Source organism: Duganella levis (genome assembly GCF_009857605.1).
In the GTDB taxonomy this organism is placed as follows: Bacteria; Pseudomonadota; Gammaproteobacteria; order Burkholderiales; family Burkholderiaceae_D; genus Rugamonas; species Rugamonas levis.
Genome location: NZ_WWCT01000003.1, coordinates 167,831 through 225,501, shown reverse-complemented (window position 1 = coordinate 225,501; position 57,671 = coordinate 167,831). Strand labels below are relative to the sequence as shown.

Annotated in this window: 35 protein-coding genes (1 of these 35 cut by a window edge); 23 read left to right on the top strand and 12 right to left on the bottom strand. The window is 61.9% G+C overall.

Annotated features, from left to right (window positions below; all coding sequences use genetic code 11):
* Positions 1-433 precede the first annotated feature (433 nt).
* From GTP69_RS06140 to gap, 3 genes are all read left to right on the top strand, one after another.
* On the top strand, positions 434-3,460 hold the full coding sequence (locus GTP69_RS06140) for a TonB-dependent receptor (protein WP_371867820.1): 3,027 nt from the start codon (positions 434-436) through the stop codon (positions 3,458-3,460).
* A 162-nt stretch (positions 3,461-3,622) separates the two neighbouring features.
* Positions 3,623-5,617 carry a transketolase gene (tkt, locus tag GTP69_RS06135; protein ID WP_161054048.1) on the top strand — a complete coding sequence of 665 codons (1,995 nt, stop codon included), beginning with the start codon at positions 3,623-3,625 and terminating at the stop codon, positions 5,615-5,617.
* A 48-nt stretch (positions 5,618-5,665) separates the two neighbouring features.
* Positions 5,666-6,676, top strand: a complete 1,011-nt coding sequence (gene gap, locus GTP69_RS06130) for a type I glyceraldehyde-3-phosphate dehydrogenase (RefSeq protein ID WP_161054047.1) — start codon at positions 5,666-5,668, stop codon at positions 6,674-6,676.
* A gap of 152 nt (positions 6,677-6,828) precedes the next feature.
* Here gap and GTP69_RS06125 read toward each other — a convergent pair whose 3' ends face one another.
* Both GTP69_RS06125 and glnE read right to left on the bottom strand, forming a co-directional pair.
* Complete coding sequence (locus tag GTP69_RS06125) at positions 6,829-7,278, bottom strand: cache domain-containing protein (RefSeq protein ID WP_161054046.1); 450 nt, start codon at positions 7,276-7,278, stop codon at positions 6,829-6,831.
* A gap of 68 nt (positions 7,279-7,346) precedes the next feature.
* Complete coding sequence (glnE, locus tag GTP69_RS06120; RefSeq protein WP_161054045.1) at positions 7,347-10,088, bottom strand: bifunctional [glutamate--ammonia ligase]-adenylyl-L-tyrosine phosphorylase/[glutamate--ammonia-ligase] adenylyltransferase; 2,742 nt, start codon at positions 10,086-10,088, stop codon at positions 7,347-7,349.
* Between the two features lie 88 nt (positions 10,089-10,176).
* Between glnE and GTP69_RS06115 the strand changes: the two genes are divergently transcribed.
* The 3 genes from GTP69_RS06115 to tldD are packed head-to-tail and all read left to right on the top strand — an operon-like array spanning position 10,177 to position 16,661.
* On the top strand, positions 10,177-14,361 hold the full coding sequence (locus tag GTP69_RS06115; protein WP_161054044.1) for a YhdP family protein: 4,185 nt from the start codon (positions 10,177-10,179) through the stop codon (positions 14,359-14,361).
* Entirely contained in the window at positions 14,358-15,158 is an 801-nt protein-coding gene (locus GTP69_RS06110; protein WP_161054043.1) for a carbon-nitrogen hydrolase family protein, read from the top strand. Before GTP69_RS06115 ends, GTP69_RS06110 begins: the two co-directional genes overlap by 4 nt.
* 42 nt (positions 15,159-15,200) lie before the next feature.
* A complete protein-coding gene (gene tldD / locus GTP69_RS06105) occupies positions 15,201-16,661 on the top strand; it encodes a metalloprotease TldD (protein WP_161054042.1) in 1,461 nt (486 codons plus the stop codon).
* A gap of 79 nt (positions 16,662-16,740) precedes the next feature.
* Here the strand turns inward: tldD and GTP69_RS06100 are convergent, their stop codons facing one another.
* Positions 16,741-19,377 (bottom strand): TonB-dependent receptor plug domain-containing protein, encoded by a 2,637-nt coding sequence (locus GTP69_RS06100; protein WP_229260831.1) that lies wholly within the window; start codon positions 19,375-19,377, stop codon positions 16,741-16,743.
* Positions 19,378-19,632: 255 nt separating this feature from the next.
* Positions 19,633-22,266 carry a TonB-dependent receptor gene (locus GTP69_RS06095; protein ID WP_161054041.1) on the bottom strand — a complete coding sequence of 878 codons (2,634 nt, stop codon included), beginning with the start codon at positions 22,264-22,266 and terminating at the stop codon, positions 19,633-19,635.
* Between the two features lie 335 nt (positions 22,267-22,601).
* Here GTP69_RS06095 and aroG point away from each other — a divergent pair, with 335 nt between their 5' ends.
* Complete coding sequence (gene aroG / locus GTP69_RS06090) at positions 22,602-23,672, top strand: 3-deoxy-7-phosphoheptulonate synthase AroG (RefSeq protein WP_161054040.1); 1,071 nt, start codon at positions 22,602-22,604, stop codon at positions 23,670-23,672.
* An 87-nt stretch (positions 23,673-23,759) separates the two neighbouring features.
* On the opposite strand, the gene GTP69_RS06085 is transcribed toward aroG, so the two are convergent.
* The 3 genes from GTP69_RS06085 to GTP69_RS06080 all read right to left on the bottom strand — a co-directional run bounded on the left by GTP69_RS06085 (position 23,760) and on the right by GTP69_RS06080 (position 29,813).
* Positions 23,760-26,426, bottom strand: coding sequence for a TonB-dependent receptor (locus GTP69_RS06085; RefSeq protein ID WP_229260830.1), 2,667 nt, complete (start codon positions 26,424-26,426; stop codon positions 23,760-23,762).
* Between the two features lie 210 nt (positions 26,427-26,636).
* Positions 26,637-26,768, bottom strand: a complete 132-nt coding sequence (locus GTP69_RS31565) for a hypothetical protein (protein WP_267874569.1) — start codon at positions 26,766-26,768, stop codon at positions 26,637-26,639.
* Positions 26,769-26,957: 189 nt separating this feature from the next.
* Entirely contained in the window at positions 26,958-29,813 is a 2,856-nt protein-coding gene (locus GTP69_RS06080; protein WP_229260829.1) for a TonB-dependent receptor domain-containing protein, read from the bottom strand.
* A gap of 329 nt (positions 29,814-30,142) precedes the next feature.
* Here GTP69_RS06080 and GTP69_RS06075 point away from each other — a divergent pair, with 329 nt between their 5' ends.
* The 15 genes from GTP69_RS06075 to GTP69_RS06005 all read left to right on the top strand — a co-directional run bounded on the left by GTP69_RS06075 (position 30,143) and on the right by GTP69_RS06005 (position 53,787).
* Positions 30,143-31,078, top strand: a complete 936-nt coding sequence (locus GTP69_RS06075; RefSeq protein WP_202424313.1) for an ABC transporter permease — start codon at positions 30,143-30,145, stop codon at positions 31,076-31,078.
* Positions 31,075-32,058 carry an ABC transporter permease gene (locus GTP69_RS06070; RefSeq protein ID WP_161054038.1) on the top strand — a complete coding sequence of 328 codons (984 nt, stop codon included), beginning with the start codon at positions 31,075-31,077 and terminating at the stop codon, positions 32,056-32,058. Before GTP69_RS06075 ends, GTP69_RS06070 begins: the two co-directional genes overlap by 4 nt.
* The gene (locus GTP69_RS06065; protein ID WP_161054037.1) at positions 32,055-33,725 is read left to right on the top strand and encodes an ABC transporter ATP-binding protein; all 1,671 of its coding nucleotides are present in this window, start codon (positions 32,055-32,057) and stop codon (positions 33,723-33,725) included. Before GTP69_RS06070 ends, GTP69_RS06065 begins: the two co-directional genes overlap by 4 nt.
* Before the next feature lie 25 nt (positions 33,726-33,750).
* Positions 33,751-34,701 carry a VTT domain-containing protein gene (locus tag GTP69_RS06060; protein ID WP_110847059.1) on the top strand — a complete coding sequence of 317 codons (951 nt, stop codon included), beginning with the start codon at positions 33,751-33,753 and terminating at the stop codon, positions 34,699-34,701.
* A gap of 199 nt (positions 34,702-34,900) precedes the next feature.
* On the top strand, positions 34,901-35,926 hold the full coding sequence (locus GTP69_RS06055) for a glucokinase (RefSeq protein ID WP_161054036.1): 1,026 nt from the start codon (positions 34,901-34,903) through the stop codon (positions 35,924-35,926).
* 256 nt (positions 35,927-36,182) lie between these two features.
* The gene (scpB, locus tag GTP69_RS06050) at positions 36,183-36,896 is read left to right on the top strand and encodes an SMC-Scp complex subunit ScpB (protein ID WP_161043751.1); all 714 of its coding nucleotides are present in this window, start codon (positions 36,183-36,185) and stop codon (positions 36,894-36,896) included.
* A complete protein-coding gene (locus tag GTP69_RS06045; protein ID WP_161054035.1) occupies positions 36,883-39,081 on the top strand; it encodes a pseudouridine synthase in 2,199 nt (732 codons plus the stop codon). Before scpB ends, GTP69_RS06045 begins: the two co-directional genes overlap by 14 nt.
* Positions 39,082-39,316: 235 nt before the next feature.
* Entirely contained in the window at positions 39,317-39,805 is a 489-nt protein-coding gene (gene rimP, locus GTP69_RS06040; protein WP_161054034.1) for a ribosome maturation factor RimP, read from the top strand.
* Positions 39,802-41,367, top strand: a complete 1,566-nt coding sequence (nusA, locus tag GTP69_RS06035; RefSeq protein ID WP_110847054.1) for a transcription termination factor NusA — start codon at positions 39,802-39,804, stop codon at positions 41,365-41,367. The genes rimP and nusA overlap by 4 nt, the downstream gene beginning before the upstream one ends.
* 46 nt (positions 41,368-41,413) lie before the next feature.
* Positions 41,414-44,302, top strand: a complete 2,889-nt coding sequence (gene infB, locus GTP69_RS06030; protein WP_161054033.1) for a translation initiation factor IF-2 — start codon at positions 41,414-41,416, stop codon at positions 44,300-44,302.
* A gap of 78 nt (positions 44,303-44,380) precedes the next feature.
* Positions 44,381-44,782 (top strand): 30S ribosome-binding factor RbfA, encoded by a 402-nt coding sequence (gene rbfA, locus GTP69_RS06025; RefSeq protein WP_161054032.1) that lies wholly within the window; start codon positions 44,381-44,383, stop codon positions 44,780-44,782.
* Entirely contained in the window at positions 44,782-45,708 is a 927-nt protein-coding gene (truB, locus tag GTP69_RS06020; RefSeq protein WP_161054031.1) for a tRNA pseudouridine(55) synthase TruB, read from the top strand. The genes rbfA and truB overlap by 1 nt, the downstream gene beginning before the upstream one ends.
* 88 nt (positions 45,709-45,796) lie before the next feature.
* Positions 45,797-47,629 carry a translational GTPase TypA gene (gene typA / locus GTP69_RS06015; RefSeq protein WP_161054030.1) on the top strand — a complete coding sequence of 611 codons (1,833 nt, stop codon included), beginning with the start codon at positions 45,797-45,799 and terminating at the stop codon, positions 47,627-47,629.
* 603 nt (positions 47,630-48,232) lie between these two features.
* Entirely contained in the window at positions 48,233-51,412 is a 3,180-nt protein-coding gene (locus tag GTP69_RS06010; RefSeq protein WP_161054029.1) for a TonB-dependent receptor, read from the top strand.
* Between the two features lie 134 nt (positions 51,413-51,546).
* On the top strand, positions 51,547-53,787 hold the full coding sequence (locus GTP69_RS06005) for a DUF3141 domain-containing protein (RefSeq protein WP_161054028.1): 2,241 nt from the start codon (positions 51,547-51,549) through the stop codon (positions 53,785-53,787).
* A 9-nt stretch (positions 53,788-53,796) separates the two neighbouring features.
* Here the strand turns inward: GTP69_RS06005 and GTP69_RS06000 are convergent, their stop codons facing one another.
* Both GTP69_RS06000 and GTP69_RS05995 read right to left on the bottom strand, forming a co-directional pair.
* Positions 53,797-54,933 carry an alpha-hydroxy acid oxidase gene (locus GTP69_RS06000; RefSeq protein ID WP_161054027.1) on the bottom strand — a complete coding sequence of 379 codons (1,137 nt, stop codon included), beginning with the start codon at positions 54,931-54,933 and terminating at the stop codon, positions 53,797-53,799.
* A gap of 69 nt (positions 54,934-55,002) precedes the next feature.
* Positions 55,003-55,455, bottom strand: a complete 453-nt coding sequence (locus tag GTP69_RS05995) for a GNAT family N-acetyltransferase (RefSeq protein ID WP_161054026.1) — start codon at positions 55,453-55,455, stop codon at positions 55,003-55,005.
* A 44-nt stretch (positions 55,456-55,499) separates the two neighbouring features.
* Between GTP69_RS05995 and GTP69_RS05990 the strand changes: the two genes are divergently transcribed.
* Positions 55,500-56,072, top strand: coding sequence for a helix-turn-helix domain-containing protein (locus GTP69_RS05990; protein ID WP_161054025.1), 573 nt, complete (start codon positions 55,500-55,502; stop codon positions 56,070-56,072).
* Here the strand turns inward: GTP69_RS05990 and GTP69_RS05985 are convergent.
* The 3 genes from GTP69_RS05985 to GTP69_RS05975 all read right to left on the bottom strand — a co-directional run.
* Positions 56,069-56,803 (bottom strand): hypothetical protein, encoded by a 735-nt coding sequence (locus GTP69_RS05985; RefSeq protein ID WP_161054024.1) that lies wholly within the window; start codon positions 56,801-56,803, stop codon positions 56,069-56,071. The two genes, GTP69_RS05990 and GTP69_RS05985, sit on opposite strands and share 4 nt — an antisense overlap.
* Positions 56,790-57,545, bottom strand: coding sequence for a helix-turn-helix domain-containing protein (locus GTP69_RS05980; RefSeq protein ID WP_161054144.1), 756 nt, complete (start codon positions 57,543-57,545; stop codon positions 56,790-56,792). Before GTP69_RS05980 ends, GTP69_RS05985 begins: the two co-directional genes overlap by 14 nt.
* A gap of 97 nt (positions 57,546-57,642) precedes the next feature.
* Positions 57,643-57,671, bottom strand: partial view of a hypothetical protein gene (locus GTP69_RS05975; RefSeq protein ID WP_161054023.1) — the end only. 601 nt of this gene lie beyond the right edge of the window; 29 of the gene's 630 nt are visible here — the last part of the coding sequence; the start codon falls outside the window, past its right edge; the stop codon is at positions 57,643-57,645.

The window sequence follows — 57,671 nt, the reverse complement described above, 5'->3', positions numbered from 1 at the left end:
AGAAACTTTCATGTGCACCAGCAAGTTTCAAGGAAATAAAGGCGCAGAATTTTGTTCTGGCGGACGGCCAAAAAGGCCTTGGGCGGGAAATTTTATATCGATATGCGGATTTTGCTCAAAACAAACAACGGAGGTTTGTGCTGATGAGACGCATGAAATCTGCCGTTTCATCATAAATTATTTATCGCGATATCTGCATAAAATTAATACGGTTTTCGTTATTTTTTCCAATTCCCGTTGTTTTATTGCATAACAAAAGTTGTATTGTTGACACACTTGTTTGCTGCATGTTTTTATGAGTGTATGGACGAAGATTACACGTCCGTAATTGTTGGTAAGAGATCTCCATTAGAGAGATAACGGGTATTGTTGCCTACAAGGCAAAATTTATTCAAATTGGGAATACACTCATATGTTACGTAAAACTGTTCTTGTGAACGCGCTTTCGCTCGCCTTCGGCACTGCGGCGCTGACCATGGCCGTCGTGCAGCCTGCGCTGGCACAGTCGAATGCCAGTGGTACCGTCTACGGTCGTGTTGCTCCTGGCAGCGCCACTTCGGTGGTACTGAAAAACCTGGACACCAACCAGACCCGTACCACTGCTGTGGACGCCTCTGGCGCCTTCAGCGTGTCCTCGCTGCCAGTGGGCCGCTACAGCGCCACGCTGCAGAACGGCACCACCCCTGGCGCCAGCACCAACCTCGAAGTACTGGTTGGCCAAGGCGTGGAAGCAGTCTTCAGCAGCGGCGTGCAAACCGTGCAGGTGAGCGGTCGCCGCAGCCGGATCGACATGTCCAACGCCAACAACGGCGCCACCTTCACCTCGCGTGAACTGGACAAACTGCCGATCGCCCGCAGCGTCGACGCCATCGTGCAACTGGCGCCAAACACCACCCGTGGCGATCCGACCTACGCGGCCGGCTCCTCGCTGGGCGGCGGCGGCGCTTCGGAAAATGCGTACTACATCAACGGCTTCCCGGTGACCAACCCGCTGACCCAGCTGGGTGCGTTCGAGCTGCCATTCGGCGCGATCGCCCAGGCCCAGGTGCTGACCGGTGGTTACGGCGTTGAGTTCGGCCGTTCGGTCGGCGGCGTGGTCAACATCACCACCAAATCCGGTACCAACACCTGGGAAGTGGGCGGTCTGATCTCGACCACGCCGAAGGACTTCCGCGCCAAGTACAAGGACATGTACTACGCCAACACCGGCGTGTTCCCGGCGACCGACAATACGCTGCGCATCCGCCGCGAAGACAATAGCCGTGAGCAGACCCAGTACTCGGCTTACGTCGGCGGCCCGCTGATCAAGGACACCCTGTTCGCCTTCGTCGCCCTGGAACAGACCGAAGATGAAGTCGCCGGCGTGTTCGGCGGCCGTACCGCGCTGACCAATGCCGCCAACGGCTGGCGCGATTACCAGACCACCACCCAGCGTTACTACGCCAAGCTGGACTGGAACATCACCGACAATCACCGCATCGAGTACACCGGTATCGGCGACCTGCCGAAGACCAATACCCAGTACCGTTCGTATAACTACACCACCCGCGCGGTCGGTTCGACCGTCAATTCCTCGACCCACGAAGAATACGGTCCGTTCAACCCGAACGGCGGTCAGGCCAACATCATCCGCTACATCGGCAATATTACCGATGACTTCACCGTCAATGCCCTGTACGGCAAATCGCGCGCCCGTCACATCTACACCCCGTCCGGCTACGATCCAACCCTGGCCCAGGTTACCGCGTCGCCAGAAAACCAGGTGCCGGGTCTGAACTACAACGGCGGCCAGCCGTTCACCACCAACCAGCCATACAACGGCGCGACCGACAACGTCATCTCGAAACGTCTGGACCTGGAATACAAACTGGGCAACCACAAGCTGCGCGCCGGTCTGGACAACAACTCGATGTCGTCGATCAACGCCGGTGATGCCCTGGCCGGCGGCGTGCTGTGGACCTACCTGAAAACCGATCCGACCAAGACCACCACCGTCACCGGCGGCACGGTGCCGGTGCTGACCGGCACCGGTCCACTGGGTTCGCAAGGTTACTACGTGTCGAAAACCCTGTCGTCGACCGTGTCGAACGCCTACGCCGGCCAGGACGCGCAGTACCTGGAAGACCAATGGCAGATCACGCCGAAACTGTCGGTCACCGCCGGTATCCGTCGTGAAGGCTTCTACAACGCCAACCAGGACGGCACCAAGTACATTGAGATGAAGAACCAGATCGCGCCGCGCCTGTCGGTCGTCTGGGACGCCAATGGCGACAACTCGCTCAAAGTCTTCGGTAGCGCCGGCCGCTACACGCTGCAGATGCCAACCCTGATCGCCCTGCGTGGCGCCAATGGTTCGCTGAACACCAGCCAGTACTACACCTACACCGGTACTGACTCGCACGGCGCACCAACCGGCCTGACCCCGGTCACCGGCGTACTGTCGGGTAACAACGAATTCGGTCAGGCCAAGGATCCGAAAACCGTCGCTGCGCTGAACATGAAACCGTCGTATCAGGACGAGATCACGATCGGCTTCGACAAGGCCTTCAGCCCAAGCCTGAACTTCGGCGTCAAAGGTACTTACCGTACGCTGCAATCGACCATCGATGACTTCTGCGATGGCCGCGTGTTCACCAAGTACGCCAAAGACCACGGCATCAATACCAGCAACTATGAAGGCTTTAGCTGCGCCTCGTTCAATCCGGGCGAAGCCAATGACTTCCTGGTCGACTACGCCGGCACCCACAGCAACTACACCCGCGTCCACCTGACCAAGGAAGACCTGGGCTTCGACAAGGCCAAGCGCGTCTACGCCGCGCTGGACTTCTATGTTGAGCACCCATACCGCGACGGCTGGTACGGTAAGCTGAACTACACCCTGGGCCGCAGCAAAGGTAACACCGAAGGCCAGACCCTGTCGGACACCACCCAGGGCCAGGGCGACGTCGCAGCCACCCAGACCTGGGACTACGCGCAGCTGATGAAGTACGCCGATGGCCTGCTGCCTAACGATCGCAAGCACCAGATCAAGGGCTACGGTTTCTACGACATCACGCCGCAGATCACCGTTGGCGGCTTCCTGACGCTGGCTTCGGGTCGTCCACGTTCGTGCTCGGGTACCAACCCAACCACGCTGAACGACATCGGCTATAACTACCAGTCGGCATCGCACTATTGCTTCGGCGTCACCGGCGACAAGAACGTACCGTCGCCACGTGGCACCGTGGGCCGTCTGCCATGGGAAAAAACCCTGGACCTGAACGCCTCGTGGAAGCCAACCTTCCTGCCAGGCCTGGCACTGAAAGTGGACGTGTACAACGTTCTGAACGATCAGTCGGTACAAAAAGTGGTTGAGCGTTACAACACCAATAACGCCCGCTACGCGCTGTACGAATCGGTGCTGAACCTCACCGCGCCACGTTCGTTCAAGTTCACCGCGGAGTTCAACAAGAAGTTCTAAGCAGGTCGCCGCCGGCCCTGGCCGGCGCTTGACAGCGGGGGCGGCGTTCCGAAAAGGACGCCGCCCTTTTTAGTTTGGCGGGCGCTGCTCTGGTAAAATAGCCAGCTTCAGAAAGTAGCCGGCCTACTGCAAACGCATTCAAACTCCGTGATTGACCACACCATGACTTTTACGCTCCCACACCCACAAAAGGCTAACGCGATCCGCGCGCTGGCAATGGACGCCGTCCAGAAGGCCAATTCCGGCCACCCAGGCATGCCGATGGGCATGGCGGAAATCGCCGTTGCACTGTGGAGTGGCCATTACAGCCACAACCCGGCCAACCCGAAATGGGTGAACCGCGACCGCTTCCTGTTGTCAAACGGCCACGGTTCGATGCTGCACTATGCGCTGCTGCACCTGAGCGGCTACGCGGTGACCATGGACGACATCAAGTCGTTCCGCCAGATGCACTCGAAAACCCCGGGCCACCCGGAAGTCGGCTACACCCCGGGCGTGGAAACCACCACCGGTCCGCTGGGCCAGGGCCTGGCCAACGCGGTCGGCATGGCGCTGGCTGAATGGCTGCTGGCAAGCGAATTCAACAAGCCGGGCCTGGACGTGGTTGACCACTACACCTACGCCTTCGTCGGCGACGGCTGCCTGATGGAAGGCATCTCGCACGAAGCTTGCGCACTGGCCGGCACGCTGAGCCTGAAAAAACTGATCGCCCTGTACGATGACAACGGCATTTCGATCGACGGTAAAGTCGAAGGCTGGTTCACCGACGACACCCCGGCCCGTTTCGAAGCCTACGGCTGGAACGTGATCCGCGCCGTCGACGGCCACGATGTGGCAGCCGTGTCGGCCGCCATCGAAGCCGCCAAACAGGCCGACAAGCCAACCCTGATCTGCTGCAAAACCATCATCGGCAAAGGTTCGCCGAACCTGCAAGGCGGCGACAAGGTGCACGGCGCCGCGCTGGGCGACAAGGAAGTGGCTGCCGTCCGCGAATACATCGGCTGGACCTCGGCCCCGTTTGAAGTACCGACCGACGTTTACGCCGCCTGGGACTTCAAGTCCGCCGGCGCCAAGCTGGAAGCCGACTGGAGCGCCAAGTTCGCCGAATACACCGCTAAATACCCGCAAGAAGCCGCAGAACTGAGCCGCCGCATGGCTGGCGAACTGCCAGGCAACTTCGACGCGACGCTGGCGGCTGGTATCGCCTCGACCGTCGAGAAGAAAGAAAATATCGCCACCCGCAAGGCCAGCCAGAACGCCATCCAGGCGCTGGCGCCGGTGCTGCCGGAATTCCTGGGCGGTTCGGCCGACCTGACCGGCTCCAACCTGACCAACTGGAAAGAAATCACCCCAGTGCGTTCCGGCCAGCCAGGCAACCATATTAATTACGGCGTGCGCGAATTCGGCATGTCGGCGATCATGAACGGCGTTGCCCTGCACGGTGGTTACATCCCGTTCGGCGCCACCTTCCTGACCTTCGCCGACTACAGCCGCAACGCGCTGCGCATGGCGGCGCTGATGAAACAGCGTTCGCTGTTCGTGTTCACCCACGATTCGATCGGCCTGGGCGAAGACGGCCCGACCCACCAGTCGGTCGAGCACGTTTCGTCGCTGCGGCTGATTCCTAACCTGGACAACTGGCGTCCATGCGACACCACCGAATCGATGGTGGCGTGGGGCGCGGCAGTCAAGCGCAAGGATGGCCCATCGACGCTGATCTTCTCGCGCCAGAACCTGCCGTACCAGGAGCGTAGCGCCGAACAGATCGCCGACATCGCCCGTGGCGGTTACGTGCTGCGCGAAGCGGCCGACGCCAAGATCACGCTGATCGCCACCGGTTCGGAAATCGAACTGGCCCAGGCCGCCGCTTCGGCACTGGCTTCGGAAGGCATCACTGCCCGCGTGGTGTCGATGCCGTCGACCGACGTGTTCGACCGTCAGGACGCTGCCTACAAGGCCAGCGTATTGATCAAAGGCGTGCCACGCGTGGCAATCGAAGCCGGCGTCACCGATTTCTGGTACAAGTACGTTGGCCTGGAAGGCGCCGTGGTCGGCATCGATACCTTCGGTGAATCGGCCCCGGCAGGCGTGTTGTTCAAACACTTCGGCTTCACGGTAGAAAATGTCGTGGCAAAAGTCAAAGCGGTCATTGCTTAATCTATAATTGCTGGTTGCATTAACAATATTTTTAATCAGGAGCAAAGTATGACGATCAAAGTTGCAATCAATGGCTATGGCCGTATTGGCCGTAATGTACTGCGTGCTTTCTACGAAGGCGGCAAAAAACAAGACATCCAGATCGTGGCAATTAACGATCTGGGCGACGCCAAGTCGAACGCCCACCTGACCCGCTACGACACCGCCCACGGTAAGTTCCCTGGCACCGTGGAAGTGGACGGCGACAACATGATCGTGAACGGCGATGTGATCCGCGTGTTCGCACAGCGCAACCCTGCGGAAATCCCATGGGGCGACCTGGGCGTGGACGTGGTGCTGGAGTGCACCGGCTTCTTCACCACCAAGGAAAAAGCGTCGGCCCACCTGAAAGGCGGCGCCAAGAAAGTGATCATTTCGGCACCAGGCGGCAAGGATGTGGACGCCACCATCGTGTACGGCGTCAACCAGCAAGTGCTGAAGTCGACCGACACCGTGATCTCGAACGCATCGTGCACCACCAACTGCCTGGCCCCGCTGGTCAAGCCGCTGAACGACGCCATCGGCCTGGAAACCGGCCTGATGACCACCGTGCACGCTTACACCAACGACCAGGTATTGTCGGACGTCATGCACGAAGATCTGCGCCGCGCCCGTTCCGCCACCATGAGCATGATCCCGACTAAAACCGGCGCTGCCGCCGCAGTCGGTTTGGTACTGCCGGAATTGAATGGCAAGCTGGATGGTTTCGCGATTCGCGTACCGACCATTAATGTCTCGCTGGTCGATCTGTCGTTTATCGCCAAACGTGATACCACTGTGGAAGAAGTTAATGCGCTGATGAAAGCCGCCGCTGAAGGCTCGCTGAAAGAAGTGCTGACTTATCAAACCGAGCCATTGGTTTCGGTGGACTTCAACCATAACCCGGCATCGTCGAACTTTGATTCGACCCTGACCAAAGTATCGGGCCGTCTGGTGAAAGTATCGTCGTGGTACGACAATGAGTGGGGTTTCTCGAACCGCATGCTGGATACGACTGTCGCACTGATGAACGCAAAATAATACGGAGTATCTCCGTTAAAAGCCTCCCGGTTTTCCGGGAGGTTTTTTTTTATCCCGGCCAAGGGCGATACACCAAAAAATGGTGTAATCACGCCAATTTTTGGCATGGTTTACGGGCAAAAAAAGCCGGGATGCATTCCCGGCCGTAATTCTTACTGGTAAGCGCCTGAGCCGATCAGGAAATCATCGACCCGTTCCACATAACCCGCTTTCAATTCCACGGTTTTAGTGACTGGATTCGGCCATTTAAAATCCACCGAGCCGGAGCCTTTGGCTTTGACGACTTTAATCATTTCCTTGACGATAAATTTGCCTTCATTATCTCTCAGGCCGATCGATGATTTACCGACCATCTTGGGATTATTCCCGTGCGCTAATGCGACGCCATTAAAGTCATACACATAAATATATAAATCGCGGTCATGGAAAGTGGTATTGGCCGGATCGGAAATCGCCGCGAAGGTTTTCTCCTTGCCATCCGATTTCACCATGGCCACCGCCTTTTTTACCATGGCGACTGCTTCCTCCTTACTGCCTTTTTGCGCAGCCACCGCAACGCTACATAATGCCAGACTGATTGCTGCGGCAAACAAGGTCTTCATGCATGCTCCTCTTATGATTATGTCTATCCATATTAGCGCAGCTAAAGGGGGCGTAGGCGCCGCCGTTGCTAACTGGCAACATCCTCGCCAAACAAGCTGTTCCACAGCGTCCGCACTTGCCGCGCTTCGGTCGCCACCAGCGCCGGATCGATGCGCGCCAGGTCCTGGCCTTGCAGCCGCAGCTGGTGTTGCAGCTTGCGGTATTTGCGGTAGGCGTCGGCCACGCTGGCCGACAGCGGGCCGTCGATCAGACCTAGCTCGGCGCAGATGCGCAGCAATGCGATATTGCCAAAGTTGGCAGTCAGCTCAGGATAGGCAGCCGCGTGTTGCAGCACCATGAACTGGACGATGAACTCGATATCGATCATTCCGCCCGGATCTTGTTTGAGGTCAAACAGCGCGCTGTGGTTCGGCTTGGCGTCCACCATGCGCTTGCGCATCGCCAGCACTTCCTGCTTCAGCGGGCCGTCGGCAGGGCGCTCCTTGCGCAGCACCGCCTCGCGGATCTGTTCGAAACGTTGTCCGATCGCCAAGTCGCCGGCGCAATAGCGGGCCCGGGTCAGCGCCTGGTGCTCCCACACCCAGGCCGCGCTGGTCTGGTATTTCTCGAACGACGACACCGACGACACCAGCATGCCGCTGGCGCCGTCCGGCCGCAGCGCGGTGTCGATGTCGAACAGGATGCCGGCCGAGGTGTGCGAGGTCATCCAGGTGATAAAGCGCTGCGCCAGCTTGGCGTACTGGGCCGGCGCTTCCTGGTCAGGGTCGTCATACAGGAAGATAACGTCGAGGTCGGACACATAGCCCAGTTCCTTGCCGCCCAGCTTGCCGTAGGCGATGACGGTGAACAGCGGCACCTCGCGGTGGCGCGTGGCCACGGTCTGCCACACCGCCTTGATGGTAGCGGCAACGATGGTGTCGGCCAGCGCCGACAGGTGGTCGGCCAATTTTTCCACCGTCAGGTCGCCGGCCAGGTCTTGCGCCAGCAGGTGGAACAGCTGGACGTGGTGCACCTCGCGCAGGATGTCCATCTGGCGCTCGGTGTCGCCAGGATCGGCCGCCAGTTGCAGGTCGAGGTCGGCCGCCAGCGCCGCCGGGTCGAACACGGCGTTGCGCAGGCGGTCGTCCAGTAGCTCATCGAGCAGGATGGGGTGCTGGCTGAGGAACTTGGCGCCCCAGCCGCTGGCGTGCACCATGCGGATCACGCGCGCCAGGGTGTGCGGATATTCGGTCAGCAGCGACAGATAGGCCGAGCGGCGCGCGATGGCTTCCAGGAAATCCAGCAGCCGGCCCAGCGTGGCCAGCTGGTTGCCGCCGCTCGATTCGCTGGCGGCCTGGATGATCAGCGGCAGCGCGCTGTTGATCAGTCCTTGCAGCCGGTTGCGGCTAGCTTCCGGCAGCGATTGCAGGCGCGGCGCCTGCCAGGTGGCGATCAGGCGCTTGGTGGCGTCTTCCGGCGCCTCGAAGCCGAGCGCGGTGAAGCGGGCCACCATGGCTTCGCGGTTGTCGGGATCGGCGCATTCGTTGCTCGATTGCAGATCGATATCGTTTTCGCTGCTTTCGGTCTTGTCCGAGAACATTTCGTCGAACTGACCGGCGACGAACTGACGGTGCGCTTCCAGCTGGGTCAGCAGGGTGGCGACATCCGGCAAACCCATCATTTCGGCCACGGTCTGGCGGTCGGCGTCGTTGGCCGGCAGCGTGTGGGTCTGGGCGTCGTCCAGGTATTGCAGGCGATGCTCCAGGTTGCGCAGGAAGGTGTAGGAAGCCAGCAGTTGATAGACGATGGCGTGACTCAGCAAGCCTTTTTCGGCGATGATGCGCAGCGTGGTGCGGGTCGAGCGGTCGCGCAGGGCGGCGTCGCGGCCGCCGCGGATCAGCTGGAATACCTGCGCCAGGAACTCGATTTCGCGGATGCCGCCGCGGCCCAGCTTGACGTTGTTGCTGCGGTCCGGGTGTAGCCGCTCCTGCCGGTTGACCTCGGCGCGGATCTGCGCGTGCATATTGCGGATGGCGTCGATCACGCCAAAGTCCAGGTAGCGGCGGAACACGAACGGCCGCACAATCGCGTCCAGTGCGGCGATATCCTCGGCGCGGCCGGTGACGGCGCGCGCCTTGACCCAGGCGTAGCGCTCCCATTCGCGGCCCTGGACGATCAAGTATTGCTCCACCATGCCCAGGCTGGCGGCCAGCGGGCCTGAGTTGCCGTTCGGCCGCAAGGCCATATCGACGCGGAAAGTGTAGCCATCTTCGGTGATCTCCGCCAAAGCGGCAATTAACTTCTTGCCGATGCGGATGAAGAATTCATGGTTGGACAGACTGCGCTGGCCCGGACCGGCAACGGTGTCGCCATCTTCCGGGTAGACGAAGATCAGGTCGATGTCGGACGATACATTGAGTTCGCCGCCGCCTTGCTTGCCCATGGCCAACACGATCATTTCCTGCGGCAGGCCCGACTCGTGGCCGGTCGGCACGCCGTGGGCCGCCACCATTTCCGTATGCAGCTCGGCCATGTGCTGCTGGATGGCAAAGTCGGCGAAGCGGGTCATGGTGGTCACCACTTCGGCCAGATTGGCTTTGCCTTCCAGGTCGCGGCGGATCAGGGTGCAGACCAGCAGATTGCGCAGGCGGCGCATGGAACGCACCAGTGGCAAGCTGTTTTCTGCTTCTTTGCGTAAATAGTCCGCCAAATCGATGTCGGCAAGCGATAATTGCGATAGTTCATCTATTTTCACTGCGCGATCGGGCGCGGCGGCCAGCCAGCGTTGATAAAAACGGGAAACTGTCGGGGATACGGGCGATGAACTCATAGAGGGATAAGGTAGAATTGCTTTGACAACCGAGTTTAGCGCGAGTTTCGTACTTATTTGACGCATGGCCTGATTTATTAGCGTATTAATGCAAAAACCAGAAGAGGAGACCGTGACAGGCGAAGGCCCATTGGCTGCGCGCTGGCACCGGCTTCGTACCGCCTATCGGATTTGCAATCTGGCCACCCATCACGTACTGGGCTTCATTTTGAAGCTGGTACTGCTGCTGTATTTTGCTTTCACCATCCTGTTCCTGACATTGCGCTATGTAGTGTTGCCGAATATCGACCATTACAAGGGCGATATCGAGCGCGCCGCCAGCAGCGCGGTCGGCAACCAGGTCACGATTTCCCGCGTGTATGCCTCGTGGAACGGCTTCCGGCCCAACCTGTTCCTGGGCGACGTGGTGCTGCACGATCCGCAAGGCCGTCCAGCGCTGCGCTTGCCGAGCGTGTCGGCCACGCTGTCGTGGTGGACAGCGGTGACGGGCAATCTGCGCTTCCGTTCGCTGGAACTGACGCGGCCCGACCTGTCCATCGTGCGCGAGACCGATGGCCGCCTGTATGTGGCCGGCATGTTCATCGACCCCAATAAGCCGAGCGACGGCAAAGGGCTGGACTGGCTGCTGTTGCAGCGCGATATCGTCATCCGCGACGGCCGCGTGCAGTGGACCGACCGCCTGCGCAACGCGCCGCCGCTGGCGCTGGACAACTTCCAGCTGGTGCTGCGCAACCAGTGGCTGCATCACCAGTTGTCGGTGCGCGCCACGCCGCCGGCCGAGCTGGCGCAGCCGCTCGACTTCCGCGCCGACTTTACCCATCCGGCGTTTGGCGCCCGCATCTCCAATTTCTCCATGTGGAAGGGCGAGGTCTATGCCGACATCCGCAACACCGACTTGCAGGCGTGGAAGGCCTGGGTCGATTATCCGTTTGACCTGAGCAAGGGGCACGGCCGGCTGCGCGCCTGGGTCGGCTTCGACCAGTCGCGCCTGACCAACCTGACCGCCGATGTCGGCCTGGATGACATCACCGCCGTGCTGGGCAAGGACTTGCCGTTGCTGGACTTGCAGCAGATGAGCGGCCGCATTGCTGTGCGCGAAGACATCCGGCCGCCGGCCGCGCGCCAGGGCGCCGCCACGCCGCGCTTCGGCGCGTTGGGCCACAGCCTGGAACTGAACAACCTGACGCTGACCACCCGCGACGGCCTGGTGATGGCGCCGACCTCGCTGTCGGAAAATTACGTGGCGGCAGCCGGCGCCAAGCCGGAGCGCTTCGAAGTACGGGCCCGTCAGCTGGACCTGCAAACCCTGGCCGGCCTGGCCGAGCGCCTGCCGCTGAACGAACAACAGCACAAGATGGTGGCCGGCTTCGCGCCGCGCGGCCTGTTGCAGAATTTTTCCGCCGAGTGGCAGGGCACTTTCCCGGCCTTGCAGACCTACCGCGTCAAGGGCGACCTGGTCGGGCTGGGCCTGAAGCCGCAGCCGCCGCGCCTGGCGCAGCCGAAGAGCGGCAAGACGCCGGCGATTGCCGGCATGCCCGCCATCCCCGGTTTCGATAACCTCAGCGGCTCGATCGACGCCACCGAGCGCGGCGGCAATTTCAGCCTGACCTCGCAGCAGCTGGTGTTGCAGATGCCGGACTATTTCGCCGAAGCGTCGATGCCGTTCGATCACCTGAACCTGAAGGCGCGCTGGTCGTTTGAGGACGACAATCAGCTGCTGTTCCAGATCGACTCGATGGACTTCGAGCAGGAAGGCATGAGCGGCACGCTGCAAGGCTCGCACACTCTCTCGCTGGCCGGCAAGGGACCGGGCAAGGCCGACCTGAGCGGCACGCTGACCGGCTTCCAGATCAACCGCATCGGCCGCTATCTGCCGATGCAGACGCCGCACGACCTGACCCACTGGCTGACCGGCGCGCTGGAAGGCGGTGTCGCCAGCGACGTCACGATCCGCCTGCGCGGCGATCTGACCCATTTCCCGTTCAAGGACGACAAGGCGCGCGGCGAATTCCGCGTGGCCGGCAAGCTGACCGACGCCAAGCTGAATTACGAGCCGGGCTACTATCTGCACGACGGCAAGGAACTGGGCAAGGACGGCCAGCCATTGCCGCTGTGGCCACAGGCCGAGCACATCAAGGGCAGCTTCCTGTTCGAAGGCGCGCGCATGGAAATCCGTGGCGACACCGCCACAACCGCCGGCGCCGCGCTGAGCAACGTCAAGGCCGTGATCCCGGACTTGAGCGTGCACGATTCCATGCTGGAGATCGACGGCAACGCCGCCGCGCCGATGCAGGAGTTCCTGCGCTACCTGACCATCAGCCCGGTGCTGGAGTGGATTTCGCACTTCACCGACGAGACGCAAGCCAGCGGCAACGCCAAGCTGACGCTGAGCCTGCGCATTCCGCTGGCGCACGCGATCGACACCAAGGTGCAGGGCACGGTGCAGCTGGCCAACAACGACATCGTGTTGATGAACGATTTGCCGGTGGTGCAATCGTCGCAGGGCAAGATTGAATTTAACGAGCGCGGCGTCAACCTGAACCAGATCAGCGGCAATTTCCTCGGCGGCCCGGTATCGATCACCGGCGGCAGCCAGAAGGATGGCGCCATCGTCGTCAAGCTGGGCGGCCTGCTGACGGCCGATGGCTTCCGCCAGGCCTTCCAGATGCCGGCCATGCAGCGCCTGGCCGGCCACTTCAATGGCGGCACGCGCTACAGCGGCACGGTGACCGCGCGCGACCATCAGGTCATCGTCGCGGTTGAGTCGTCGCTGACCGGGCTGGCGCTGGACTTGCCGGCGCCGGTCAACAAAACCGCCACCGACAGCATGCCGTTGCGCTTCGTGCTGACCAGCGGCCTGACGGCGGACGCGGCCGGCTTCCTGCATGACGATATCCGCATCAACCTCGGCAGCGGCGTCGCCGCGCGCTACCAGCGCCAGAAGCAAAGCAAGCAGCACTGGAAGCTGGTGCGCGGCGGCATCGGCGTCAACACGCCGGCGCCGGAGCCGGACAGCGGCCTGGCCTTCAATATCAGCATGAACCAGCTGAACGTCGATAACTGGCTGGACTTCGGCGACGCCATTGCCGGCCCGGCCGCTGCCGGCTCGGCGGCGGCGCTGGCGTCGCCTTCCGATGTCGGCGATTTCTCCCAGTACGTCATGCCCGACGCCATCGCCGCCCGCACCAGCGAACTGGTGATCGGCGGCCGCAAGCTGGAAAACGTGGTGGTCGGCGTTACCCATAAAAAAGGCATGTGGCAGGCCAGCATCGACTCAACCCAGGCCAATGGCTACGTTACCTGGGCTGAACCGTCCACCGGCGCCGGCCTCGGCAAGGTGACGGCGCGGCTGTCGTCGCTGGTCATCCCGGAATCGGCCTCGGGCGACGTCCAGGCGTTGCTGGACGACAAGAGCGCGGCCGCCACCATTCCGGCGCTGGATGTGGTGGTCGAGCGCTTTGAACTGTTCAACAAGCCACTGGGCCGGTTGGAACTGCAAGCCAACAACGCCCAGCTGGCGAATGCGCGCGAATGGCGCGTCAGCAAGCTGTCGCTGACCAATGCCGACGGCGAGCTGAACGGCTCGGGCAAGTGGGTCAGCAAGGACGGCGTGCACGACACCAGCCTGAATTTCAACCTCGGCATCATCGATGCGGGCAAGTTGCTGGAACGCTTTGGCTATCTCGATACGCTGAAGGGCGGCAAGGGTTCGCTGAAAGGCGATATCGCCTGGAAGGGCTTGCCGTACTCGCTGGACCTGCCGAGTTTGTCCGGCCAGATCACGCTGAATGTGGAGAAGGGCCAGTTCCTCAAGCAGGACCCGGGCGCAGCCAAGCTGCTGGGCGTGCTGAGCCTGCAAGCCTTGCCGCGCCTGCTCAAGCTGGACTTCCACGATGTGTTCTCGGAAGGGCTGGCGTTTGACGGCATTACCGCCAGCGCCAACATCAACCGCGGCATCGTTAAAACCGACAACTTGAAAATGCACGGCGTGGCCGCCACTGTATTGATGGACGGCAGCGCCGATATCGCCAATGAAACCACCAACCTGCATGTGGTGGTGATTCCCGAGGTCAACCTGGGCACGGCGCCGCTGGTGTATGCGCTGGCGGTCAACCCCGTCATCGGCCTCGGCAGTTTCCTGGCCCAGCTGTTCCTCAGTGCGCCGGTGATGAAGGCGCTGACCTATCATATGCAAGTGTCCGGGCCGTGGAAGGCGCCGGTCGTCACCAAGCTGGATGCCACAAAACTGGAACCGTCAAAGGGATCGCCATGAACCATACCGTCGCCGCCGTACAAATGATTTCCTCGCCCACCGTGGATGAAAACATCGCCACCGCGCGCCGCCTGGTTACCCAGGCCGCCAAGGACGGCGCCGGGCTGGTGCTGCTGCCGGAATACTGGGCCATCATGGGCCTGGCCGACAGCGACAAGGTCAAGGTGGCCGAGCCGCTGGGCACAGGGCCGATCCAGGACTTCATGTCCGGGCTGGCGCGCGAACTGGGCATCTGGCTGATAGGCGGCACGCTGCCGCTGGCGTCGGACGATGCCGAAAAGGTCATCAACACCACGCTGGTGTACAACCCGCAGGGCGAGCACGTCAGCCGCTACGACAAGATCCACCTGTTCGGCTTTACCAAGGGCACGGAGTCGTACAACGAATCGAAGACGATTGTGCCGGGCAAGAACATCGGCGTGTTCGAGGCGCCGTTCGGCAAGGTCGGCATGTCGGTTTGCTATGACCTGCGCTTCCCGGAACTGTTCCGCGCCATGGGCCCGGTGTCGCTGATCGTGCTGCCGGCCGCCTTCACCTACACCACCGGCATGGCGCACTGGGAAATCCTGCTGCGCGCGCGCGCCATCGAGAACCAGTGCTATGTGCTGGCGGCGGCGCAGGGCGGCATCCATCCGAACGGCCGTCGCACCTGGGGCCACAGCATGCTGATCGACCCATGGGGCACGGTCAAGTCGGTGCTGGCCGAGGGCGAGGGCGTGGTGCAGGGCGTGATCGACCCCGAATACATGCAAGGCGTGCGCGACAGCCTGCCGGCGCTCAAACACCGGACCATGTGATATCCACTACAATGCCGGTAACACCTAACAGAAAGCATCACCATGAAGCCATTTGAACCGAACCTGTCCACCCTGGCCGTAGCGCGCGATATCCTGCTGACGCCGTTCGGGCTGGACGAAGGCAAGCTGCTCAAGACCCTGGGCAGCATGTTCACCCACAAAGTCGACTATGCCGACTTGTATTTCCAATTTACCAAAAACGAAGGCTGGAGCCTGGAAGAGGGCATCGTCAAGACCGGCAGTTTCTCGATCGATCAGGGCGTCGGTGTGCGCGCCGTGTCGGGCGACAAGACCGCGTTTTCGTATTCGGACGAGATTTCCGAAGCGGCGCTGATGGATGCCGCCTCCGCCACCCGCACCATCGCCCGTGCCGGCGCTGGCAAGATCAAGGTGGCCGGCGCGATGAACCAGGTCGGCGGCCGTTCGCTGTACCTGCCGCATGACCCGCTGGTGTCGCTGGACGCGACCGCCAAGGTCAAGCTGCTGGAGCGCATCGAGAAGATGGCGCGCGCCAAGGACCCACGCGTGGTGCAGGTAATGGCCAGCCTGGCCGGCGAATACGATGTGGTACTGGTGGTGCGCAGCGATGGCGTGCTGGCGGCCGATATCCGTCCATTGGTGCGGGTGTCGCTGACCGCGATCGTCGAGCAGAACGGCCGTCGTGAAATGGGTTCGTCCGGCGGCGGCGGCCGCTACGACTATGGCTACTTCAGCGATACGTTGCTGGAAGAGTACGCAACTGAGGCCGTCAAATCGGCGCTGGTGAACCTGGATGCGCGTCCGGCGCCGGCCGGTCCGATGACCGTGGTGCTGGGCCCTGGCTGGCCGGGCATCCTGCTGCACGAAGCGATTGGCCACGGTCTGGAAGGCGATTTCAACCGCAAGGGTTCGTCGACCTTCTCCGGCCGCATCGGCGAGCGCGTGGCGGCCAAAGGTGTGACCGTGGTCGACGATGGCACGCTGGCGGATCGCCGCGGTTCGCTGAATATCGACGATGAGGGCAATCCAACCCAGTGCACCACGCTGATCGAAGACGGCATCCTGAAGGGCTATATCCAGGACACCATGAACGCGCGCCTGATGAAGATGCCGGTGACCGGCAACGCGCGCCGCGAATCGTTCGCGCACCTGCCGATGCCGCGCATGACCAACACCTATATGCTGGGTGGTGATAAAGATCCGGGCGAGATTCTGGCGTCGGTGAAGAACGGCCTGTATGCGGTCAATTTCGGCGGCGGCCAGGTCGATATCACCAACGGCAAGTTCGTGTTCTCGGCCAGCGAAGCGTACATGATTGAGAACGGCAAGATCACCTACCCGGTGAAAGGCGCGACCCTGATCGGCAACGGTCCGGAAGTGCTGAACCGCGTGTCGATGATCGGCAACGACATGAAGCTGGATCCGGGCGTGGGCGTGTGCGGCAAGGAAGGCCAGAGCGTGCCGGTCGGCGTCGGCCAGCCGACACTGCGGATCGACGGCGTGACCGTTGGCGGTACTGCCTGATTGCGTCGCTCCCGCGCAGGCGGGAGCCTATAGAACGCTTGCTCAGTATGGGCTCCCGCCTGCGCGGGAGCGACCTGTTTTAGAACTTGTAGCTGGCCTTTACGTAGAACGTGCGGCCCAGCGGGTCGGTAAAGCGGGGATCGTAACCGCTCTGGAACGTCGTGCCCTGGTTGGTGTACGGCGGCGCGCTGTCAAACAGGTTCTTGATACCCACCGTCAGGTCGGTATTCTTGAAACCGGTATAGCTGCTCGACAGCGAGTAGGTCGAGTACGCGCGCACCTTGTGGTAGTACGCATCCGCCACATCATTCTCATCCACATACCCGCTCAGATACTTGTTCGAGAAGCTGGCGCTCCACGGACCTTTCTTCCAGCTGATGGTGGCGTTGTGCTTCCAGCGGAACACCGGTGCATTGTCGCCATACACGCCGACGTTTTCCACGAACTCGCCACCGGTCTCGTTCTGGTACTTGTAGCTGTGTACCCAGGTGCCGTCGAACTGGAAGCCGAAGTCGCCCACCGAGGTGCGCGGCAGTTTCCAGCGCAGGCTGGTGTCGATGCCGGACGTCTTCACTTCACCCAGGTTGTCCAGCACAGCGTTCACGTATTGCAGCGTCTTGCCGTCGGCCGAGTAGACGAAGTAGTCCTTGTACTTGTCGTAGTTGCCGAAGATGGTCGACTCGGACACGGTGCCGATCGAATCCTTGATCTTGATGTTGAAGTAATCGAACGACACGCTGACCGCGTTGACCGGCTCGAACACCACGCCCAGCGCGAAGGTCTTGGATTTCTCCGGCTTCAGGTTGGCGTTGCCGCCGCTACGGATGTATTGCTGCTGCGCGCAGGCCACGTTTGGATTGGCGCCGGCCGCCGCCACGCCGCCCGGGCACAGGACCGGGTCGTCGTAGGCGTTGCTGGTGAAGGTCGAGGTGGCCGGGCCATGCAGGTCATACAGCGTCGGCGCGCGGAAGCCGGTGTTGTACGAGGTGCGGAACAGCACCTGTTTGCTGGCTTCCCAGCGCAGGCCGATCTTCGGATTGAAGCTGCCGCCGACGTCGTTGTAATGGTCGTAACGGGCGGCGCCCGACAGTTCCAGCGTCTTGGTCAGCGGCACGCTGACTTCCGAGTACAGCGCAGCGATGTTGCGCTGGCCGGCCTGGTCCTGCGCATCGGCGTAGCCGGAGCTCGATGCCTGCGACGCCAGCGCGGTGTTGACGTCATAGGTGGCTTTGTCGTGACGGAATTCCGAGCCGATTGCAAAGCCGACGCCGCCTGCCGGCAGCTGGTAGATCTCGCGGCTGACTTTGGCGTCGACACCGACGCTGGTCATCTTGGCGGCCAGGTATTCGCCGCGCAACTGGGCCGCGTCGATGTAGGCGCTACCGGCGGCCGACTGTTCGCCGAACGGATTCAGGATGCCGCTCAGTACGCCCGCTTTCATCAGCGAGTCGTTGGTGTAGCCGCCGACGAAGGCGCTGGCGGCCTTGCTGATGCCGTAGGTCAGGCCGACGTTGTAGTCCCAGCCCGCCACCAGGCCTTCCGACGCTACCACCAGGCGGTCGGAAATCGAGGTGTCGTAGCCCATGCGGTTGCCGGCGGCCACGGTGCGCCAGTTGATGGTCAGGTCTTCACCGGTCAGGCCGGCCACGGCCGGCACGCCGGCGCTGCCGCCTGGATAGTAGGGGCTGGCCGAGGTCATGGTGATGCCGGTCAGCGGCGACGGTGCGATGCTGCTCTGGTTGGTCGAACGGCTGTGCAGGTACTCAATCGTGGCGACATTATCTTCGCTCAGCTTGAAAGTGGCCTTGCCCAGGAAGGATTCCTGCTGCGTCTTCGGAATGTCCTGGATGTAGGCGATGGTGTCGGTACGGCAGGTGCCGTTCGACTTGGCGATCAGGCCCTTGCCGAGGCAGCCGCTGGCGTAGTAGGGGTTGCCGGTGATGCCGTTGTCCGAGTAGAAGTTGCCCGGCTGCGAAGTGCCGCTGCTGTTGTTGATGCCCTTGTCGGCGCGCACACTGGTGCTGGAGAAGTCGCGGTCCACGGCTTGCAGCGCGGTCTGCTTGTGCAGGTCGACCACACCGAAGATGTTCCAGCCATCCTTGTCGAGGTCGCCGTAGCCGCCCGACAGGTTGAGGCGCGACTCGGCGCCGGCGCCGCTGGCCTGCGGCTGGTAGCGCTCGACGCTGACGGTGGCGCCGGTTACCGAACGCTTGGTGATGAAGTTGATCACGCCGCCGATGGCGTCAGTGCCGTAGATGGCCGAGGCGCCGTCGCGCAGCACTTCGACGCGTTCCAGCGCCGACAGCGGAATGATGTTGAGGTCGACGGACGAGCCGTTGAACGGGTGGCTGGCCAGGCGGCGGCCATTCAGCAGCACCAGCGTCTTGTTGCTGCCCAGGCCGCGCAGGTCGGCGGTGGCGATGCCGCCGGTGCCGGAGCCGACCGACTGGCTGCTGCCGGTGACGCTCTGGTTCATCGACAGCGTGTTCATCACTTCAGCAGCGGTGGTCAGGCCTTGCTTTTCGAAGTCGGAAGCCTTGATGGTGGTGATCGGCAGTGCCGTTTCAGTGGCCAGGCGCTTGATGCTGGAACCGGTCACTTCCACGCGCTGGATCGGTGCCTCATCGGTTTGCGCCTGTGCTGCGTGCATGCCGACCAACAGGCCACCGGCAAACAGCGCACGCAAGGTACGGGACATCGCTCTTTCAATCATCATTGTTTTAACTCCTGCATGGATATGGGAATGGGTGTTTGCTTTTTGAGCAAAGGCCATCAGACCATCGGGACAGGAGGTGAACAATGACGCTTGAACAAGTACGCGCCGTGCAAAGCGTTACAGATGTAAAGCCGGTGTGGCGCCTGCGGTGCGGCCGATTGGGCGGAAAGGCGCGCCACACGCCCGTTCCGCCCGCATTACAAATGCTTACAGCTCCAATGAAATTTACGTGACTGTGTGTAGTGTAAATTTATGTCAGAACTTGTAGGTGATGCGCGCATACCACGTACGGCCAAGCGGATCGGTGTAGCGCGGATCGTAGCCCTGCTGGAAGGTGGTGCTCTGGTTGGTGAACGGCGGCTCTTCATCCAGCAGATTGCGCACGCCCACCGTCAGGTCGACATGCTTGATGCCGGTGTAATTGCCGGACAGCGACCACACCGAATACGATTTGACCTGGTTGAAGAACTCCGGCTCGACGCCGTTCTGGTCGGTGTAGCCGGACATATAGCGGTTGGTCAGCGACGCCCCCCACGGCCCCTTGCTCCAGTTGATGGTGGCGTTGTGGCGCCAGCGGAATACCGGTGTGGCGTCGGCGTAGCGGCCGACATTCTCGGTGAACACGCCGCCGCGCTCGTTCTGGTAATCGTAGTTGCGCACCCAGGTGCCGTCGATCTGCAAGGAGACCGTGCCGTACGGCCCCTGCGGCATGCGCCACAGCACGCTGGCGTCGATGCCGCTGGTCTTCACTTCGCCGAGGTTGTTGGTGATCAGCGAGACGTAATCGAGCCGGGTGCCGGCTGCGTTGTAGTGGAACAGGCTCTGGTACTTGGCGTAGTCGTTGAACACGGTCTGTTCGGCCAGCGCGTTGATCTGGTCGCGCAGGCGGATGTTCCAGTAGTCGAGCGACAGCGTCAGCGCGCGCACCGGTTCGAACACCACGCCGGCGCTGTAGGTCTTGGAGCGCTCCGGCTTGACGTCCGGATTGCCGCCCTGGCGCTTGTTCTGCTGCTGGTCGCACGACAGGTTGGGGTTGGCGCCGGGCACCGGCACGCCGCCGGGGCACAGCACCGGATCGTTCCACGGATCGGAGGTATTGGTCACCGTCTGCGGGCCGTGCAGGTCGAACAGCGTCGGCGCGCGGAAGCCGCGGTTCCACGAGGCCCGCAACAGCAGCGGCGTGACCGGCTGGTAGCGCGCGCTGATCTTCGGCGTGAAGCTGCGGCCGACATCGCTGTAATGGTCGAAGCGGGCGGCGGCGTTGAGTTCCAGGTTCTTGATCACGGGTGCGTTGAGTTCGGCGAACAGCGCGTAGATGCGGCGGTCGCCCGACTGGTCCTGGGCGTCGGCAAAGCCCGAGCTGGACGCTTGCGACGCCAGCGCGCGGTTGACGGAATACAGTGCGCGTTCCTTGCGCGCCTCGGCCCCCAGCGCGAAGCCGAGCGCGCCGCCTTGCAGCTGCGTCAGCTCCCGGCTGGCGCGGGCGTCGAGCGCGGTGGAGCGCATGCGCGCGCGCAGGTATTCGCCGATCAGCAGCGAGTCGTTGAGGTAGGCCAGGCCGGCCGCGCTCTGCTCGCCGAACGGATTCAGCAGACCGCTGCCGACGCCGTCGATCATGCGCTGGTCGATCACGTAGCCGCCGGCGAAGGCGCTGGCGGCCTGGCTGATCGAGTGGCTCAGGCCGGCGCTGTAGTCCCAGCCTTGCAGCGTGCCTTCGGCGCTCAGCACCAGCCGGTCGGCGGTGCTGGTGGAGTAGTCGGCGCGGCGGCCGGTGACCAATGGCCGCCAGCTGATGTCGAGGTCTTCGCCGGTCAGGCCGGCGACGGCCGGCACGCCGGCGCTGCCGCCCGGATAGTAGGGACTGTCGCCATGCATGATCATGCCGATGCCGGCCAACGGCGGCGGCGCCACCCGCGCGGTGTTGGTGCTGCGTGCGTGCAGCGCTTCCAGCGCCAGCGTGTGGTCGTCGCTCGGCTTGTACGACAGCCGCCCCAGATACGATTCCTGCTTGGTGTAGGGGATGTCGTCCACTTCGCGCGTGTAGTCGTAGCGGCAGGTGGGCGAGCCGGTGGTGTTGGGAATGGACGCCGGCGGCAGGCAGCCGCTGGCAAAGCCGGGATTGCCGCTGATGCCGTTGTCGGAAAAGAAGTTGGCGGGGAAGGGCGTGCCGCTGGTCTGGCTGACGCCGCGGCTGGGAATCACGCCGGTGGCCGAGAACGGCCGCGCGGTGGCCGGCAGCGCCAGTTGCCGGTGCACGTCCATCACGCCGAAGATGTTGAAGCGGTCGGTGGCAAGGTCGCCGAAGCCGCCGCTGAGGTTGAGACGGCGCTCGCTGCCGCCGCCTTCCTCCTGCGGCTGGTAGGCTTCCACCGTCACTTCGCCGCCCTTGACCTGGCGCTTGGTGATGAAGTTGATGACGCCGCCGATGGCGTCGCTGCCATACACGGCCGAGGCGCCGTCGCGCAGTACTTCCACCCGGTCCAGCGCCGACAGCGGAATCACGTTGAGGTCGACGCTGTCGCCGATGATCGGATGGGAGGCGATGCGGCGGCCGTTGAGCAGCACCAGCGTGCGCTCGCCGCCGAGGCCGCGCAAATCGGCCTGCGACTGGCCGCCGGTGCCGGAGCCGATCGACTGCGCGCTGGACAGCGAGGTCTGGTTCATCGGAATACTGTTGAGCACTTGCTGAACGGTAGTCATGCCCTGGCGCGCGAAGTCTTCGGCACGGATCGAGGTCAGCGGAAGCGCGGTTTCGCTGGCGATGCGGCGGATCAAGCTGCCGGTGATTTCCACCCGTTGCATGGTGGGTTCCGGTTCCGTAGTCTGGGCGGCGGCGTTGGCCGCCAACAACGCCATGGCGAGCTGCGTGTAAAGTCGTTTGGTCATCATGTTTCTCCCGGGAAGTAGCCGCATTGCGGATGCATGCGCAGCCTTTCAGTTTTGCTGGGTTCAATTGGGTGAAACCTGATCTGCATCAGATGTGCGCGATAAAGCGCTTGCCAAACGGCGCAAGTTGTTGTTATAGTCGTCGAACACTTTACGGACCGACATGACCCACTTCTTCTTTACCGGCTGGTTTTACTTTAGCTTTCCTACCCTTCAGGCGGTGGATAGCGGCCGGTGCACGTAGAAGCAAGACGAGTCCCAGCAGAATCCTCAAAAAACCGCCTCCCTTCGAGGCGGTTTTTTTTTACCCATGTTTTTAGATCACTTGGAGAACAGCAATGCCCCGTACCGATGATTTGCGCATCCGCGAGATGAAGGAATTGACGCCACCGTCCCACCTGATCCGCGAGTTTGCGTGCACGGAAGCAGCGGAGCAGACTGCCGCCAACGCCCGCGTGGCGCTGCACCGCATCCTGCACGGCCAGGACGATCGCTTGCTGGTGGTGATCGGCCCGTGCTCGATCCACGACCCGAAGGCGGCGATGGAATACGCGCGCCTGCTGGCGCCGCTGCGCCAGGAGCTGGCCGGCGACCTGGAAATCGTCATGCGCGTGTACTTCGAAAAGCCGCGCACCACGGTCGGCTGGAAGGGTTTGATCAACGATCCGTACATGGACAACAGCTTCCGCATCAACGACGGCCTGCGCATGGCGCGCGAGCTGCTGCGCGACATCAACGAGCTGGGCCTGCCGGCCGGCACCGAGTTCCTCGATGTGATCTCGCCGCAGTACATCGCCGACCTGATTTCGTGGGGCGCGATCGGTGCACGCACGACCGAGTCGCAGGTGCACCGCGAGCTGGCGTCGGGCTTGTCGTGCCCGGTGGGCTTCAAGAACGGCACCGATGGCAATGTGCGGATTGCGGTGGATGCGATCAAGGCGGCCTCTCAGCCGCACCATTTCCTGTCGGTGACCAAGGGCGGCCACTCGGCGATCGTGTCGACCAATGGCAATGAGGATTGCCACATCATCCTGCGCGGCGGCAAGGCGCCGAACTACGATGCGGCCAGTGTGGACGAGGCGTGCAAGGCGATCGCGGGGCAGGGCCTGGCGCCGCGCCTGATGATCGATGCGTCGCACGCGAATAGTTCGAAGAAGCCGGAGAATCAGGTGCCGGTGTGTGCCGATATCGGCGGCCAGGTAGCGGCGGGCGATACGCGGATTGTCGGCGTGATGGTGGAGTCGCACCTGGTGGCAGGGCGGCAGGATCTGGTGCCGGGCAAGGAGCTGACCTACGGTCAGTCGATTACCGACGGCTGCATCGACTGGGACAGCAGCGTGCAGGTGCTGCAAGGCCTGGCGGCCGCCGTGCGTCAGCGCCGTTTGGCGACGCAAGCCGCCGAAAAGTGACCCCGAACGAAAGGGTCTGACCCCGTACGGGGGCAGACCCTGGCGCAGCGGTGTGCGGGTTGCGGCGGTGCCGTCAGCTTCTAAAGCTTAGAAGCTATAGGTTCCGCGCAGGTACAGCGCGCGGCCGACCGGGTCGGTGTAGCGCGGATCGTAGCCCTTCTGGAACAAGGTGCCCTGGTTGGAGAATGGCGGCTCCTTGTCGAGCAGGTTCTTCACGCCGGCGGTCAGGATGAAGCCCTTGAAGCCGGTGTAGCTGCCGCTCAGATTCCACAGCGCATACGACGGCACCTTGTTCAGGTACTTGTCCTCGATGTCCAGGTTCTGGTCGGTATAGCCCGATTTGTAGGACTGCGCCAGCGTCGCATTCCAGTCAGCCAGGCGCCAGTTCAGCGCCAGGTTGTGCTTCCAGCGGAACACCGGATTATTCGCCGCATAGCGGCCGACGTTCTGGATGAACGGGCCATCGCGCTCGTCCTGGTACTCATACTTGTGCACATACGTGCCATCCAGCGTCAGTGTGAAATTGCCGGCCTGGGTAGCGCCCGAACGCAGCGTCACGCTGAGGTCGACGCCGTCGGTGTTGACCTTGCCCAGGTTTTCCTTCAAGTCCAGAATCGCATACGGCGAGCCGTCCGGATTGCGCAGGAAGCGCGCCTGGTATTTCGCGTAGTCGCCATAGATGGCTTCTTCCGGCAGCGCGTTGATCTTGTCCTTCAGCCGGATGTTCCAGTAGTCGATCGCCACCGTGGCTTGCGGAATCGGCTCCAGCACCACGCCAACCGAGAAAGTCTTGGATTTTTCCGGGCTCAGGTTCTGGTTGCCGCCTTGCAGCTTGAACTGTTGCAGGTCGCAGTCGCGCAGCGGATTGGCGATCGGGTTGGACGACAGCACGCCGCCCGGGCACAGGATCGGGTCGTTGTACGAGTTGTTGGTATCGTTCTTCGACTGCGGCGCATTCTTCTCGAACAGCGTCGGCGCGCGGAAGCCGGTCGAGGCCGAACCGCGCAGCAGCACTTCCTTGGTCGGCTGGTAGCGCAGGCCCAGTTTCGGATTGGTGGTGCTGCCGACGTCGCTGTAATCATCGTAGCGGGCCGCGAGGTTGACCTCCAGGTCCTGCAGCAGCGGCAGGTTGACCTCGCCGAAGATCGCCTTGATAGTGCGGGCGCCGTCGGTCGATTGCGAGCCCGACAGGCCGGACGACGAGGCTTGGCCGGCGATGTCGCGGTTGACGATGAAGTCGGCTTCTTCGCGGCGCAGTTCGCCGCCGATGGCGACCGCCAGCTTGCCGCCGGCCAGGTCCATCAGGTCGCGGCTGGCCTTGGCGTCGATGCCGGTGTTGCGGCTCTTGCCGTTCTGCACCTTGCCGCGCAGCGCGGTACTTTCCAGGTAGGCCTTGCCGGCGGCGTCCTGCTTGCCGAACGGATTGAGGATGCCGTTGGCCACGCCGGCGGCGAACTTGGCGTCGTTGACGTAGCCGTTGGTGAAGTATTCCGCCGAGCGGCTTTCCGACAGCGTGAAGCCGGCCTTGTAGTCCCAGCTCTTGAACAGGCCTTCGGCGCTGAACACCAGGCGGTCGGCCGCGCCCTTGGAGTTGATTTCACGCTGGCCGGCTTCGGTCGGCCGCCAGTTGACCGACAGCGGGTCGCCCGACAGCCCGGCCACGGCCGGCACGCCGCCGGAATTGCCCGGATAGTATTTGCTGGTGATCGGCAGCAGCAGGCCGGTTTGCGGCGGCGGCGCGGTGTGCGACACCACATCGTTTTCCGAATGCAGGTATTCAATCGACGCCAGGTGGTCGCCGTTCAGCTTGAAGGTGGCCTTGCCGAAGAAGGAGGTCTGCTTCTGTTCCGGCAGGTCGTCGATCTGGCGCGTGTAATCCTGGCGGCAGGTGCCGTTGCCGGAGATCGGCAGCGACAGCGGGGCGTCGCAGCCGGCCGCAAAGTAGGGGTTGCCGGTGGCGCCCGAGGTCGGGTCGAAGTAGTTGCCGGGGAAGGTGGTGCCGGAGGTCAGGCTCAGGCCGCGGTCGGGAATCACACCGGTCTTGGAGAAGTCGCGCTGCTGCGAGGTCAGAATGTCCAGCTTGTGATAATCGAACACGCCGAAGACGTTGTAGCCGTCGGTGTCGAGATTGCCGAAGCCGCTCGACAGGTTGACGCGTTTCTCATCGGCGCCGTCCTTGCGCGGCAGGATGGCTTCGGCGGTGATGGTGGTGGTCTGCACCGAGCGCTTGGTGATGAAGTTGATCACGCCGCCGATGGCGTCGGTGCCGTAGATGGCCGAGGCGCCGTCGCGCAGCACTTCGACCCGCTCCAGCGCCGATACCGGAATGATGTTGAGGTCGACGCTGGCGCCGTCGTATGGGTGGTTGGCGATGCGGCGGCCGTTCAGCAGCACCAGCGTTTTGTCGCCGCCGAGGCCGCGCAAGTCGGCGCTGGCCTGGCCGCCGGTCGGCAGGCCGGAGCTGTTGCCGCCCACCACGTTGCTGGAACCGAAGCTGGAGCTGTTGGATGGAATCCGGTCCAGCACTTCCTGCGCCGTGGTCAGACCCTGCTTGATGAAGTCGTCGGCTTTGATGACGGTCAGCGGATTGGCGGTTTCCGCCGCCAGCCGCTTGATCGACGAGCCGGTGATTTCCACGCGCTGCATCGGTGCATCGGTTTGTGCGTGCGCCATCGGCGCGATCAGTCCCAGGCCCAGCATGCCACTCGCATAGATACGGCGCATGGAACGGGACAGTACAGTCTCTTTCATCATTGCTCTACTCCCAAAGCGAACTTCGTCTTATTATCAAATCAACTTCCTGATGGAAAGTTGGTGGCTGGTGATGACCGCCGGTAGGGAGGCCATTGCCCGATAATTAACTGCTTGCGCCGGGGTGTCAATTATGTAAGGTTATCTGTTTGTAAAAAACAACGACGAAAAAAAAGGGCCGTGTGGCCCTTGATGTTTTTTGCAGCGGCTGCTTTACAGCATGTACGGACCGTGCGAGTAGTGCTTGCCCAGCGTTTCGAAGGCGCGGCGGATGATGCGTTTCCACGACAGGGTGGTCGCTGGCTTGGCTGGTTTGGCGGCGTAAGTGGCGGTAGCGGTGGTCATGGAAGCTCTCCTGTGTACTGCGGTGAATGTCGATGGGTGTAGATTACAGGAAGCTCAGATATAAATATAATTCTATGTTCTGATACGTGCCATAGCCAAAACGGATATCTTAGGCCATATGAGATATGTTCTGCGTGAATAATAAAAAAGGGCCGGCAAATGCCGGCCCGAAGAGGTCAACTCACAGTTTTAGAATTTGTACTGCGCCGTGACGTAGAAGGTGCGGCCCAGCGGATCGGCGTAGCGGCCGTCGTAGCCCACCTGGTTGCCGCCGCCCGAGTTGCGGACCGTGAACGGAGGGTCCTGGTCCAGCAGGTTGCGGATGCCGGCGGTGACGGTCAGGTTCTTGATGTAGTTCAGCTTGGCCTGGTAGTCGAGCGTGGTGTACGACTTGACGTCGCGTTCCATGCCGGTCACGCCGCCGATGCTGCCGTCGGCATTCACGACGCGCACAGCTGCGTCATCCGCCGTCAGCACTTTGTCGTGGTAGCCGGAACGGTAGTTCACGGTCAGCGAGTTGCTCAGCTTGTCCGAGGTCTTCAGCGTGAAGATCAGGCGGCTGACCACGCGGAACACCACGTCATCGTAGGAGTTGAAGCGGCCGATCGATTTCTCGGTGCCGATGCCCGGCGTATCCTGTTCCGCCTTCAGCATATAGGTGCCGGTCCAGTTGATGCTGGCCTTGCCGACCGGGGTGGCGGCGCGGAAGGTGGTGTCCCAGTCCAGGCCGGAGAAGTGCGACGACGCCAGATTCAGCGGCGAGCGCACGGCCACCAGCACATTGCTCTTCTGGATAGGGTCGGCGTACACCGCGATCCACTGGTTGGCCAGGGTCGGGTTGGTGAACAGCTGATCCTGCGAGAAGGTGCGGATCTGGTTCTTCAGCTTGACGTCCCACCAGTCCAGGCCCACCGACAGCATGGTGGTTGGTTCCAGGCGGAAGCCCAGCGTGGCCTGTTTCGAGGTTTCGGCTTTCAGCGCGCCGGCGCCGGTGGCCGGGTTGCCGCTGTCCAGCAGGCCATATTCCGACGAACCCGGACGGCAGTAGACCGCGCGTGGGTCCGGCGCCTTGACCGGGCAGGCGAAGGCGTTCGACGAGCCGGCGTTTTTCAGCGGGTCGGCGATGTTGTTCATGGTTGGCGCCTTGAAGCCGGTGCCGTAGGAACCGCGCAGCAGCAGCGACTGGGTCGGCGTGTAGCGCAGCGCCAGCTTGTAGGTGGCCTTGGCGACGTCTTCGCCCAGCTTGCCGCCTGGCGCTGCCTTGCCGGTGGAGTCGTAGCTGACGTTGTGCTTCTGGACCGCGTCATAGCTGTCGTAACGCACGGCGGTGGTGGCTTCCAGATCCTTGGCGATCGGCATCAGCAACTCGGCAAACGCGCCCCAGTTGTTGCGGCTGGCGTCCAGCGCCTGCGAGCCGGTACCGCCGCCGATTTCGACGTCGGTCCAGCCAGGATTGCCGGCGCCCGGGCCCATGGCGATTTTCGACGGCGTGTCCTGGTAGGTCTGCTTGGTGAAGTCGGCGCCGACGCCCAGTGCGGCCGCGCCGCCCGGCAAGTCGAACACTTCACGCGAGGCGTGTGCGCTGGCGACGTCGATCTTCGACTTGGTTTCGCCCAGATCCTGATGCAGCACGGCGGCGGCCAGCACGGAGGCGGCGCCGCTGGTGGACACGAACGGGTTGTACTTGCCGGTGCGGATCAGTTCTTCGAATTTGTCGCCGCTCATGTAGCCGGCCAGCGCCTTGTCGGTCTGCTTGTTTTGCGAGTGGGTGAAGGTCGCGCCCATATCCCAGCCGGCGTAGCTGCTGTCGACGCCGACGACGAAGTGGACGGCGTCGGTGCGGTATTCGTCGGTACGGCCGCCAGCGTCGGCGCCGCGGTAGTAGAACAGGGCGTCGGTGACGTCGGCGGCGTTGATGCCCTGGCCGGCCAGCAGCGGCACGATGGCGCTGTTATACGCGCCGATGTAGTTGTTGTTGACGGTTTTGACGCCGGTGACCGGATCGGTGCTGAACACGGTCAGCGGTTGCGCGGCCGCCGCATAGCGCGCGGTATTGGTGAATTTCGACAGCACCAGTTCGCTGAAGGCGGTGGTGTCCTTGCCCAGCTTCAGGGTGCCGTTGACGAACACGCTGTCGCGCTTCAGTTCCGGCAGCAGCTGCACGGTGGCGGCGTAGTCGAAACGGCAGGCGCCGCTGCGCGAGAAGGTGTTGGCCTGGGTACAGCCGTTTTTGTTCAGCAGGTCGGTGTTGAGCACCACGTCGTCGTTGGCGGTCACCACTTCCACGTTGGCCGGGGTCGAGTTGATCGAGGTCTGCCAGGTGGCGTATTGCTTGCCGTTGTTGCTGAACTTGTGCACGCCGGAGCTGGCGAAGTCGCGCTGCGCAGCGTTCAGCTCTTTCTGTTCGTCGTGGCTGTACGATAATTGCAGGTTGTAGCCGTCGGCTTCAACATTGCCCCAGCCTTTGCTGATGGAGAAGTTGGCGCTCTTGCCGCCGGATTTTTGCGGCGAGTTGTAAGTGCCTTCGACCACCAGGTCGGTCTGGTTTTTCTTCAGGATGAAGTTGATGACGCCGGCAATCGCATCCGAGCCGTACAGGGTCGAGGCGCCGTCGGTCAGGATCTCGACGCGCTCCACGGCCGCCAGCGGAATGCTGGCCAGGTTGACCGCGCTGCCGGTGCCGTACGGCGCCATGCGGCGGCCGTTCAGCAGTACCAGCGTGTATTGGGTACCGATGGCGTGGATCGACGCCGTCTGCACGCCGCCGCCGCCGCCGTTGACCGAGGCCGACGAGGTGATGAAGCCTTGCATCGACGGCAGCTGCGCGACCAGGTCGGCGACGTTCTGCACACCGCTTTGCTCGATGTCGGCGCGGGTCAGCGTCTGCACCGGCAGCGAACCTTCCTTGGCGATCCGTTTGATCGAGGAACCGGTGATTTCCACACGGGTAATCGTGTCGGGATCGGCCGCCTGCTGGGCCATGGCGGCTGCGTGCATGCCGAGCACGAGGCCACCGGCGCAGACCAAACGAACGGAACGGGCCATTACTGTTTCAACCATCATTATTGTTTCTCCCATTTAAAACGACGAAGATGCGTGTAGTTGTTGTGTTTGCTTATTCATCAAATCATTCGCCGTCATTTACTGTCAATCTGCAAAGCCAGGTAAAACCAGGTGAAGAAAACGGGCGCTTTCGCACCGGCCCCGCGCAAAAAACGCTCTAATTTGGTGCGTATGGATTGGAAACAATTGGAAACATTGTGTTGCTATCAAAAAAAGAGCGAATATATCGCCGAGTTATCAAAACCTTGCCTCATCGTAGTGCGAGGTAATTTTATTAACCCAGGTTCATCTGGATACATGGCGTTACATTTATGCGACAAGTGACTGTGCTGGGCTATCTCGTTCGCCGCCTGTGGCAAATGCTGCCAACCATGCTGGGCGTGGTGCTGCTGCTGTTCTTGCTGTTTAACTGGGTGGGCGGCGATCCGGCTTACTTGCTGGCGGGCAAAATGTCGGATGCCGGCAGCATCGCCAATATCCGCCGCCAGCTGGGCGTGGACCAGCCGTACTACGTGCAGTTGTGGATCTTCATCAAGCAGATCGCCACCTTTGATTTCGGCCTGAGCTGGGCCACCGGCGAGCCGGTATCGGCGTTGATCGTCACGCGGCTGGGGCCGTCGCTGGCGGTGTTGGCGCCGCTGACGGTGCTGGAAACCGGCATCGGCATCGCGCTGGCGCTGGCGGTCGCCTTTGTGCGCGGTTCGCTGACCGACCGCGCGGTGATGCTGGCCTGTACGGTGGGGATGTCGATCAGCATCCTGGTCTATATCATCGTGTTCCAGTACGGGCTGGCGTATCGGCTGGGCTGGTTTCCGGTGCAGGGCTGGGGCGGCTGGCGCTATGCGGTGCTGCCGATCCTGATCGGGCTGGCGGTGTCGCTGGCGCCGACCTTGCGCCTGTTCCGCAGCTTTGTGCTGGATGAGGTGGGGCAGGATTATGTGCGTACGGCGCGCGCCAAGGGCTTGAGCGAGCGGCGCGTGATGTGGGTGCACGTGCTGCGCAACGCGGCGATTCCGATCCTGACGCATGTGATGTCCAACCTGCCGGCCTTGTTCATCGGCGCGTTTCTGCTGGAGCGTTTCTTTGGCATTCCGGGCATTGGCAGGGAGGTGATCCTGGCTGTCGAGCGCAGCGATTTTCCGGTGATTAAGGCGATTACGGTGTATGTGGCGGTTGCCACGATGGTGTTCAATCTGCTGACCGACCTGCTGTACCAGGCGGTTGATCCACGGGTGAAGCTCGCATGACGGCCTGGCAGCGTTTGCGCGCGGACCGGGTGGCGATGGCGTCGCTGGCGGTGGTGGTGGCGTTCCTGCTGATGGTGGTCTTGTCGGCCACCGGCCTGGTCGCGGCAGACTGGGAGCATGAGGCGGGCGTCAGCTACGGTCCGCCAACTTTCCTCGGCGCGGACACCGCCACCGCGCCGGCAGCGGCCGCGCAGCAGCAAGCCTTGCCCGATAATCCCTTCGATCCGCTGGCGGCGGATATCCGTGAACTGCGCGCGCAACTGGCGGCGCGTGGGCCCGCGGCCGACAGTGCGCGGCGCGCCACCTTGCCGTTCGGCGCCGACAAGTGGGGGCATGACGTCATCAAGAAAACCATCAAGGGCGGCGAGACCTCGATTGTGGTCGGGCTGGTGGCGGCCGCGCTGGCGGTGGGGCTGGGATCGCTGTTCGGCGCGCTGTCCGGCTACTGTGGTGGCGTGGTGGACGATGTATTCAACTGGTTCTATAGCGTGTTCACGGCGATCCCCTCGGTGCTGATGATCCTGGCCGTGGCGGCGGTGCTGCAACAGAAGGGCGTGCTGACCATCGTGCTGATTCTTGGCCTGACCGGCTGGACCGGCCCGTACCGCCTGATCCGCGCCGAATACCTGAAGCACAAGACGCGCGAATACGTGCTGGCCGCCGACGCCATCGGCGCCTCGCACTGGCGCCGCATGTTCCGACATATCTTCCCCAACGTCAGCCATGTGGTGCTGGTGCAGCTGTCGATCCTGGTGGTCGGCTTCATCAAGGCGGAAGTGATCCTCAGCTTCCTCGGTTTTGGCGTGCCGGTCGGCACCGTCTCGTGGGGCAGCATGCTGAACGAGGCGCAGAACGAGTTGCTGCTGGGACGCTGGTGGCAACTGGCAGCGGCGGCCAGCGCCATGGCCGTGCTGGTGACGGCGTTCTCGCTGTTCACCGACGCGCTGCGCGACGCCCTCGACCCCAAGGTGAAATCATGAGCTTGCTTGATGTGCGCAACCTGCGCGTCGCCTTCCGCCTCGACCGCCACAGCACTACCGAGGCGCTCAAGGGCATCAGCTTCAGCGTGCCGCACAACGCCACCGTGGCGCTGGTGGGCGAGTCGGGCAGCGGCAAGTCGGTGGCGTCGCTAGCGGTGATGGGCTTGCTCGATCCGGCGGCGGCGATGGTCGATCCGGCCAGCAGCATCCGCTTTGACGGCCGGGAGCTGCTGGCGCTGGACGGCAAGCAGCGCCGCGCGCTGTGCGGCAAGGACATCGCCATGATTTTCCAGGAGCCGATGTCGTCGCTCAATCCGGTCTTCACGGTCGGCGCGCAGATCGCCGAGGTGCTCAAGCTGCACATGGGCATGAGCCGTGCTCACGCGCGCCGCCGTACGCTGGAGTTGCTGGAGGAGGTTGGCATTCCCGACCCCGCCGCCCGCATCGATGCGTATCCGAACGAACTGTCCGGCGGCCAGCAGCAGCGCGTGATGATCGCCATGGCCATCGCTTGCGAACCGCAGCTGCTGATCGCTGACGAGCCGACCACCGCGCTCGACGTCACTATCCAGCAGCAGATCATGGAACTGCTCGCGCGCCTGCAACAGCGGCGCGCGATGTCGGTACTGTTTATTACGCACGATCTCGGGCTGGTGGCGCAGATTGCCGACCACGTCATCGTCATGCGCCACGGCGAGGTGCGCGAGGCGGGGGCGGCGCAGCAAGTGCTGCAACAGCCGGCCGACGCCTACACGCGGGCGCTGCTGCACTGCCGCCCGACGCTGGATGCGCGGCCGTGGCGGCTGCCGGTCATCGCCGATTATCTGGATGGCGCGACGCCGCCACCCCAGCCCGAACGCCGGCGCGGCGCTTCGCCGGACGATCAGCCGCTGCTGGAAGTGCGCAACCTCAGCAAGCACTTTACGCTGCGCGACGGCTGGTGGCGCCAGCGCGAATTCCACGCGGTGAAGGACGTGTCGTTCACGCTGGCGCGCGGCAAGACGCTGGGCGTAGTCGGGGAGTCCGGCTCAGGCAAGACCACCGTCGGGTTGACCTTGCTGCGGCTGCATCAGGCCAGCGGCGGCAGCGTGCTGTTTGACGGCCGCGATTTGCTCAGCCTGTCCGCACGCGAGTTCCAGGCGTACAAACGGCGCGTCCAGATCGTGTTCCAGAATCCGTATGCGTCGCTGAACCCGCGCTTTACCGTCGGCGACATTTTGCTGGAGCCGATGCGCATCCACCGCATCGGCGCCGATGAGCAAGCGCGCCGGGCGATGGCGCAAGCGCTCTTGGAAAAAGTCGGATTGCCCGCATCTGCCATGTCCCGCTATCCGCACGCGTTCTCCGGCGGCCAGCGGCAGCGCATCGCCATTGCCCGCTGTTTGACCTTGCAGCCGGAAATCCTGGTGTGCGACGAGTCGGTGTCGGCGCTGGATGTGTCGGTACAGGCGCAGGTGCTCAACCTTTTGCAGGATTTGCAGGATGAGCTGGGTCTGTCATACATCTTCATCTCGCATGACCTGTCGGTGGTGAAGTACATGGCCGATCAGGTGATGGTTATGAAACAAGGACAAGTAGTGGAATTGGCCGATGCGGATACGTTGTATCGCAACCCGCAACATCCTTACACGCGGGCCTTGCTGGCGGCGATCCCCGGCAGCGGTTAAGCGTTTTTTAAGTTAAGATATCTGTATGGCGAATTTAATCCTCCTGCTCCAAGAATATGGCGTCCTGATTGTGTTCGGGATTGTGCTGGTCGAACAGATCGGCATGCCGATTCCTGCGTTCCCGATTCTGATCGTGGCCGGCGCCATGTCGGTCGATGGCGACACGCCGTGGATCTCGGTGCTGGCGGTGGCCATGCTCGCCTGTCTGATCAGTGACAGCTTCTGGTTCCGCGCCGGCCGTTTCTACGGCAAGCGCATCCTCAAGCTGCTGTGCAAGATTTCGCTGTCGCCGGATTACTGCGTCAGCCAGACTGAAGACAACTTCAAGCGCTGGGGCCCGAAGGCGCTGATCGTCGCCAAGTTCATTCCCGGTTTTAACGTGATTGCGCCGCCGCTGGCTGGCGCGCTGGGTACCAGCCGTGGCACCTTCCTGTGCTTCAGCGTCATGGGCAGTTTGCTGTGGGCCGGCACCGGCATCGGCATCGGCGCGTTCTTCCACACCAGTGTCGACCAGTTGCTGGATATTCTCAGTACCATGGGCTCGACCGCGCTGATCGTGCTGCTGGTGCTGCTGGCCTTGTTCGTGGCGTTTAAATATGTGGAGCGCAAGCGTTTTCGCCAGTCGGTGGAGATCGACCGGATTACCGTCGAGGATTTCAAGCAGCTGATGGACCAGGGGCATGAGCCGATCCTGATCGATGCCCGCAGCGCTACCGCACAAATGCTGGACCCGGCCGTGCCCGGCGCGCTGCTGTTTAATGGTGGCGAGCTGAGTGCGGAGATTGTTGGCCTGGATAAGAGCCGGCCGATCATTGTGTATTGCAGCTGCCCCAACGACGTGACCGCCGCGCATGTGGCCAAGAGCCTGATCGGGCAGGGCTTCCACCGCGCCCGTCCGCTGCATGGCGGGCTGGAGGCGTGGAATGCCGCCTTCCGCAGCGAGTCGCTGCCGCAAGACACGCCTGCCTCGGTTTGACAAGATTGCGCCGCCTTCCTGCGGCGCTTTTTTATGTGCAAAATGGAACCGCTTCCACTTGGTGGGCTGGTAGTCATACTACGGCGCAAATATTCCTCATTTCAAACTTCTGTAGCAAACTGTACTAAAACTACAAACTTCGCTTGCCTGGGGTGGCGAAAATACCTTAAGCTTAAGCCTCAACTATTTTCGCTCAATCATGACAGCTCAGTCCGTACAAACGCCTCCCTCCCTGACCACTGTATTCCCTGGTGGCCCGCGTCTGCTGGCGGACATCGGCGGCACCAATGCGCGCTTTGCGCTGGAAACCGCTCCTGGCCGGATTGAAGCGATCGAAGTGCTGGCGTGCGCCGCCTACCCAACCCTGGCCGCCGCCCTGGTTGCGTATCTGGCCTCGCCTGTTGTCGCCGAGGCTGGCGTGACCGGCATCCGCAACGGCGCCATCGCCATTGCCAACCCGGTCACCGGCGACATGGTGCGCATGACCAATCACCACTGGGCGTTCTCCATCGAGGCGCTGCGCCGCGAAGTCAACTTCGACACGCTGGTGGTGGTCAACGATTTCACCGCGCTGGCCAGCTCGCTGCCGCAGCTGTCGGCCACCCAGAAGCATCAGGTGGGTGGTGGCGTCGGCGTGCCGGGCACCCCGCTGGGTCTGATCGGCGCCGGCACCGGTCTCGGTGTTTCCGGCCTGATTCCAGGCAAGGACGGCTGGACCGCGCTGCTGAGCGAAGGCGGCCACGTCACCTTCTCGCCAGCCAATCCAACCGAACTGGCGATCCTGCAATTTGCATGGAAAGAATTTGAACACGTGTCGGCCGAGCGCCTGATGTCCGGCGCCGGTATCGAACTGATCTACCGCGCGCTGGCCGATATCGGCGACCTGCCGGCGGAAAAGCTGAGCGCCGCCGAGATCTCGCGCCGCGCGCTGTCCGGCGAATGCTCGCTGTGCGATGAAGTAATCGAAGTGTTCTGCTGCATGCTGGGCACGATTGCCGGCAATATCGCCGTCACGCTGGGTGCGCAGGGCGGTATCTATATTGGTGGCGGCATCGTGCCGAAGCTGGGCGAGCGTTTCGACCGCTCCGGTTTCCGCGCCCGGTTTGAAGCCAAGGGCCGTTTCGACAAATACCTGGCGGCAGTGCCGACCTGGGTGATTACCGCGGAATACCCGGCATTTGTTGGTGTTTCTGCCATTCTTTCGGATCGACTTGCCGCCGTGTAAGTTAGATTGCCGGCTTCCGTTACATTTCGATGACGGCGAAATGCGCTTTTTGTAGTTTTATCAGGTACAATTCGCGTTGTTGGATGAAACGTCTGGCTTCCTGCCCACGTTTTACGTAGAAAGCAACGGCTTCGGCTGTTGCCGGCAAGTCCCTCCTTCCCGCCGGGTGCGCATAGGCCTTGGTGTCGGAAAAGCAGCTTCAGCGAGTCCTCCCGCCAGCCTCACTGAATGTGATTGATTTCTTTCGATTTTGCTTATGGATACAGTTGAGGCTAAAAAAGTCCTCGAAACCGCCTTGCTATGCGCTCGTGAGCCGTTGTCGATCCACAGTCTGAAAAAACTGTTTGTCGAGCTGGACGATCAGGACCGGCCGCGCGGCCCCGGTGTAGGCGCCGATACGATCAAGGAATTGTTGGAAGAGTTGCGGCTGGACTGGGCCGGCAAGGGCGTCGAGGTGATCAGCCTGTCGACCGGCTGGCGCTTCCAGAGCCGTCCGGAGATGAAGCTGTATCTTGAACGGCTGAATCCGGAAAAGCCGCCGAAGTATTCGCGGGCCACGCTGGAAACCCTGGCCATCATCGCCTATCGCCAGCCGGTGACGCGCGGCGATATCGAGGAAATCCGTGGCGTGGCCGTCAATTCGCAGACGATCAAGATGCTGGAAGACCGTGGTTGGGTCGACGCCATCGGTTATCGCGATGTGGTCGGCCGTCCAGCCTTGCTGGGCACCACCAAACAGTTTTTAGATGATTTGGGCTTGAATTCGCTGTCCCAGCTGCCGCCGTTGCAGCAAATCAGTGATGGTCAGAACGCGATGGAAACCCTGGAAGCGGCTCTGCAAGAGAACTTTGAGAAAGCGGCGCAGCAGGACGGTGCCGACCATGCGGACATTGAGCAAGAACCCGGCCCTGCGCCAGATTTAACGGTTGACGCTGAGCACAACCAAGAAACGAATAATGAACAAACCTGATACCCCAGAGATCATCGACGCACCTGCGGCGGACGTAGTCGCCAAGCCTAAGCGCCGTACCAAAGCCCAAATCGAGGCCGATGCTGCCGCCGCCACTTCCGGTGACGCGCCAGCCGCCAAGCCGAAAGCCAAGGCCAAGCCAAAAGCGGAAGCTGCTGAAGCAGTCGCTTCCAACACGCTGGCGCCAGTGAAAAAAGCGCGCGCCAAGAAAGCCGACGTCGCCGTGGAAGCCGCCGCACCGGCAGCTGAAGCTACTGCTGCCGAGCCGGCTTCCAAGCCACCCGCCAAGCCGCGCGCCAAGAAAGCCGCACCGGCCGCTGATGCGGTTGTCGCCGAGGCTTCCGCCGCGCCGGCATCGGCGCCTGCCGCTGATGCAGCGCCGGCCGAAGCCGGTGAGCGCGTTGAGCGCCAGCAGCGTCCACGCGGTCCGCGCCAGATGCGCGAACAGCGCGCTGTCCGTGAAGCGCTGAACCCGCGTCCGGAGCCAGTCGCAGTCGAGGCTGCTCCGGTCGTTGAGGGTGCGGAAGGCGCAGCACCAGTCGCTACCGACGGCAAGCCACGCCACGAGCGCGGCGATCGCAACAATGCGCGCAACGGCAAGCCACCACGCAATGGCGGCAAGAACGGCAAGCAGCGTGGCGGTCAGAACGCCGGCGGCAAGCCAAACGACGCGGATGCCGCGTTCTCCTACGTGACGTCGGATGCGTTCGACAGCGACGACAGCAAGGGTCGCCAGCCACAGAAAGCGGCCCGCCGCGACCTGACGGCGGACGACGATGCGCCAAAACTGCACAAGGTACTGGCTGAAGCCGGCCTGGGTTCGCGCCGCGACATGGAAGAGCTGATCGTTTCCGGCCGCGTGTCGGTCAACGGTGAGCCGGCCCACATCGGCCAGCGCATCCTGCCGACCGATGCCGTGCGCATCAACGGTAAACTGATTCAGCGCCGCGTCAGCAAAAAGCCGCCGCGCGTGCTGGTGTATCACAAGCCAGCCGGCGAGATCGTCTCGATGGATGATCCGGATGGCCGTCCATCGGTGTTCGATCGTCTGCCGACCATGAAGGCCGGCAAATGGCTGGCCGTTGGCCGTCTCGACTTCAACACCGAAGGCCTGCTGCTGTTCACCACTTCCGGTGACCTGGCGAACCGCCTGATGCACCCACGCTACGGCATCGACCGCGAATACGCGGTGCGTACCCTGGGCCCGCTGGAAGAAGGCATGCGCCAGAAACTGCTGGGCGGCGTTGAGCTGGAAGACGGCGTGGCGCAGTTCTCGAAAATCGCCGACGGCGGCGGCGAGGGCATCAACAAGTGGTATCGAGTGATCATCGGCGAAGGCCGTAACCGCGAAGTGCGCCGCATGTTTGAAGCCATCGGCCTGACCGTGTCGCGCCTGATCCGTACCCGTTACGGCGCCATGACGCTGCCAAGCAGCCTGAAACGCGGCCGTTGGGAAGAGATGGAAGAGAATGCAGTGCGCGGCCTGATGGCTGCCTACAGCATCGAGAAAAAAGGTGGTGGCGATGCGCCTGCGCCAGCAGCGGCAGCCGCCGCGCCGCGCGGCAAGGGGCAGCAGCAAGCCAAGCCGGCCCAGAACAAAGGTCCGGAAAAACGCGGCCGCAACGGTCAGGGCGATCAGCATATTGAGCGCGGCAACCGTCGCGACGAGCGTGACTTCGACGATGACGACGAAGATGACGACAACGAGCCGAACTTCAACCGCGCCGATACGAGCAACGCCAATGCGTTGCCATTCGGCAAGCCAGCCCGCAATGGCGGTCGTGGCCAGGGTGGCGGTTTCGGCGGTGGCGCTGGCGGCGGCAATGCCGGTCGCGGCGGCAAGGGGCGTCCAGCTGGCCAAGGCGGCCAGGGGCAGACTTCGAGCCGTCCAGGCGGTCGTCCGCAGGGTATCGGCGGTTACGCCGGTGGCCGTCCGCTGGGCGAAGGCCCGGCGCCGCGCGCGCAAGGTCAGGGCGGTCGTCCGCAAGGCCAGGGCGGTCAGGGTCAGGGCGGCCAAGGTCAGCCACGTGGTCAGCAAGCCAAGGGTCCGAGCCGTGGCCCGCGTCAGCCGGATCCGCTGCAAACCACCTTCGGCTTCGGTGCATCCAGTGGTGCGCCACGCCGTGGTCAGCCACCTCGTGGCGGCGCTGCCGACCACGGTATGCCGCGTCGCCGCAAGGGTTGATTTAGCAGCTTTCGCCTTGTTGTAAGTCTGCCATGCCGCCTGTGCGGCATTGCAGCGAACTTCATATAAGGTTATAATATGCAGCCTAGTAGAAGTTCCAATTGCGACTCGCAGCGGAACTCTTCATCTGGCTGGGTGTTTTAGAAAGATGGGCAGATGCCCATTTTTTTTTTGTTGAACCGTTTTGAACGGCTTGTTTTGCACCATATTAACAAGCCTTGGACTGGAGAATTTCTTGCAGCTTCTGGATTTAATTGAAAAGACCGTCATTGGTCTGGGCTATGAGCTGGTTGATGTCGAACGGGCCGAGCGCGGACTGCTGCGCGTGTTTATCGATTTCAGCGCCGAAGATGCCGAAGAAAAAGGCATGATCACCGTGGAAGATTGTGCCACGGTCAGCCATCAGTTGTCGCACGTGCTGACGGTCGAGAACGTGAATTACGAACGTCTCGAAATCTCGTCGCCGGGCCTCGATCGTCCGCTGCGCAAGCTGTCGGACTTCAGCCGTTTTGCCGGCAGTGAAGTCGTGATCAAACTGCGCGCAGCCATGCCGGGTACGAACAACCGGAAATCGTTCACGGGCGTCCTGCTGGAGCCCGTCGGCGAGAATTTGTCGTTGGAATTTGAAAGCAATGAAGGTCCGGCGCAGTTGGATTTTACGCTCGCCGATGTGGATAAGGCACGCTTGGTGCCGCAGGTGGATTTTAAGGGACGCAAAGCATGAGTCGCGAAGTTTTGTTATTGGTAGACGCGCTGGCGCGTGAGAAGAACGTCGATAAAGATGTCGTTTTCGGCGCACTGGAATTCGCGTTGGCACAAGCCACGAAGAAACGGTATGAGGGTGAAGTAGACATCCGCGTTTCGATCGACCGCGAGTCGGGTGAGTTCGAATCCTTCCGTCGCTGGCACGTGGTGCCGGATGAAGCGGGCCTGCAACTGCCGGACCAGGAAATCCTGCACTTCGAAGCCAAGGAACAGATCGCGGATATCGAAGTGGACGACCACATCGAAGAGCCGATCGAATCCGTGGAATTCGGCCGCCGCTTTGCGCAAGACACCAAACAGGTGGTCCTGCAGCGCGTGCGTGACGCTGAACGTGAACAGATCCTGGCCGACTTCCTGGAACGCGGCGATTCGCTGGTCACCGGCACCATCAAGCGCATGGAGCGCGGCGATGCCATCGTGGAATCCGGCAAGATCGAAGCCCGCCTGCCACGCGACCAGATGATCCCGAAAGAGAATCTGCGTATCGGCGACCGCGTCCGTGCTTACATCCTGCGCGTGGACCGCAATATGCGCGGCCCGCAAGTGATCCTGTCGCGCACCGCGCCGGAATTCATCGCCAAGCTGTTCGAGCTGGAAGTGCCGGAAATCGAACAAGGCATGCTGGAAATTAAATCGGCGGCCCGTGATGCTGGCGTCCGCGCCAAGATCGCTGTCTACACGGCCGACAAACGCATCGACCCGATCGGCACCTGCGTCGGTATGCGCGGTTCGCGCGTGCAGGCTGTGACCGGTGAGCTGGGCGGCGAGCGCGTGGACATCGTGCTGTGGTCGGAAGATCCGGCGCAGTTCGTGATCGGCGCGCTGGCCCCGGCCAATGTGTCCTCGATCGTCGTCGACGAAGAGAAGCACGCCATGGACGTGGTGGTGGACGAGGAAAACCTGGCCATCGCTATCGGCCGCTCGGGCCAGAACGTGCGCCTGGCGTCCGATCTGACCGGCTGGAAAATTAACATCATGACGGCCGAGGAATCGGCCGACAAGGCAGCCCAGGAAACCGCCGCGATTCGCGCGCTGTTCATGGAAAAATTGGATGTCGACCAGGAAGTGGCCGACATTCTGGTGGAAGAAGGCTTTGCCAGCCTGGAAGAAATCGCTTACGTGCCGATCTCCGAAATGTTGGAAATCGAATCGTTTGACGAAGATACGGTCAACGAACTGCGCACCCGCGCCCGTGACGCCCTGGTCACCGAAGCCATCGCTTCGGAAGAAGGCCTGGAAGGCATGGACGAGGCGCTGGTCGGTCTGGAAGGTATGGACCGCATCACCGCCGGCAAGCTGGGCCTGGCTGGTATCAAAACGGTAGAAGCGTTTGCCGGCCTGGCTTATGACGAGTTCGGCGCCATTCTGGCCCTGTCGTCTGACCGTGCACGCGCACTGATTACGAGTGAATTTGAAGATGTGACCGACGATGAGATGAAGTTGGTTGATGCGAAGTACGACGACCGTGCCAAAGGCTTGCAAGCCAAGGCCTGGAGTCTGACTGAATCTGCAAAGGCTTAATTTGATTATCTTTATCATCTCCGCGACACATAGAAAAGAGGACTGAATGGCGAGTAACAACGTAGCCCAATTTGCCACCGAACTGAAGATGCCTGCAGACTTGCTGCTGACGCAGCTGCGTTCTGCCGGCGTCGAAAAAAGTTCGGCGTCAGATCCATTGTCGAAAGAGGATAAGGATAAGCTGCTCGATCACCTGCGCCGTACCCATGGCGCCGGTGCTGAAGAGAAGAAGAAAATTACGCTGACGCGCAAGGAAACCACCGAGATCAAGCAGGCCGACGCCAATGGCAAGGCCCGCACCATCCAGGTCGCCGTCAAGAAAACGCGTACCTTCGTGCAGCGCGACGAACCGCTGACCACCACGCCGGCGCCAGCGCCTGAGCCAGTGGTCGATCCGGCCGAAGTCGCACGCCGCGAAGAAGACGTCAAGAAACAAGCTGAACTGATCGCCCGTCAGGAAGCGGAACTGCGCGAGAAGCAAGAGCGTCTGGCCAAGCTGGAAGCGGATAAAGCCGCCCAGGAAAAAGCCAACGCCGAAGCCGCCGCCGCCGCCAAGAAGGAAGCGGAAGCCGAAGCCAAGGAAGAAGCCAAGAAAGCTGCTGCTGCCGCCAAGGCCGCGACCGCTGCGCCGACTTCGGCTGCGCCGGCCGCGCCTGCGGTCGACACCGCTGCGGAAGACGCGAAGAAAAAAGCTGCTGCCGACGAAGCCAAGAAAAAGGCTGCCGTGGTCGCCAAGGAAGCTGCTGATCAAGCCGCTGCCACTGAGCGCGCTCGTCAGGCTGTTGCCGACGAAGTGGCCCAGATCAAGGCCATGATGAACGCGCCACGTCGCGCCATCAAGGCACCTGAGCCGGCGCCTGCGCCCGTCAAGCCAAAAGTCGCCGAAGGCACGCTGCACAAGCCAGCCACCGGCGCCACCGCCAAGCCGGGCGACAAGCCAGGCGACAAGAAGCCTGCGGTCGGTACTGCGGACAAGAAATCGATCAAGTCGGCCAATGTGTCGTCGACCTGGTCGGACGACGCCAAGAAACGTGGCGCACCAGGCGGCGCCAACAAAGGCCGTAGCGGTCCAGGTGCTGGCACCGGTCGCGACAGCTGGCGCGGTGGCAAGGGCGGCGGTCGTCGTCATCATCAATCGGATGATCGCGAGACCAACTTCCAGGCCCCGACCGAAGCCGTCATCAAAGACGTGCACGTGCCGGAAACCATCACCGTGGCCGAACTGGCGCACAAGATGTCGGTCAAGGCGTCCGAAGTCATCAAGCAGCTGATGAAGCTGGGCCAGATGTGCACCATCAACCAGGTGCTGGATCAGGAAACCGCGATGATCGTGGTCGAGGAGATGGGTCACAAAGCCCACGCTGCCGAGATGGACGATCCGGAAGCGATCCTGGCCGACCAGGGCGAGCATGCCCACTTTGAATCGGTGCCGCGTGCACCGGTGGTCACCGTCATGGGTCACGTCGACCACGGTAAGACCTCGCTGCTGGATTACATCCGCCGCGCCAAAGTGGCGTCGGGCGAAGCCGGCGGCATTACCCAGCACATCGGCGCATACCACGTGGACACCCCGCGCGGCATGATCACCTTCCTGGATACGCCGGGTCACGAAGCCTTTACGGCAATGCGTGCCCGCGGTGCGAAAGCTACCGACATCGTGATCCTGGTGGTGGCAGCCGACGACGGCGTGATGCCGCAGACCAAAGAAGCGATCGCTCACGCGAAAGCAGCCGGTGTACCGCTGGTGGTGGCGATCAATAAGATCGACAAACCAGGTGGCAACGTCGACCGCGTTACGCAAGAGCTGGTTGCCGAGAGCGTGGTGCCGGAAGAATACGGTGGCGAATCGCCATTCGTGCCGGTATCAGCCAAGACCGGTGAAGGCATCGACAACCTGCTGGAGCAAGTGCTGCTGCAAGCCGAGGTGCTGGAACTGAAAGCGCCGATCGATGCGCCGGCCCGTGGCCTGGTCGTCGAAGGCCGTCTGGACAAAGGCAAGGGCCCGGTCGCGACCGTGCTGGTGCAGTCCGGTACGCTGAAGCGCGGCGACGTGATTCTGGCTGGTTCCTCCTTCGGCCGCGTTCGTGCGATGCTGGATGAGAACGGCAAGCCGATCAACGAAGCGGGTCCATCGATTCCGGTCGAGATCCAGGGTCTGACCGAAGTGCCGCAAGCCGGTGAAGAAGTCATGGTCATGGCCGACGAGCGTAAAGCACGTGAAATTGGTCTGTTCCGTCAAGGTAAGTTCCGCGACGTGAAACTGGCCAAGCAGCAAGCCGCGAAGCTGGAAAACATGTTCGGCCAGATGGCCGAAGGCGAAGTCAAAAACCTGCCGCTGATCGTCAAGACCGACGTGCAGGGTTCGCAAGAAGCGCTGGTCAGCTCGCTGCAGAAACTGTCGACCTCGGAAGTTCGGGTCCAGATCGTGCACGCTGCGGTCGGTGGCATCACCGAGTCGGACGTCAATCTGGCCGTGGCCTCGAAAGCAGTCATCATCGGCTTTAACGCCCGTGCTGATGCCCAGGCCCGCAAGCTGGCCGAGTCGAACGGTGTGGACATTCGCTACTACAACATCATTTACGATGCGATCGACGAGATCAAATCGGCGTTGTCGGGCATGTTGGCGCCAGAGAAGCGCGAGACCGTTATCGGTCAGGTCGAAGTACGCCAGGTTATCCTGGTGTCCAAAGTCGGCGCGGTTGCCGGTTGCCTGGTCACCGATGGCGTGGTCAAACGTTCGTCGTCGGTTCGCCTGCTGCGCAACAACATCGTGGTGTGGACTGGCGAAATCGACTCGCTCAAACGCTTCAAGGACGACGCCAAAGAAGTACGCGCCGGTCTGGAGTGCGGCCTGTCGCTGAAGAACTACAACGACATCCAGGTGGGCGACTCCCTGGAAGTGTTCGAAGTACAGGAAATCGCTCGTACCCTGTAATTTCGGACGCATACAGCAGCATCTGGTAAAGTGGACGGGGGCATCAGCTCCCGTCCACTTGCCGTTTATGGAATCATCATGGCAAAACATAGTAAAAACATCCCCCAGCGCGGTCTGCGCGTGGCCGATCAGATCCAGAAAGACCTGTCCGAACTGATCGTTTTTGAACTCAAGGACCCGCGCGTCGGCATGATCACGCTGGCCGAGGTGCAAGTCACCCCGGACTACGCGCACGCGAAAATCTTCTTCACCATGCTGAAGGACGATCCGGAATCGGTCAAAAACACGCTGGCCGGCCTGCACGCCGCCGCCGGCTACCTTCGCAATATGCTGGGCAAGCGCCTGCATATCCACACGCTGCCGCAGCTGCACTTCGTGCACGACACTTCGGCCGCGCGCGGCATGGCGATGTCGGCGCTGATCGACCAGGCCAACAGCACGCGCTCGCTGGACGACGGCAAGGAAGACGGCGAAGCGTAATGAATCAAGCCCGTACCAAACGCGTCCGCGATCTGGTGGACGGCGTGCTGCTGCTCGACAAACCGGTGGGCTTTTCCAGCAACGATGCGCTGATCAAGGCCAAGCGCGTGCTCAACGCCAAGAAGGCCGGCCATACCGGCACCCTCGATCCGTTCGCCACTGGCCTCTTGCCTTTGTGCTTCGGCGAGGCCACCAAGTTCTCGCAGGACTTGCTGGAGGCGGACAAGAGCTACGACACCACTGTGCACCTGGGCCAGACCACCGATACCGGCGACACCGAAGGCGAAGTGATCGATACGCGCGACGTCAACGTCACGCTGGAGCAGATCCACGCCGTGCTGGCGCAGTTCCGCGGCCCGATCAAGCAGGTGCCGCCGATGTATTCGGCGCTCAAGCGCGACGGCAAGCCGTTGTATGAATACGCCCGCGAAGGCATCACGCTGGAACGCGAAGCGCGCGACGTCACCATCCACAAGCTGGAGTTGATTGCGTATGAAGCGCCGTTCCTGAAGCTGTCGGTTACCTGCAGCAAGGGCACCTATATCCGCGTGCTGGGCCAGGACATCGGCGAAGCGCTCGGCTGCGGCGCCCATCTGAATGCGCTGCGCCGCACGCAGGTCGGCGCGCTGACCACCGAGCACATGATTACGCTGGATGAACTGGTCGCGCACGAAGCGCCGCTGACGCTGCTGTCGCCGGTCGATGCGCTGTTGTCCAGCTTCCCGGCGGTGCAACTGAACGCCGAACTGGCCAAGCGTTTCCTCAATGGCCAGCGCCTGGCGCTGGGCAAGGAACCCGCGATCAGCGTGCCGGCGGAGCAGGGCAGGGTGCGCGTGTACCTGGACGCCAAGCTGCTGGGCACCGCCATCCTCGGCGAATACAGCATCCTGCAGCCGGAACGATTAATCGCCTTTGTCGCGGAATAAAGCGATGAAGTTGCAACGCAACATGCTATACTAGCTGGCTACCCGTACGACTTGTACGCACCTGAAGTTTTTCCCCAAGATAACGACCATGTCTACTACTAAACGCGCAATTCGCAATATTGCAATCATCGCCCACGTTGACCACGGTAAAACCACCCTGGTTGACCAACTGCTGCGCCAGTCCGGCACCTTCCGCGAAAACCAGGCGGTTGATACCCGCGTGATGGACTCGAACGACCTCGAAAAAGAGCGCGGCATTACGATTCTGTCGAAGAATTGCGCGGTTGAGTACGAAGGCACCCACATCAACATCGTTGACACCCCAGGCCACGCCGACTTCGGCGGCGAAGTGGAACGTGTTCTGTCGATGGTTGACTCGGTTCTGCTGCTGGTGGATGCCCAGGAAGGCCCAATGCCACAGACCCGTTTCGTGACCCGTAAAGCGCTGGCCCTGGGCCTGAAGCCGATCGTCGTGGTCAACAAGGTTGACCGTCCGGGCGCGCGCGCTGACTGGGCCATCAACCAGACCTTCGAACTGTTCGACAAGCTGGGCGCAACCGACGAGCAACTGGACTTCCCTATCGTTTACGCTTCGGGCCTGAACGGCTACGCCGGCCTGACCGAAGACGTGCGCGAAGGCGACATGAAGCCACTGTTCGACGCCATCCTGGAACACGTGCCAGTCCGTGACGACAATCCGGACGGTCCGCTGCAGATGCAAATTACCTCGCTGGACTACTCGTCGTACGTCGGCAAGATCGGCATTGGCCGCGTCAACCGCGGCACCGTCAAGGTCGGCCAGGACGTTCTGGTCATCAACGGCCCAGGCGCTACCCCAATCAAAGGCCGCATCAACCAGGTGCTGAATTTCAAGGGCCTGGAGCGCGTGCTGGTGGACGAAGCTGTTGCCGGCGACATCTGCCTGATCAACGGTATCGATGAAATCGGTATCGGTTCGACGCTGTGCGCCACCGACACCCCTGATCCGCTGCCGATGCTGACCGTCGACGAGCCGACCCTGACCATGAACTTCATGGTCAACAACTCGCCACTGGCTGGCCGCGAAGGCAAGTTCGTGACCTCGCGTCAACTGCGCGACCGTCTGGACAAAGAACTGAAAGCCAACGTGGCACTGCGCGTTGCACCAACCGAAGACGACACCACCTTCGAAGTATCGGGTCGCGGCGAGCTGCACCTGACCATCCTGATCGAAAACATGCGTCGCGAAGGTTTCGAGATGGCTGTATCGCGTCCACGCGTGGTGTTCAAAATGGTGGATGGCGTGCGCCATGAGCCGTTCGAGCAACTGTCGGTTGACGTTGAAGAAGCCAACCAGGGCGGCGTGATGGAAGAACTGGGCCGTCGTCGTGGCGACCTGCAAAACATGGAATCGGACGGCAAAGGCCGTGTGCGTCTGGAATACCGTATTCCAGCACGTGGCCTGATCGGTTTCCAGGGCGAATTCATGACCCTGACCCGCGGTACCGGCCTGATGTCGCACGTGTTTGACGCCTACGCTCCAGTAGACAACACCAAGGGCGAACTGGGCGGCCGTCGCAACGGCGTGCTGATCTCGCAAGACGACGGCGCCGCTGTTGCTTACGCTATCTGGAAACTGCAGGATCGCGGCCGTATGTTCGTGGTCCACAACGACCCAGTGTACGAAGGCATGATCATCGGTATCCACTCGCGCGACAACGATCTGGTGGTGAACCCGATCAAGGGCAAGCAGCTGACCAACGTGCGTTCCTCGGGTACCGACGAAGCCGTGCGCCTGGTGCCGCCGATCCAGATGTCGCTGGAATACGCCGTGGAATTCATCGACGACGACGAACTGGTGGAAATCACCCCGAAATCGATCCGTCTGCGCAAACGCTTCCTGAAAGAGCACGAGCGTAAGAAGGCTTCGCGCGAAGCATAAGCCTCCCTCAGAGCGCGTTTAAAGAAACCGCCCGGTGCAAACCGGGCGGTTTTTTTTATTTCTAACGGTATTTTTCGATACTTTACGTTACTCCTGGTTACATTGCGTTACGCAGGAATTTACATTGCGTTACCTGCGATACAAAACGGTGCATACCGATACAATGGTACGCATGCGGCGGATTGGCTGCGTGGCGCACCATTTTGGTTAATGGGGATTTTACTAAATTAAATTTCTAATTATTCTGTTTAAGCTAATTTAAATCGCTGTTAAACCATGTTAAGTAAAATTTATGCCTAAAAATCGCGGTGCATCAACGCTACAAAATGGTGATTTATTGCACTAAAATGGTGCATTTCTCATCAAAACAACACAGCAACGTTGTATTAATGATGAAATTATTCCTGTGCAATTGACATCAGTTTGAGCGACATGGTCTGATCATTCCACGGGCTCATTCTTAGATTGTTAAGAAACGCTCTCTAAAAGTTGGTAGAAAAAGCGCTTTTTGGTTACAAAGAGTCGTATTACTAAAAAAAGCTGGACGGTGGAAAACACACCCACTCACTGCCGCCAGCCTACTAATCGGGAATTGAAAAAACTATGTTGAGAAAAACTGTGATCGCGCGCGCCTTAACAATCGCGTTTGGTAGCGTTATCGTCGCTGCGGGTGTCGTCCAGCCAGTTATGGCGCAGTCGAACTCCAGCGGTAACATCTACGGCTCGATCGATGCGCCAGCCGGCGCCTCGGTATCGTTGACCAACACTGAGACCGGTCTGAAGCGTGCCATCAACCTGGACGCCAGCGGCCGTTACCAGGCAACCGCGCTGCCAGCCGGCCACTACCGCGTGGAACTGCTGCGCGATGGCAAAGTTGCTCAAACCACTGAAGTCGACGTCTACGCCGGCCAAGGCGCCAACGCTTCCTTCACCGCTGCTGCTGTCCAGGCCGTGCAAGTGACCGGTCGCCGCAACCGCATCGACGTCTCCAACACCAACAATGGCGCCATCTTCACCGCCAAGGAACTGGAAAAACTGCCAGTCGCCCAGACGCTGAACGCCATCGTGTTGCTGGCCCCGAATACCACCCGTGCCGATTCCGCCTTCGGCAATACCTCGTCGTTCGGCGGTTCGGGCGCGTCGGAAAATGCGTTCTACCTGAACGGTTTCCCGATCACCAATCCGCTGAGCCAGTTGGGCTCGATGGAACTGCCATTTGGCGCGATCCAGCAGGCGTCGGTGATGACCGGCGGCTTCGGCGCCGAGTACGGCCGTTCGATCGGCGGCGTGCTGAGCGTAACGTCGAAGAGCGGCACCAACACCTGGGAAGGCGGCGCGATGTACAGCATCGAGCCAGCCAGCATGCGCGCCGCGTATCACAACTACAACTACGCCAACACCGGCGACGTGAACAACGCCGCCACCGACGGCAAACTGGACGTGCGCCGCGACAACCGTTCGGTCAGCAGCACCCAGTACGGCGCCTACCTGGGCGGTCCGATCATCAAGGACAAGCTGTTCATGTTCATTGCCGGCGATCAGACCATCGGCAAGGATGCGTATGTCAGCTCGACCTCGGTGACCAATCCGGCTACCATCAACCAGAGCGGCTACGCCAAGAACCGTTCGCAGGAAAACCGCTGGTTGGGTAAGCTGGACTGGAACATCAATGACGATCACCGCCTGGAATTCACCACGGCCGGCGACAGCAGCCAGACCCGCTACCAGCAATACGGCTATACGCTGAATCCAAATAATCCTAACGCTGCCGCGCAACTCGATGGCGTGCCGAACGGCCAGCTGTATTCGTCGGCCGTGGGCAAAAACCTGGGCCCAACCGATCCTGAATTCCCAGGCACCCCAGGCGCCACCGTCAACATGCTGAAGTACACCGGCAACCTGACCGATAACCTGGTGATCACCGGCCTGTACGGCGTACTGAAGAGCAAGCACGGCATCAGCTACGAAGCGCTGGGCGCCAACGCCGGCACCGGTGGCGTACCGCCGACCATTACCTACGGCACCACCGCCAAGTGGGGCGCGATTGATCCTGCGCTGTACCGCAACTACAACATCTTCCCTGGCTATATCAGCAGCCCTGGCGAAGATGAAACCAAAGCGGCACGTTTCGATCTGGAATACAAGCTGGACAACCACACGCTGCGCGCCGGTATCGACTCCGCCAAGCTGAATACATCGGCTGCCGGTCAGGTCCGCAGTGGCGGTTCGTCGTGGGCGTATAAATACGTTGGCGCCGCCAACGTTGGCCTGCCGATCAACCTGTCCGGCGCCCGTCCAGGCAACGTCGCCGACTTCGGCGGCTCCGGTACCGCTGGTTATTACGTGTCGCAATCGATCTTCAACTCGCTGACCTCGGCTTCGGCCAAGCAGTCGGCGCAGTACATCGAAGACCGCTGGCAAGTGCGCAAGGACCTGCTGCTGACGCTGGGTCTGCGTAATGACTCGTACAGCAACTCGACCGGCGACGGCGCCAAGTTCGTTGACATGAAGCACGAAGTGGCGCCACGCGTGTCGGCTTCGTGGGACGTGAATGGCGACAGCTCGCTGAAAGTCTACGGTAGCGCTGGCCGTTACTACCTGCAACTGCCAACCGCAGTCGCCGCCCGTGCCGCCAGCCGTTCGACCTACACCACCCAGGAGTTCACCTACACCGGCATCGATCCGACCACTGGTGCACCGCTGGGCGTGCGCGCTGTCAACACCCCGGTATCGTCCGATGGCGAATATGGCCAGGCGAAGAACATCCAATCGGTGGTGGCTGCCGACCTGAAGCCTAACTATCAGGACGAAATCACGCTGGGCTTCGAAAAAGCCTACAGCGCTGACCTGAACTTCGGCGTCAAAGGTACCTACCGCAAACTGGGCGCTGGTATCGATGACAGCTGCGACACCCGTCCAATTCTGAAATTCGCTGCCGAACATGGCATCGACATCCAGAACCAGGGCGCCGTCAACTGCTTCATCTACAACCCGGGCCGCGATGTCAGCCTGTGGGTGGACGGTAACGATGCAGCCGGTAACCCGGTCGTGACCGGCAAGGGCCAGATCGCTCACTTCACCGCTGCCGAAATCGGCGAGCCTGAAGCCAAGCGTACCTACGCCGCACTGGACTTCTTCGCCGAGCACCCAATGCGCAACGGCTGGTATGGCCGCATCAACTACACGCTGTCGCGTAACTCCGGCAACATGGAAGGCCAGACCCGTTCGGATACCGGCCAGAAAGACGTCGGCACTTCGGCAGCCTGGGACTTCCCAGAGTTCGCGCCTGGTTCGGATGGCCTGCTGCCAAACGACCGCAAGCACCAGCTGAAGATGTTCGGCTTCTACCAGGTGACGCCGGAAGTGACCGTCGGTGCGTTCGCGCTGCTGCAATCGGGTCGTCCTAAGCTGTGCCTGGGTACCAACGATGCGTCCGACAACGGCAGCAATCCAGCCTACCCACTGGGCCAGGAATACTTTGGCCCAGGCTATGGCGCCGAGTACTACTACTGCGGCGACAAGCCAAGCCCACGCGGCAGCATCGGTCGCATGCCTTGGGAAAAACGTCTGGATCTGAACCTGGCTTACTCGCCACAACTGATCAAAGGTTTGACGGTGAAAGTGGACGTGTTTAACGTCTTCAACAACCAGGTTGCACTGAGCAACAACCCAACCTACGATGATGGCGACAGCAGCGTGATCACGGCAAAATACAACGAAGCGATGAACTACCAATCGCCACGTTATGCCAAGTTCACGGTGGAATACAACCACAAGTTCTAAGCCCTGTGTAATGGCGCCGGCAACTGGGCGCCACTTCACCAGAAACCGCAGCCTCGGCTGCGGTTTTTGTTTGCCTTTTCCGTTCCGCTGGGGTACTTTTGTGCGTGGCAGCATAAACGCAACGGAGGATCCCGGTGAGCGAAGACAAGAGCAATCCCTGGCTGAATTGGCCAGGCAATCCCTTCAACCTTGCCCAGCAGGCAAGCGATTACTGGATCGACGCTGCGCAGCGCTCGGTCCTGTTCATGGACGTGCTGCGGCAACGCGGCGATGAACGCAACCACCGTGCCGAGCAGACCGCGCCGCACGTACTGACGTTTGCCTTTGACGTGGTGATGGACGGCCGCCAGCTGGAGCGCCCGGTCAACTACGGCCTGCTGCATATCCAGCAGCCGGACGGCGTCCAGCCCGATCCGACCAAGCGCCCGTTTATCGTGTTCGATCCGCGCGCCGGCCATGGTCCCGGCATCGGCGGCATGAAGCATGACAGTGAAATCGGCGTGGTGCTGAAGGCCGGTCATCCTTGTTATTTCGTCGGCTTCACGCCGCATCCGGTACCCGGCCAGACGATTGAAGATGTGTGCCGCGCCGAAGCGCTATTCATCGCCAAGGTGGCCGAGCTGCATCCGCAGGCTGATGGCAAGCCGGCGCTGATCGGCAACTGCCAGGCCGGCTGGCAGATCATGATGACCAGCGCGCTGAACCCGGACCTGGTCGGACCGCTGGTGCTGGCTGGTGCGCCGCTGTCTTATTGGGCCGGCGTGCGCGGCAAGAATCCGCTGCGCTACCTCGGCGGCATTCTCGGCGGCACCTGGATGACGGCGCTGGCCGGCGATCTGGGCAACGGCATTTTCGACGGCGCGCAGCTGGTCGAAAACTTCGAGAAGATGAATCCGTCTAATACACTGTGGAGCAAGAACTACAACGTCTACTCCAAGATCGATACCGAAGCGCAGCGCTTCCTCGACTTTGAAAAATGGTGGGGCAATCCGGTGCTGCTGAACGCCGGCGAGATGCAGTACATCGCCGACTCGCTGTTCGTCGGCAACCGCCTGAGCGACGCCGCGCTGCTCGACAGCGCCGGCCACCGCATCGACCTGCGCAACGTGAAGTCGCCGATTGTGGTGTTCTGCTCGTGGGGCGACGACATCACGCCGCCGCAGCAGGCGCTGGGCTGGGTACTGGACCTGTACGAAGACGACGCGGCGCTGGTGGCCGGCGGCCAGACCATCATCTATTCCATGCACCAGAGCATAGGCCACCTGGGCATCTTCGTATCGGCCTCGGTGGCCAACAAGGAGCACGAGGAATTTACTGCCGCGATGGACATGATCGACATCATGCCGCCCGGCCTGTACGAGGCGGTGTTCCTCGATAAAGACGAGGAAATGCTGCAGGCGGAAATCGCCGCCGGCGACCTGGCGGCCGGCGATTACGTGATGCGTTTCGAGCGCCGCAACCTGGATGCGCTGCGCGCACTGGGCGGCAACGATGTGGCCGACGAACGCCGCTTTGCCACCGTCGCCCGCGTGTCGGAAATCAACAAGGGTTTGTACCAGACCTTCGCCAGTCCGATCGTCAAAAGCCTGGTCACCGAAACCAGTGCCGAACAACAGCGCGAGGCGCATCCGCTGCGCCGCCGCTACACGGCGTTCTCCAGCAAGAATCCGCTGCTGAACAATATCCCGGCGCTGGCCGAAAAGGTGCGCGCCGAACGCCGGCCGGTGGCCAAGGACAATGTGTTCCTGCAGATGCAGGAGGCGTGGTCGAAGCAGATCGTCGAGTCGCTGGACCGCTACCGCGATATCCGCGACCAGGCCACCGAGAGCATCTTCCTCGGCGTCTACGGTTCGCCGGTGTTACAGGCGCTGGTTGGGCTGAGCACGGATGGCGGCAAGCCGCGCCGCATCGGCCGTGACATCGCACGCGAAGCGGCGACCACCGCCAACCGCGCGGCAGCGGCGCTGAAGACCAAAGAAGGCGGCCTGACCGAGGCCATCATCCGCGGCTTGCTGTACATTTTCCGCAGTCCGGAAATGAGTGCGGCCGACGAGCGCGCGTTTGCGGCAATACGCCAGCTGCGCCTGCGCACTTCGGATGACAAGGAAATGAGCGTGACCTCGCTGAAGCAGATTGTGCGCGAACAGTATGTGATGTTGCAACTGAACGAGGCGGCCGCGCTGGCCGACCTGCCGCTGCTGTTGCCGGAAGAACCGGAAGCGCGCACCAACGCGTTGGGCATCGTCCGCCAGGTGGCAGGCGCCACTGGCACGCTGGTCGGCGACGCGGCCACACGGCTGGAGCGGATTGCCGATATCTTCGGTCCGGCGGCGCCCAAGCTGGCCGTGGTGAACGGCAAGAAGAAGGGCGCTTAATCAGGGTGCTTAATCGCGGCGGCGTGCCTGCGGGAGCAGGGCGCCGCGGTTGATCTCGCTGATGGTGGCGCAACCGGCCATCGCCATGCAGATTTCCAGTTCTTCCCGCAGCAGCTTGAGCATATGGGCCACGCCCAGCGCGCCGGCCACGCTCAGCGCGTACAGTTGCAACCTCCCCACCGCCACCGCGTTGGCGCCCAGGGCCAGCGCCTTGAAGGCGTCGCTGCCCGACTGGATGCCGCCGTCATACATCAACGGCAAATCGGCGCCGACGGCGGCGCGTATCGCCGGCAGCACGTCCAGTCCGGATGGTGCGCCGTCGAGGCTGCGGCCGCCGTGGTTGGAGACGGCGATACCGGCCACGCCGGCGTCGCGCAACGCCACCGCATCATCCGGATGCAGTACGCCTTTGACCCACACCGGCAGCGTGGTTTGGCTCATCACCCAACGGATGTCATCCCAGCTGGGCGCGCCGCGCATGGCGCCCTGGAAGAAGCGGCTTTCGCCGTCGCCATTGCCGGCGAAGCGCGGCATGGTGTCGTAGCCGCGCAGGTTGACGGCGCTGACGTCGGACGGCAGCTGGAACCTGGCCGCCAGCGCGCGGCGGTTGGCGACCTGAATCGGCGCATCCACGGTCAGCACGATGGCGCGGTAGCCGGCCGCTTCGGCGCGGCGCAGCAGGTCCAGCGTGTGTGCGCGCTGCGGCAGCAGATACGGCTGGAACCAGCGTTGCGGACCGGCAGCGGCGGCGGTGTCTTCCAGCGAGCAGGCGGATTGCGTGCTGGCGATCATGCAGGTATCGATGGCTTGCGCGGCGCGCGCGGTTTCCACTTCGCCGCCGGCGTGCGCCAGCTTGTGGAAGGCCACTGGCGCCAGGAAGAAGGGATGCGCGTAGTCGTCACCGGCCAGGCGGATGCGCGTGTGGCCATGGCTGACGTCGCGCAGCAGGCGCGGGTAGATGGCCCACTGCTCGAAGGCCGTCACATTGGCGGCCACGCTGAGGCCGTAGCCGCTGCCGCCGCTGATGTAGGCCAGATGCGACGGCGCCATGAAGTGCGGCGCCAGCGCGGCGTAGTCCTGGGCGCTGCGGATGTCGGCGGGGATGACGCTCAGCGGCAGCGCAAGGGGTGGCGTGGTGGTCGACATTTTCTATCCTGCGGTAAGCATATCGCCGCAGTATAGCCGCTTGCGTTTTTTGATGGATTTAGCGGCGGTTCACACCAAGGGCTTGCGCATGAAGACGCTGTACGGGTCATCCGGATAGCCACCGTAAGGAGCACACTGCGCGAAGCCGTGGCGCTGGTAGAGAGCGATCGCTTCCGGCTGCGACGGCCCGGTTTCCAGCACCATCAGCGGACAGCCGGCATCGCGCGCGGCCTGTTCCAGCGTGTCCATCAGCCGACGCGCCAGTCCCTGGCCGCGTGCGGCGGGATGCACGTACATACGCTTGATCTCGCCATATTCCGGCGACAGCACCACGGCGGCGCAGCCTGCGATCACACCGTCCACGCCGCGCGCCACGGCGAACTTTACTTCCGGCTGCATCAGTGCGTTCAGGTCGAGGGCGTAGACGGATTCCGGCGGGTACAAGGTCAGATGGTAAGCATCGAGATCGGCGATCAGGGCGATGACATCCGGCTGGTTGGGCGTTTCGAAGGCGATTTGCATGATGGACAGTTTATTGGATGATTTAATCCAGTATAATGGATTTCATGGATATCAACAAATTAATCGCCAGCCGCGTGCTGGCCTTGCGCGAGGCGCGCCAGTTGTCGCTGACGGCCTTGGCCGATCGCAGCGGTGTCAGCCGCTCCAATATTTCGCTGATCGAGCGCGGCGAGAGCAGCGCCACCGCCACCGTGCTGGACAAGCTGGCCGGCGCACTGGGCGTCACGCTGGCTTCGCTGTTCGAAGCAGGGGCCGATGCACCGGCCGCGCCGTCGCCGTTGAGCACAGCCGATACGCAGGCGGTGTGGACCGATCCGGCGTCCGGCTACGTGCGGCGGCAGTTGTCACCGGCGGCGCGCTCGCCGCTGCAACTGGTGGAAGTTGTTTTTCCGCCGGGGCAGCGCGTCGCCTACGACCAGGTGCGGCGCGAGGCCGACGTTTATCAGCAAGTGTGGCTGCTGGAGGGCGTAATGGACATCACCGCCGGCGATGGTTCCTGGCGCCTGCAACCGGGCGATTGCCTGGCCATGCGCGAAGACCAGCCCATCACCTACGTCAATCCCGGCGCGCAGGCGGCGCGCTACCTGGTCGGCCTGGTGACGCTGCCGTTCGCTTAATCCTTGGAGGTCGGCGAAATCGTTTTGCTGACTTTGCCGTGTTCGTCCAGCATCTGGATCAGTGGCGGGCCGTCGGCGCTGACCAGCAGCATCATGCGCACGCGGCCCTGGGCGTCCTTCAGTTGCAGCGCCGAGCCTTTGTCGCGCGTGTTGCCCAGCCAGATGCGGTTGACGCTCAGGCGTTCTTCATCACTCAGTTTTTGCCAGTAGGCCTCGCGCTGCTCGGCCGGCAGCTTGCGCGCTTCTTCGCCGAAGCGCTGGATGTCGGCCATCGAGGTTTTCTGGAAGTAGGGCACGTCGTTGATTTTGACGCCGGTTTGCTGGTGGTTGGCGCTATCGTTATTCAGCAGCTGTAGCGCCTGGTCCTGGCGGAAGCGGTCGAAGGTCAGCGACAGACCGGACGAGACCTTGCCGTCGTCGCTGATGCTGCCTTTCTGGATCAGGCCACCGTTCTCGGTGCCTTCGTCGTTGACGAACAGCATGCCGGCGAAGGCGCGGCGATCGGGCCGCGCGCCTTCCTTGCCTTGCATGAAGTCGCCGGGGAATTGCGCGCGGTTGGAAATCACCAGCCGCCTGGTGCCGTCCGGCTCGACGATGTTGATGCGGCCGACGGTGATTTCGTCAAACTCGGCATGCTTGCCTGGATCGCGCGCGCCGGTCAGCAGGACGACTGCGATCAGGCCGCCGGCCATGGTGGCGGCGCCGGCAAAGAAGGTCTTAAGCTGCGACATGGTGACCTCCACCGGCTTTGCGCATGCGCCATTCCACTACCGCTAGCAGGAATCCGCTAAACATCAGTAGGGCGCCGAGGTATTGCAGGATCTTGTTTTGCATCGGATGCACATAAGTCACGTCGATCAGGTCGAACTTGCGCTTGCCGTGGGCTGCCGGCTCGAAAAACACCCCGCCGCGATTGCCCCAGACTTCGATGGTCTGCACCTTGACGCGGTTGGCTTCGAAGTCGGCCTGCGATTTCAGCGATTCTTCCGTGGTGATCGTGTGGGCAGCCATTTTCAGACTCTCGATTTTAGGGAACTGTTCGAAGATCTGGTCCGACTCGCCCTCCAGAATCACGCCCTGCGACTTATATTTGTACAGATTATTGGCGAAGAAGATGCCGTCGTTGGCGGCCAGCATCATCGCGAAGCCGAGCAGGCAGGTGGCGGCCGCCGCCCAGATGTATTTGCGGGCGTCGTGCAAACGGCGCTGCACCTCGCCGTTGAGGAACTGGCTGACTTCCGGAATGTGGCGCAACGAGCTTTGCAGGATGGTGCGGTCGATATCGGCCAGCAAATCACCCGGCGTCAGCTGCAGCGCCTTGACGATAGCGCTGAACATGTCTGCCGATGGCTGCGACTTGTCATTTTCCAGTTTCGACAGATACGACTGCTCGATGCCGATCGCTTCCGCAAACTGCGGCTGCGTCAGATTTTGATCGGTGCGGATCTGTTTCAGCTTCTCTCCAAAATTCATACTCAAGGCCTTTCCACGGTGAACATGAGGCGTATTCTTGGGTATTCATGCAAGAATAGAAAGGTGAATATGGCGGAATATGCAAGAATATCAGCGTTTAACGGCGGTATTCCTGCACCTGAGGCG

Coding starts and splice junctions, on each gene's coding strand:
- GTP69_RS06045 (WP_161054035.1), top strand. CDS start 36,883: ATGAACAAACCTGATACCCCAGAGATCATCGACGCACCTGCGGCGGAC.
- GTP69_RS05980 (WP_161054144.1), bottom strand. CDS start 57,545: ATGAATTTTGGAGAGAAGCTGAAACAGATCCGCACCGATCAAAATCTG.
- GTP69_RS06055 (WP_161054036.1), top strand. CDS start 34,901: ATGACAGCTCAGTCCGTACAAACGCCTCCCTCCCTGACCACTGTATTC.
- GTP69_RS06085 (WP_229260830.1), bottom strand. CDS start 26,426: ATGATGAAAGAGACTGTACTGTCCCGTTCCATGCGCCGTATCTATGCG.
- GTP69_RS06095 (WP_161054041.1), bottom strand. CDS start 22,266: ATGATGACCAAACGACTTTACACGCAGCTCGCCATGGCGTTGTTGGCG.
- scpB (WP_161043751.1), top strand. CDS start 36,183: ATGGATACAGTTGAGGCTAAAAAAGTCCTCGAAACCGCCTTGCTATGC.
- GTP69_RS05995 (WP_161054026.1), bottom strand. CDS start 55,455: ATGCAAATCGCCTTCGAAACGCCCAACCAGCCGGATGTCATCGCCCTG.
- GTP69_RS05985 (WP_161054024.1), bottom strand. CDS start 56,803: ATGTCGCAGCTTAAGACCTTCTTTGCCGGCGCCGCCACCATGGCCGGC.
- gap (WP_161054047.1), top strand. CDS start 5,666: ATGACGATCAAAGTTGCAATCAATGGCTATGGCCGTATTGGCCGTAAT.
- GTP69_RS06125 (WP_161054046.1), bottom strand. CDS start 7,278: ATGAAGACCTTGTTTGCCGCAGCAATCAGTCTGGCATTATGTAGCGTT.
- GTP69_RS31565 (WP_267874569.1), bottom strand. CDS start 26,768: ATGACCACCGCTACCGCCACTTACGCCGCCAAACCAGCCAAGCCAGCG.
- GTP69_RS06100 (WP_229260831.1), bottom strand. CDS start 19,377: ATGATGATTGAAAGAGCGATGTCCCGTACCTTGCGTGCGCTGTTTGCC.
- rbfA (WP_161054032.1), top strand. CDS start 44,381: ATGGCAAAACATAGTAAAAACATCCCCCAGCGCGGTCTGCGCGTGGCC.
- tkt (WP_161054048.1), top strand. CDS start 3,623: ATGACTTTTACGCTCCCACACCCACAAAAGGCTAACGCGATCCGCGCG.
- nusA (WP_110847054.1), top strand. CDS start 39,802: ATGAGTCGCGAAGTTTTGTTATTGGTAGACGCGCTGGCGCGTGAGAAG.
- GTP69_RS06110 (WP_161054043.1), top strand. CDS start 14,358: ATGAACCATACCGTCGCCGCCGTACAAATGATTTCCTCGCCCACCGTG.
- GTP69_RS06065 (WP_161054037.1), top strand. CDS start 32,055: ATGAGCTTGCTTGATGTGCGCAACCTGCGCGTCGCCTTCCGCCTCGAC.
- GTP69_RS06060 (WP_110847059.1), top strand. CDS start 33,751: ATGGCGAATTTAATCCTCCTGCTCCAAGAATATGGCGTCCTGATTGTG.
- GTP69_RS06070 (WP_161054038.1), top strand. CDS start 31,075: ATGACGGCCTGGCAGCGTTTGCGCGCGGACCGGGTGGCGATGGCGTCG.
- aroG (WP_161054040.1), top strand. CDS start 22,602: ATGCCCCGTACCGATGATTTGCGCATCCGCGAGATGAAGGAATTGACG.
- GTP69_RS06075 (WP_202424313.1), top strand. CDS start 30,143: ATGCGACAAGTGACTGTGCTGGGCTATCTCGTTCGCCGCCTGTGGCAA.
- tldD (WP_161054042.1), top strand. CDS start 15,201: ATGAAGCCATTTGAACCGAACCTGTCCACCCTGGCCGTAGCGCGCGAT.
- GTP69_RS06080 (WP_229260829.1), bottom strand. CDS start 29,813: ATGGCCCGTTCCGTTCGTTTGGTCTGCGCCGGTGGCCTCGTGCTCGGC.
- GTP69_RS06010 (WP_161054029.1), top strand. CDS start 48,233: ATGTTGAGAAAAACTGTGATCGCGCGCGCCTTAACAATCGCGTTTGGT.
- infB (WP_161054033.1), top strand. CDS start 41,414: ATGGCGAGTAACAACGTAGCCCAATTTGCCACCGAACTGAAGATGCCT.
- truB (WP_161054031.1), top strand. CDS start 44,782: ATGAATCAAGCCCGTACCAAACGCGTCCGCGATCTGGTGGACGGCGTG.
- glnE (WP_161054045.1), bottom strand. CDS start 10,088: ATGAGTTCATCGCCCGTATCCCCGACAGTTTCCCGTTTTTATCAACGC.
- GTP69_RS05990 (WP_161054025.1), top strand. CDS start 55,500: ATGGATATCAACAAATTAATCGCCAGCCGCGTGCTGGCCTTGCGCGAG.
- typA (WP_161054030.1), top strand. CDS start 45,797: ATGTCTACTACTAAACGCGCAATTCGCAATATTGCAATCATCGCCCAC.
- GTP69_RS06000 (WP_161054027.1), bottom strand. CDS start 54,933: ATGTCGACCACCACGCCACCCCTTGCGCTGCCGCTGAGCGTCATCCCC.
- GTP69_RS06115 (WP_161054044.1), top strand. CDS start 10,177: ATGCAAAAACCAGAAGAGGAGACCGTGACAGGCGAAGGCCCATTGGCT.